This is a genomic window from Novosphingobium album (ex Liu et al. 2023), assembly GCF_029076845.1.
GTDB lineage: Bacteria > Pseudomonadota > Alphaproteobacteria > Sphingomonadales > Sphingomonadaceae > Novosphingobium.
This window is the reverse complement of record NZ_JARESE010000020.1, coordinates 1-55,132: the sequence shown is the minus strand read 5'-3', so window position 1 is coordinate 55,132 and position 55,132 is coordinate 1. Positions and strand designations below refer to the sequence as shown.

Genomic DNA, 55,132 nt, shown 5'->3' with positions numbered 1-55,132 from the left:
GGATCGTCGCGCCGCGCCGCCGGCCCGAGATCAGGCCGACTTCGCCGAAGATCGAGCCTTCCGCGATCGGCACCACCTTGCCCGGATCGTCCTTGTCGACCTCGACCAGCACCGAGCCGTTGGCGATGGCGAAGAGCGATGAGCCGGGCGCGTTGCGCTCGAACACCGCCTGCCCCTTGGTGAAGCTTTTCACCCGGCTGTCGAGCATCAGCTCGCGCAATTGCAGCGGCGAAAGTTCCTTGAAGATCTCGATCCGGCTGCCGAACAGGTCCAGCCATTCCTCGACGCTGCGATTGCCCGGCAGCGGAGCGAACTTCTCGGCCAGGATCGGCTCGTCGGCGGGCTTCAGCGTGGTGTTGCCGTTGAGGAATTCGACGACATCATAGCCCTGGTTCATGCAGTGCTTGATCAGCGGATAGCCCGCCAGCGCGCCGATCACGTGGATGCCGGGCCGCGTCGTTTCGAACACCGGCGAGAGCACCGGGAAAGCCTCGCGCTCGGGGCTGGTGAAGGCGATGCCGCAAGCCTCGACGAAGGCGCGCGGCGGGGCCGAGCCGGTGCGGGCGATGATCCGGTCGCAGGGAATCGTCTCCTGCCCGTCGCGCGTATCGAGCACCAGCTCGCCCGCGCGCACTTCGGCGGGGCTGGTCTCGGTGCGCACGATGATCCGGCCCGCAGCGCCGGCTTCCTGCAACAGCTCGACATTGGCCTTCTTGGCGCGGGCGAAGTCGGCGCTGCGGTTGAGGATGGTGACGATGTTGCCCTGCGCCGGATCGGCGGCAAGGCCCAGGGCGTTCTCGATCCCGGCGTCGCCCGAACCGATCACGGTGATGTGCTCGTCGATATATTCGGTGGGATCGTCAAGCTGGTACTGGATGTGCGGCATGTCCGCGCCGGGGCAGCGCAGGCGGTTGGGATTGCCCTGCGTGCCGATGGCCAGGATCACCGCCTCGGCCACGATCGTGCCGCCGCCTTTCAGCTTCAGCGTGAACGCGCCCTCCTCGCCCTCGATCGCGGTGACTTCGGCATTGTAGCGGACATGGATCGCGAGGCCGGCGGCCTGATCGTCCCAGATGCCGAGGATCGCCTCGCGCTTGCCGGCATCGAAAGCGAGATCGGAGCGCAGCACCAGCGTGGCGGGCGTCGCCATGACGTGCTTGCCCTTCTGGTACTTGTAGATCGTGTCCGACAAGTGGGCGGTCTTTTCGATCAGCACGTGCGACATGCCGAGCTGCGCGGCGCGGCCGGCCGCGCTCAGGCCCGCCGGGCCTGAGCCGACAATGGCAAGACGCACGCGAGCTTCCACCCCAATACCCCCGGTCCCGACCCGTCAGGCGATTGCAAAAGTGCCGCGACTTGCGCAAATCCCCAGTGCAAAGTCCGGCGGCAAACCATCGGGCCATCTCTACAGTAATGAACGGTTATCCTTCATGACACAACACGCCGCGAAAACTTTCCCGGCCGGCAGGATACTGCTGGTGATCGCGGCGATGGCGGCCGCATTTGCCATCGTCTTCGCCATTTCGCACCGCCGCGATCCGGCGCCGGAAGACGTACCGGCCAGCACGGCGCCAGCGGACGCGACAGGCCTGATCGCCGCGCTGGAAAAGCAGACGGCGGCCAATCCCAAGGACGGCGCGGCCTGGGCCCGGCTGGGCATGGCCTACTTCGCGCAAAGCCGCTTCGCCGATGCCGTGCGCGCCTATGAGCGGGCAAGCCTGATCGATCCGGGCGATGCGGCGGCCTGGTCGGCGCTGGGCGAGGCGCGGGTCATGGCCAGCGCGCGCGATCCGATGCCGGCGGCGGCGGCGCAAGCTTTCGAAAAGGCGGTGGCGATCGATCCGAAAGACCCGCGCGCGCGCTATTTCCTGGCGGTGAGGAAGGATCTGACCGGCGATCACAAGGGGGCGATCGTCGATTGGCTGACGCTGCTGGAAGACACTCCCGCCGATGCCCCGTGGCGCGCGGATCTGGTGCGCACGATCGAGCAGGTGGGCAAGATCAACCGGATCGACGTGACCGGCCGGCTCGCCGCTGCCAGCGCGCAATCGCCGCCGGCCGCGCGCCCGCCCGTCGCCGCGCCCATCGCTGCACAGGGCATTCCCGGCCCCACCGCGCAGGATCTGGCCGGCGCCTCGCGCATTCCGCCCAGCCAGCAGCGCGAGATGGCGCAAGGCATGGTCGATCGGCTGGAAACCCGGCTGAAAGGCGATCCGGCCAATGTCGATGGCTGGATCATGCTGATGCGCAGCCGAATGACGCTGGGCGAGCCCGACAAGGCCGCCGGGGCGCTGGCCGAAGCGGTCGCGGCCAATCCCGGCAAGGCCGATTACCTGCGCCAGCAGGCGGCGATTTTGGGCGTGAAGTAGGCCGGGGGCCGCGCGGACGACAGGCCTTTTTCTCGTCATCCTGAACGTGTTTCAGAAATGATCGGGCCAACGGCTTCGGCCGCGCGATGGATGCTGAACCGAGTTCAGCATGACGCACGAGAGGCGGTTGCGGCGCGCTAGGAAAAGATCGTCCAGAACTTGTCGCGGTTCTCGAACAGGAACACCGCGAAGGCCAGCACCAGCCCGATGCGGAACGCGTGGAAGGCATAGGCGAGGAAGCGATACTTCTTGTGCTGCAGCACCATGCCGTTCTGGTAGATGTCGCGCAGCATCGTGCTCAGGACACGGCCGTCGGTCTCCAGGAGCGGCATCACCCGCGCGACGAATTCCTCCTGCGGGAAGCCGGTGAAGACTCCGAAGAACAGCAGGTTCACATTGGCGTCATCGCTCAGCCGGGGCGGCGCGTACTTGGGGACGACCGCGATCATCGCCAGCATCGCCGAGATAAACGCGGTGAAGGCCAGGATCAGCAGCGAGAGGCGGTAATGGCCGCCGCCGAACGCGCCGATCGCCAGCGTGAACACCAGGAAATTGGCACCCATCAGGATATTGGCCTTCTGGTCGGCCATCTGGCTGAGCGCCATGTGATTGGTCATCGCGGTGCGCACCAGATGCACGGCGTGCACCGAATAGGTTCCCTCGTCATAATCGCGCAGGCCCGGAGGCGGCGGCGCCGTTCCGGGCATTTCGCGGGTATCGGCCATCCGTGCGCTCTCAGACGACGCCGAAGGCGAGCATTGCGTCCGCGACCTTCTTGAAGCCGGCGATGTTCGCGCCCTTCACATAGTCGCAATAGCCGCCATCCTGCCGGCCATAAGTCATGCAGCGTTCGTGGATGCCGGCCATGATGTCCTTCAGCATCTGCTGGAGTTCCTCTTCCTTCCACGCGCGCCGCTCGGAATTCTGGCTCATTTCCAGGCCGGAGACGGCAACGCCGCCGGCATTGGCCGCCTTGCCCGGCGCGTAGAGCAGCCTGGCCGCCTTGAACACGTGCACCCCGTCAAGGTCGGTGGGCATGTTGGCCCCTTCGGACACCGCCATGCAGCCATTGGCCACCAGTGTGCGGGCATCCTCGCCCAAAAGCTCGTTCTGCGTGGCGCAAGGCAGGGCGACATCGCAAGGCACCCCCCAGGGCGTCTTGCCGGGATGGAAGCTGGCGTTCTCGAATTCCTCGCAATAGTCCTGGATGCGACCGCGCCGGTGCGTCTTGTGCGCCTTCACCCAGTCGATCTTCTCCTGGGTGATGCCGTCGGGATCATGGATGAAGCCGCCCGAATCGGACAGCGTCACCACCTTGCCGCCCAGCTGCGTGATCTTCTCGGCGGCGTGGGTGGCGACATTGCCCGAGCCGGACACCACCGCCGTCTTGCCGACCAGGCCGTCATCCCTGGTCGCCAGCATCTCGGCGAGGAAATAGACCGCGCCGTATCCGGTCGCCTCGGGCCGGATCAGCGAGCCGCCGTATTCCAGCCCCTTGCCCGTCAGCACGCCGGTGAACTGGTTGGTGATGCGCTTGTACTGGCCGAACATGAAGCCGATCTCGCGCCCGCCCACGCCGATGTCGCCCGCCGGCACGTCCACGTCGGCGCCGATGTGGCGATAGAGTTCGGTCATGAACGACTGGCAGAAGCGCATGATCTCACGCACGCTCTTGCCCTTGGGGTTGAAGTTGGATCCGCCCTTGCCGCCGCCCATCGGCAAGCCGGTGAGCGCGTTCTTGAACGTCTGCTCGAAAGCGAGGAACTTCAGCACGCTTTCAGTCACGCTCGGGTGGAAGCGGATGCCGCCCTTGTAGGGTCCGATCGCGTTGTTGTTCTGCACGCGCCAGCCGCGCTGGACGCGGATGTTGCCGGCATCGTCCTCCCAGCAGACGCGGAACGAGACCACCCGGTCAGGCTCGGAGATCCGGCGCAGGATCTGCTGCGCGTGGTATTCCTCCTTGTCTTCCATGAAATCGAAGATGTCCTCGGCCACTTCCTGGACCGCCTGGACGAATTCGGGCTGATAGGGGTTGCGGCGCTTCACGCCTTCCATGAAGCCGTTGAAATCAACGTGATCGGTGATCGCCATCTGTCTTCCCCCTTTTGTCTGGCCAGGCCAGCGAAGACTCTGTCGGCCAATTTGCTGCGGACAAGACGATACTTGCCCCACGGCGGGGCGTACAGGCGGAATATAGCCAGGCCGAATATAGGCAGGCCGAATATGGCGAGGAAAGTCGGGGAAGCGGGCTTGCCCCGGGGCGCGGATGTTACCCGGCGGCGGCCTGCTGGATGCCTGAAACGATCGCGCCGGCGCCGAACAGGATGAACACGCCGATGATCACGGTGGCGCCAAAGCGCCAGTTCATCCGCCCGGTCAGCATCATGAAGCCGACGGCGGCCACGGCCATCACCGCGACGGCGGTGGCGACATTGCCCAGCAGCGTGCCTTGCAGCCAGGCCAGCGCGGCGACGATCGGGCCGCTGCCGGCCGGATCGGTGGTGGCCTGCGCGAAAGCGGGGCGGGCAGGCAGCGCGAACAGCGCGGCCAGGAACGACGGAACGGTCTTGCGGGTCATCATTTGCGCACCGGATCGGTGAGCCGCGACATGATCGCCGCGACATAAAGCTGGGTTTCGCGAATCGCGGGAATGCCGCCGGCCTTCTGCACGCGGGCGGGGCCGGCGTTATAGGCGGCCAGCGCCTTTTCCAGATCGCCGCCGAAGGCATCGAGCTGCATCCGCAGATAGCGCGCGCCGCCTTCCAGGTTGGCGAAGGGATCGCCCGAATTGACCCCCATCTGCCGCGCGGTGCCGGGCATGAGCTGCGCCAGGCCGCGCGCGCCGGCGGGCGACACCGCGCCTTCGTTCCAGCGGCTTTCCTGCCAGACGACCGCTTCGAGCAGGGTAGGGCTGATATCGTACTTCGCGGCGATCTGCGCCACTTGCGCGCGCCAGCGGGCCGGGCCCGCGGCATCGAGCACTTGCGTGAAGGATTGCGGGTGCAGCGCGGCATCGGCAACGGCAGGGGCACCATCGGCGGCCAGCGCGTCGCCCTGTTCCAGCAGTTCCACCACCGGGGCCGGGCCGCCGGCGACCCATTCGTAGCCGCCCTTGCCGACTTCGAGCACGTCCGCGCTCGCCGATCCGGGCATGGCGCAGGCCAGCGCCACAAGACCGGCCGATATCCCTTGCACAAGCTTCAACGAATCGATCCCCATCGCAAACCGAGGCCGCCGCCAGATATCGCATTCGCGCCCGCGCTGCCAACCAGGGACTGCCCAGACGCGGCTTGCGCCGCCGGGGCGGGGGAAAGTGGTGCTGCTGGGGAGGATTGAACTCCCGACCTCACCCTTACCAAGGGTGCGCTCTACCACTGAGCTACAGCAGCGCTCTCGTCCGGGTGTCTCTAGCAGAGGTGGGCCGGGCAGGCGCGCGCTATTGTCCGTGAGGGGCGCAAATGTCAAGCGCGGCTTGCGCGGTGGCGCCGTGGATGGCATGGGCGGGTGATGGTCGCCAAGGAACCCGGCAAGGAACCCAGGCCCAGCCGCGAGGAGCGGCTGGCCGCCAAGCTGCGCGAGAACCTGCACCGCCGCAAGGCGCGGGCGCGCGCGACAACTCCCGCGGGCGACACCGCGCGCGATAATGGCAAAAACGATTCGCCCGCCCTTCCCAAATCGCCGCCGCAAAGCTAGGGCGTGGCGCTCCTGAATAGAGGAGCGCCGATCTTGCCCCGCCTGATCCTTGTCCGCCACGGCCAGAGCCAGTGGAACCTCGAAAACCGCTTCACCGGCTGGTGGGATGTCGACCTGACCGAAAAGGGCGAGGAAGAGGCGCGCGCCGCCGGCCGCCTGCTGGCCGAAAAGGGCCTGCTGCCCACCGTCGCCTTCACCTCGCTGCAGACGCGCGCGATCAAGACGCTGCATTTCGCGCTGGAAGCTGCCGGCCTGCTGTGGATACCCGAAACCAAGGACTGGCGGCTCAACGAACGCCACTATGGCGGCCTCACCGGGCTGAACAAGGCCGAGACCGCCGCGCTGCACGGTGACGAACAGGTCAAGATCTGGCGTCGCAGCTTCGATACGCCGCCGCCGGTGCTGGAATACGGCAGCGCGTTCGATCTTTCCACCGACCCGCGCTATGCCGGGATCGCCGTGCCGCAGACCGAAAGCCTGAAGGACACGATCGCGCGCGTGCTGCCTTATTACGAAGGCTCGATCGTGCCGCACTTGCGCGCGGGCGCGACCGTGCTGGTCTCGGCGCACGGCAATTCGTTGCGCGCGCTGGTCAAGCACCTGTCGGGCATTTCGGACGCGGAGATCACGGGTCTGGAGATCCCGACCGGCCAGCCGATCGTCTATGACCTTGCCGACGATCTCGCGGTGCTTGACCGCTATTACCTCTCGGAGCGTTGAGATGGGCGCGGCGCCTGTCGCGCCTGTCGCCATCGTCATGGGCAGCCAGTCCGACTGGCCGACGATGCAGCGCGCCGCCGTCATGCTCGATGCGCTGGGCGTGGCCTATGACGCGCGGATCGTTTCGGCGCACCGCACGCCGCAGCGCCTGGTCGCTTTCGCGCAAGGGGCGGAGGGCGAGGGGTTCAAGGTGATCATCGCCGGCGCGGGCGGCGCGGCGCACTTGCCCGGCATGATCGCGGCGATGACGCATCTGCCGGTGCTGGGCGTGCCGGTCCAGTCCAAGGCCTTGTCGGGGCAGGACAGCCTGCTCTCGATCGTGCAGATGCCCGCCGGCATTCCGGTGGGCACGCTGGCGATCGGCGAGGCGGGCGCGGCCAATGCCGGGCTGCTCGCCGCCGCCATCCTGGCGACGGGCGATGCCGCCCTTGCCGAACGCCTCAAGGCTTTCCGCGCCGAGCAGACCGCGGCCGTGGCCGAACGGCCCGCCTGATTTCGCAGCCATGACCTTGCATTCATGATCCCGCGTCCATGATTCCTCCAGGCGAAACCATCGGCATCCTGGGCGGCGGCCAGCTTGGCCGGATGCTGGCCATGGCCGCGGCCCAGCTCGGCTATCGCTGCCATATCTACGCGCCCGAGCCGGACAGCATCGCCGCCGAAGTCAGCGCCGCGTTCACCTGCGCCGCCTGGGACGATGCCGGGGCCATGGCCCGCTTTGCCGCCGATTGCGCGGTGGTGACGTACGAGTTCGAGAATGTCGCGGTGGGCCCGCTGGCGGCGCTGGGCGATGTGCCGCTGCGCCCCAATGCGCGCGCGCTGGAAGTGGCGCAGGATCGCCTCAGCGAAAAGCGCTTCGTCATCGCGCAGGGCGGCACGCCCGCCCGGTTCGCCCCGGTCGGCGGCGCGGCGGAGCTTGCCGCTGCCATCGGCGCCATCGGCACGCCCGGCGTCCTCAAGACCCGGCGCGAGGGCTATGACGGCAAGGGCCAGTGGCGCATCGCCGCGCCCGAGGATGCGCGGGCGATCGCCTTGCCGGCCCGGCCCCTGATCTACGAAGCCTTCATCGATTTCTTCGCCGAATTTTCGGTGATCCTGTGCCGGGGCGAGGACGGCGATATCCGCTTCTTCGATTCGGCCGAGAACGTCCATGTCGGCGGCATCCTCGCGCGCTCCAGCGTGCCGGCCTCGCCGGTGGTGGAAGTGCAGGTTCCCGCCGCGCGCGCGCTGGCGGCCCGGGTCGCCGCCGCGCTGGACTATGTCGGCGTGCTCACGCTCGAATTCTTCGCCACGGCCGATGGCCCGGTGTTCAACGAGATGGCGCCGCGCGTGCACAATTCGGGCCACTGGACGATCGAGGGCGCGGTGACGTCGCAGTTCGAAAACCACGTGCGCGCGATCTGCGGGCTGCCGCTGGGCGATACCGGGCTGGCGGCCAGGGCGGTCGAGATGCGCAACGTGATCGGCGATGCGGCCGAGGACTGGCCGGCGATCCTGGCCGATCCGGCAAATCACTTGCACCTTTATGGCAAGGCGGCGGCGCACCCCGGGCGCAAGATGGGCCACGTCACGCGGCTGACGCTGGCCTGATGGCCCGCGATCCGGTCCTGATCTACGCCCGCGCCGCCAACGGCACGATCGGCCGCGATGGCGCGCTGCCCTGGCACATCCCGGCCGATCTCAAGCGGTTCAAGGCGCTGACCATGGGCAAGCCGATGATCATGGGCCGCAAGACTTTCGCCAGCTTTCCCAAGCCCCTGCCCGGCCGGCGCCATATCGTGCTGACGCGCGATTCCCACTGGCGGGCGCCCGGCGCCGAGATCGCGCATTCGCTGGCCGAGGCGCTGGCGCTGGCCGGAGACGGCGAGGTGGCGGTGATCGGCGGGGCGGAAGTCTATGCCGCCTTCCTGCCGCTGGCCCGGCGCATCGAGCTGACCGAAATCCATGCCGACTATCCGGGGGATACGCATATGCCCGCGCTCGGCGCCGAATGGCGCGAAACCGTCCGTGAAGCGCACCCGGCCGAAGATGGCAGGCCCGGCTACGCTTTCGTGACGCTCGTGCGCGACTTATAGGCCACTCACCATGATTCGCCTCGACCACCGCGATCCGATCCCCGAAGCCCTGCGCGGCGCGATTCTGGCCCTCGGCAATTTCGATGGGTTCCACCAGGGCCACCAGGCCGTCGTCGGCGAAGCCATCGCCTGGGCGCGTGGCGAGGGCCGCCCGGCCATCGTCGCCACTTTCGATCCGCATCCGGTGCGCTATTTCCGGCCCGATACCGCCCCTTTCCGGCTGACCACGCTGGACCAGCGCGAGGAATTGTTCGGCGCGGCCGGCGCGGATGCGATGCTGGTGTTCCATTTCGACGGCGAGATCGCCGGGATGCCCGCCGAGCGCTGGGTCCATGACATGATCCACGGTCACCTCCACACCGCCGGCGTGGTAACGGGCGAGGATTTCGTCTTCGGCAAGGGGCGCGGCGGCAATGCGCGATCGCTGCGCGAATTCGGCGAGCCGCTCGGCATCGAGACGCGCCGCGTCGCCGCGGTGCACGATTCGGACGGGCCGATTTCGTCGAGCCGTATCCGTGAAGCGCTCAAGGCCGGGGACTGCGCCACCGCGCGCCGGCTGCTGACGCGGCCTTTCGCCATCCGGGGCAGCGTGCAGCACGGCGACAAGCGGGGGCGCGAGATCGGCTTTCCCACCGCCAACCTCGATCTGGGCAGCTACTTGCGGCCGCGTTACGGCATCTATGCGGTGACGGGCCATCTGCCTGACGGGCGCGTGCTGCCGGGCGCGGCGAGTCTGGGCGTGCGGCCGATGTTCGATCCGCCCAAGGAACTGCTCGAACCGCATTTCCTCGATTTTTCCGGCGACCTCTACGGGCAGGAGATCGAGGTGGCTTTCCACCATTTCCTGCGGCCCGAGGCGAAGTTCGATACGATCGACGCGCTCATCGCGCAGATGCAGCGGGATTGCGACAACGCGCGGAAGCTTTTAAGCGCGCTGGCACAATGACTGAACAGCGCGACTATCGATCCACCGTTTTCCTGCCGAAGACGGACTTCCCGATGAAGGCCGGGCTCCCCCAGAAGGAGCCGGGCATCCTGGCGCGCTGGCAGGCGGACGACATTTACCGCCAGACCCGCGCGGCGCGCGCGGGGCGCGAGAAGTTCATTCTCCACGATGGCCCGCCCTATGCCAATGGCGACATGCACATCGGCCACGCGCTGAACCATATCCTGAAGGACATGGTGGTGCGCACCCAGACGTTGCTGGGCAAGGACGCGCCCTACGTGCCCGGCTGGGACTGCCACGGGCTGCCGATCGAATGGAAGGTCGAGGAGGAATACCGCAAGCAGAAGAAGAACAAGGACGAGGTTCCGCCTGAGGAATTCCGCGCCGAATGCCGCGCCTATGCCGCGCGCTGGGTGGACGTGCAGCGCGAGCAGTTGAAGCGCCTGGGCATCAATGGCGACTGGGACAATCCCTACCTGACGATGGACTTCCAGGCCGAGGCGACGATCGTGGCCGAGCTGATGAAGTTCGCCACCAGCGGCCAGCTCTATCGCGGCGCCAAGCCGGTGATGTGGAGCCCGGTGGAAAAGACCGCGCTGGCCGAGGCCGAAGTGGAATACGAGGACATCGTTTCCACGCAGATCGACGTGGCGTTCGAGATCACCGAATCGCCGATCCCCGAACTGGTCGGCGCCCATGCGGTGATCTGGACGACGACGCCGTGGACGATCCCGGTGAACCAGGCGATCGCTTATGGGCCGGAAGTCGATTACCACCATTACCGCGCGCATGACGGGCGCCGTTTTCTGGTGGCCGTCGATCTGCTCGAACAGTTTTTCGCGCGCACTGGCCTTGGCCCGCAGGCCGAGGGACTGACCGAAGAGGTCGCGCTCGCCGAATATGCGCTGGGCACTTATCGCGGCTCCGACCTCGCCGGCACCATCGCCCGCCACCCGATGCACGCGCTCGGCGGGTTCTTCGCCAAGCCGCGTCCGCTGCTCGCGGGCGATTTCGTCACTACCGACAGCGGCACCGGGCTGGTCCACATGGCGCCCGACCATGGCGAGGACGACTTCGATCTGTGCAAGGCGCACGGGATCGAGCCGGTCTTCGCGGTGGAGGGCGACGGCAAGTACCGCGCTGACTGGCTGTGGCTGGGCGGCGAGGGTTCGGTCATCAATCCGAAGTTCAACGCACCCGACGGGCCGATCTGCACCGCGCTGCGCGAAGCGGGCGCGCTGCTGGCGGCTTCGGCGGATTACCGGCATTCCTATCCCCATTCGTGGCGTTCCAAGGCCAAGGTGATCTTCCGCTGCACGCCGCAGTGGTTCGTGCCGATGGACCGGCACGGCGTGCTCGAGCACGAGGATACGCCGCCCGAAGCCCGCTGGGAGAACGAGGGCGGGTCGCAGGAGCCCAGCCCAAGCCTGCGCCAGCTCGCCATGGAAGCGATCGCCCAGACGCGTTTCGTGCCCGAAAAGGGCCGCAACCGCATCGGCAGCATGGTCGAAGGCCGGCCCGACTGGGTGCTTTCGCGCCAGCGCGCCTGGGGGGTGCCGATCACGCTGTTCGTCCACCGCGAGAGCGGCCAGTACCTCGCCGACCCGGAAGTGAACGCCCGTATCGTCGCCGCCGTGCGCGAGAGCGGCGTCGATGCCTGGTCCGATGCGCGCGCGCAGGAATATCTCGGCAATGCCTATCGGGCCGAGGATTACGAGCGCGTCACCGATATTCTCGACGTCTGGTTCGATTCGGGCTCGACCCATGCCTTCGTGCTCGAATCGGGTCGCTGGCCCGATGTGCAATGGCCGGCCGATCTCTACCTCGAAGGGTCCGACCAGCATCGCGGCTGGTTCCAGTCCTCGCTGCTCGAATCCTGCGCCACGCGCGGCCGCGCGCCCTACAACACGGTCCTCACCCACGGCTTCACCATGGATGCCAAGGGTCTGAAGATGTCGAAGTCGCTGGGCAACACGGTCAACCCGCTCAAGGTCATGGAGCAGTACGGGGCCGATATCATCCGGCTCTGGGCTCTGTCGGTCGACTATACCGAGGATCACCGCATCGGCGACGAGATTCTGAAGGGCGTGGCCGACCAGTACCGCAAGATCCGCAACACTTTCCGCTACCTGCTCGGCGCGCTCGACGGGTTCGGCCCGGACGAGCGGATCGGCGTGGACGCCATGCCCGAGCTGGAACGCTATGTCCTGGCACTGCTCGGCCGGCTCGACGGGCGGCTGCGGCAAGCCGTCGGCGACTACGATTTCAACACTTACGTCCGCGAGATCTCGGATTTCTGCAACGAGGATCTTTCGGCCTTCTTCTTCGATATCCGCAAGGACTGCCTCTATTGCGACGCGCCTGCGGACCCCAGGCGGCGTGCCTACCGCACCGTGCTCGATGTGCTGTTCCAGGCGCTGGTGCGCTATGCCGCGCCGGTGCTGGTGTTCACCGCCGAGGAAGTCTGGCAATCGCGCTATCCCGCTGGCGAGAGCGTGCACCTGCTCGAATGGCCGGACCTTGCGGCCCATGCCGCCGAGGTGGACGAGGCGAAGTGGCAGGCGCTGCGCGCGCTGCGCGAGAAAGTCACCGAGGCGATCGAGCCGCTGCGGCGCGACAAGGTGATCGGCTCCAGCCTGGCCGCCGAAGTGAGCGTTCCCGGCACGGCACCCGAGGCCGATCTGGCTGAACTGTTCATCACCGCGACAGTCACGCGCGGGCAGGGCGATGTGGTGAGCGTCTCTCCCACCACTTATCACAAGTGCGGCCGCTGCTGGCGCCATCTGCCCGAAGTGGCGGAAGACGGCGCGCTGTGTGATCGCTGTGACGAGGTGGTCGGGGCGATGGAAACCCCGGCATGAACCCGGCCCTGCTGAACCGTCTTGTCGGGCTGGTGCTGGCCGGCGCGGTGTTCGCGATCGACCAGGCGGTGAAGGGCTATATCAAGGGGCCGCTCGATCTCAGCCGGATCGGCGCGATCGAGATCACCGCGTTCTTCGATCTGCGCTGGACCAAGAATTTCGGCGTCTCGCTCGGCATGTTGACCGCCGGCTCGCCCGAGATGCGCTGGCTGCTCGTCGCCGTCACCGCCGGGATCGCGCTGTTCGTGCTGGTCTGGCTGCTGCGCGAAAAGGCGATGGCCGATATCGCCGCGCTGGCGCTCGTGCTGGGCGGGGCGCTCGGCAATATCCGCGATCGTTTCAGCTATGGCTACGTGATCGATTACGCGGACTTGCACATCGGCGAATTCCGCCCGTTCCTGATCTTCAACATCGCCGATGCCGCCATCACCATCGGCGTCCTCATTATCCTTGCCCGTTCCCTGCTTTCGCGCGAAAAGCCCGATGCAGCGGCAAATATCGCCCCGGAGAGCTGACACATGCGCAAGACACTTATGGCCAAGCCGGCAAAGGCCAGACTGGGGACCATCCTGTTCGTCGCCACGGGCGCCCTGCTCCTTTCCGGCTGCGGCAGCACCGGCGGGCTGTTCAATCGCGACCGGCCCGACGAATTCGCCGTCCAGCGCCAGACGCCGCTGGTGGTTCCGCCCGATTTCTCGCTGACCCCGCCCAAGCCGGGCGAGCCGCGCCCCTATGACCGCCCGCTGCAGCAGCAGACGCTCGACGCGCTGTTCGGCGGCCCTTCGGCGCGCAGCGAAATCGAGACGCGCACGCTGGGCATGGCCGGCACCGCCGCGCCGGCGATCCGCTCTTCTGTGGGCGATTTCACCACCAACACCGTCGCCAAGGGCCAGATCACGCGCCAGATCCTCGCCGCCCCGGAAGGCGACGGCCAGAGCGCGCAGACCGCGATCGGCGGCTAGGGCCGATCGCCATTCGGCCCTGACGGCCGGCAAATGGCGATTTTTCCGTGCTTCCGGTGCTCACGTACCCTTAGTACGCTGCGCCCTGGGTGATGAAAAACCCCCGTTTTCGGCACGCCATCTTCTGAATGGCGAACGGCCCCAGGATCTGATCGGCTGAGGCGGGAGCGGCGCTGGCCGCTTCCCGCCGTGTTCGCTCAACCTTGTCTCACGGTCATTCCGCCGCGATGCTGAAGGCCGGTTCCTCGTCCGCCGGGCGATGGTCGATCACCCAGCGCACGTTGCGCCGCAGCGGCTCGATCCCGTCGTGCGGCATTCCCGGCGGCAGCGAGTGCGAATCGTGGAACACCCGCATCGCGTCGCCGCCCCTGATCCCGACGACGCGCTGCACGCCGGCCAGCGCCAGCGGGTTGAGCAGCCGGTCGCGCAGGCTCTCGGGATAGATGCCGACGGTCTGCGTCGTGTCGTCGCACCATTTGACCACGTCGAGCAGGTTGGGCACCGGCACCAGATTGACCACGCGGTTGTTAAGCTGGTCGTAGAAATCGACCCGGTCGGAAAAGCGCGAGACGACCACGCCGCCGTCGATCGTGTTGCCCTCGACATGGTAGAACTCGTCTTCCAGCGCGGCGGCTTCCAGCTCGGCCTCGAGCGGGAGGTCGGGCCTGGCCGCCGGCGTCGACATGATCGGCGGCAGGTCCTTGTAGGCGGCGGCGATGCGGCGGCCGAACTCGATCACGCGTTCCAGCGATGCGTCGTCCGCCTCGCTTTCGACATAGACGATCCGCGTGTTCGAGCAGGCCGTCTGGTTGTAGAGCCCGGAAACCACCGCGACGCCCAGCGCCGCCTCGTCCATCGCCGCCTCGTCTTCCAGCGCCTCGCGGCCGATGACCGACATCGAGTATTTCGGGTTGAGCGCGGTCAGGTCGATCCCCGGCGTCAGGAACTTCTGGATGTGCCTGACCGAGGACATGCCGCCCCAGGCCGTGATCTTGTCGATGCGGCTGGTGCGCACGATCTGGCTTTCCATCGCCTCGTCGCCGCCTTTCCAGTACGCGACGGCGAGATGGCGCGTGACCGGATGGGTGGCATCCAGCTCGATCATGGTGCGCGCGATCGCATTGGCGGTGAGCGGATCGTTCGACGGGGACTTGATCAGCACGTCGGACTTGGTCAGCGCGCCGCGCACGATGGTCAGCGCCGCCACCACCGGCACGTTGCCGGCGGTGATGTGAAGCTGGCGCGTGCCGACCGCGCGCACCCGCACATGCCCGTCGGCGCCCGGCGCGGGCACCCAGCCATCGAGGTAGTCGATGCCGATCGTACGCTCGACCTGCTCGATCAGCGCGTCGGGATTGAACATCGCGGGCAGCTCGGCATAGACGCCGGCCAGGATCGGCTCGGCCAGCCCGCCCGCGCGCAGCGCCAGCTCGAAGCTTTCCTGCAGATAGGGATTGTCCGCGATGCGCAGCCGCTTGCCCAGCTCGGCCAGGAAATCGATCACCTGGCGCATCGGCATCGCCGCCAGATCGCCCAGCAGGACGGGGTTGCCCAGCACCAGATCGTGCACGTGCCGGTGCGGATCGGGCGCGCGGAACGTGGCGCCGCCGCGCCCCTTGAATTCGATGGCGTCCTCGCCCGGCGCGATGATGCGGCCGCGCGCGATGATCGGGATATCGTAAAGCTCGGTCATGTTCAGACCTCCGAGATGTAGTCCATGAAATCGTTGTAGGCCTGCGCGGTGCCGGCGCAGGTGATCTTGTCGTCACCGCCCTCCATCTCGGAGAAGCGCGTGATGGTGGGCCCCACGCGCGGGCCTTTCCAGCCGCAGGGGCAATCCTCTTCCCAGTCGATCGTCAGCTGGTCGCCCGAAATGAAGCCGCCCCAGTAGGTCTGCGCCATCAGGTCGAAGAAGGCGAAGCGGCCGGTCTGCGCGCCTTCGCGCGGCAGCAGGTTCATCTCGCGGTCGAATAGCAGCGGGATGGTGTGCGGCATGATGTGATAATGCCCTTGCGAGCAGCGTGGCGACATGCCGGTCACTTCCGACATGCCGTACATCATGCCCACCGTCTGGATGCCGAAGTAGTCCTTGACGAAGCCTTCCCAGTCATCGGGCGCGTCCTTGAAGCCTTTCATGCCGCCGCCGGTCATGATGAAGGAATCGGGCGTGAATTCGGGATGCAGCCCCTGCTCGATGCCGCTGCGCGCGGTGCGGATGAGATCGGCGAACGTGCCGCCCAGCTTTACGCGCTTGCCCTTGAATTCCTCGAACAGCGTGAAGAACCAGCTCTTGATGTCCTCCTCGCGGCGGCGGGCCTGCGCAACCATCGCCTCGCGCGCCTTGAGCAGCGCGGGATCGAGCCCGAGCCGGTCCAGCTCGCCCCGGTCCTCGGCCGCCTGCATCCGTCCGGCGAGCGACATCAGGTCCGACGAGATGTGCGACTGGTAGAGCGTGTGGTAATGCTCCGGCCCCCCGGCAGCCGGGATGTTGAAGAGGCTGAGCATCTTCATCATCATCTGGTGCCCGCCGCGATAGCCGGGGAAGAACGTCTCGACAGGATCGGTATAGGAATCGACGCCCGAGACGGCGCGCGTCGTCTCATAGTAGGAGCGCTGCCAGGCCGGGAACTCGACTTGCGAGCGCGGCACGAAGCTGAGCTTGCCGGTGGTGCCCGACGAATGGCCGACCAGCATCCCGAACGCGTCGAGCCGGTCGAGCCAGTCGTCCATCATCGTCAGGCCCGACAGGTCCACTTGCGTCAGGTCATGCGTGGTCAGGCGGTTGAGCCAGGCGTTGAGCTTGGGAAAATCGCGGTTCTCGATCAGCGAGAGCGGATAGGCCTTGTAGACGCGGTGATCGAACAGCAGCGGCAGCGCGTCCTCGAAGCCATCGACGGTTTCGACGCCTTCGCGCCGGGCCAGCTTGTTGAGCGCGGCGACGGAGTCCTTCTGCTGTTCGAAGCGCATCTTCAGCGCCGCGTTCTGCACCCCCACGCAATCGCGCCAGCTCAGCTCGAACAGGCGTTCGAAGCCCTGCTCGATCCATTTTTCGGGGCAGTCGGGCGATAGCGCGCCCTTGTCGGTCACAGTCTCGATCACAGCCTCGGTCATCAGCGGCTCTCCCGTTATCCGGTCGCGATTCGCAGGGAACGACGGCCGTTTCGTTATTTGCTGATCACTTTATTAGCATGAGGGTGCAAACAGGGTCAACCACGGCTGCCGGCCCGTGGGGAGGTTCATCGTCGGGGAGCGGGCAGGTGCCGTCATGCGCCGAAAGGCGCACTGTCAACAAACCCTCAGCCCAGCCGGCCGAGCATCCAGTCGATCAGCGCACGCACTTCGTCGTGCCCTTCGGTGATCCCGGTAGAGGTCTCGCGTTCGAGCAGGAGCGAGACGGCGTACATCACGAAGGCGGCCGCGCCCGGCCCGATCGGGCCGTTGTCGATGCCGTCGCGTGCGAATTGCCGGGCGATCGCGGCGGCCTCGATCCGGCGGGACTGGGTGACGTAACGGGCCACTTCCGCGCGAATGCCCGCGTGATGGTTGGCCAGCGCGACGAATTCGAAGACCAGCCTGGCGTCCACCCGGTTGCGCAAGTTGGCCCAGATCGACTGGATAGGATGCGCGCTGCCGGCGTTTTCCTCCATCGCCGCGAGCGCCCGCTCGGTCCGGCGCTTGAACGTCGCCAGCAGCAGCTCGTCCATCGTGCGGAAGTAGTAATAGACCAGCTGCTGCTTGACGCCCGCCTCCAGCGCGATGCGGCGCGAGGTGGCGGCGGCATAGCCTTCGTTGCGCATGACGGTTTCGGTCGCGTCGAGCAGGGCATTGAAGGTCGCCGAGTCCGGGCGCCCCATTCTTCTGCTTGTGGGCACTGGATTTTCCCCAAAGGCGAAGGATCGCGGTTCGCGCGAAACCCTGCCAGCCTTCGGCGCGCGGGCCAAGCGCCGAGAGGCGCATGTCCCGGACAACCTCTCAATGCTGCGCGGCGAGCGCCCCGGCCGGCTGCTCGATGCGGCCCAGCAGCAGGAACAGGCTGCCGCCGGCAAAGCTCGCGAGGCCGGCGATGACCATGTAGGCGCTGAAGTGATCGACCAGCCGCAGCGTCACGCTGAGCAGCACTGCCCCCAGTGTGGCCGATGCCGCCAGGCACGCGACCACCAGCCCCAGCACCGTGCCATAGACCTCCATCGGGAAGTACCGCATCACCAGATAGGCCGCCAGATCGCTTTCCGCGCCCAGCGACAGGCCCATCACCGCGACCGCCAGCGCCAGCGACAGCTCGGAATCGAAGCCCATGGCCACCGCCAGCAGCCCCACGCCCGGCATCCCCAGCGCGATCGCGGCGACGATCGCGGGGGGAAAGCGATCCAGCGCCAGCCCGCAGGCGAAGCGGCCGAACAGCACGCCCGCGGCCAGCAGCGATATCATCCACGCCGCGCTTTCGGACGAGGCGCCGTGTTCCAGCAGCATCAGCTTCATCTGCGAGCTTTGCAGCGGATAGAGCAGGTTGCACATCAGGAAGCCGCCGCTCACGATCCAGAAGGCCGGCGTGCGCAGGATCGCGGCATAGGCCTGCGCGGCGGGGCGCCGGGCGGGCCGCGCGCCAAGGCCCCGGCTTGCCGCCGGCCGGATCGGGCCGGGCATCAGCACAAGGGCCAGCGCGCCGACCACGCCGGTGTAGACGGCCACCATCACGTAGCCCGTCCGCCAGCCCTGCACCGCGATGACATGCGCCAGCAGCGGGCTGCCGACGACGCCGACCAGCGCCGGCGCGGTCGCCATGATCGCCAGCGCCAGCCCGCGCGCGCGGGTGAAGCGCTCGGCGATGAAGCGGCTGTAGACGGTGGAACTGGTGCTCGCCGCCGCGAACAGCAGTTGCAGCCCGCTGATCAGCACGAACATGGCCAGGCTGCCGTTCATCGCGCTGAAGGCCAGGAAGCTGAGCGGAAAGCAGACGATGCCGACCGCCGCCACCGGCCTGGCGCCGACCAGATCGGTCAGGCGCCCGAACAGCGGCACGAACACCAGCGAGAGCAGGCCGATCGTGCCGACCAGCGCGAAATCGGCGCGCGACCAGCCGAACTCCTCGATCAGCGGCGCCGCGAAGAGATTGGCGACATAGTGATTGATCAGGAAGCCCGCGGCCATGCCCGCGCTGGCTCCGGCGACGGCCCGGCGATGCTCGCGCAGCTCGGCGAAGTAAGGCGCCGCGCCGGGGCGGGCGGGGGAGGGATGCGCCATGTCCGGCCTAGCGCGCGGGCCGGCGGGTGCCACGGCGCAGCCGTGGCCGGATCGCGTGGTCGCGCCCTGGGGCGGCCTTGGCGGCGTGCAATGTCATCCATCCTCTCCCGTGGGGCGATCGTGATTTGTCGCCTGATCGGGAGCTATTTTGTCAGTCGATCAGCATCCTGTCCACAGCGAACCTTGTCCCTAGCGCGAGTCCGCGCGTCGGGCTTATCCGTCGCCGGTCACGCCGTCGTCTTCGTCCTCGGGATTTTCCAGGCTTACCAGCAGCTTGTCGATGCGCAGGCCGTCCATGTCGACGACTTCGAAGCGCCAGCCCTGATCGACGAAATATTCCCCCTCGCGCGGGACTTTCTTCAGCACGGCCAGGACATAGCCGGCCATCGTCGCGAACTCGCGGTCATCCGCCAGCGTCAGGTCCAGCCGCTGCGCCAGCGCGTCGGCCGGCATCGCGCCCGAGACCAGCAGCGATCCGTCCTCGCGCTCGATCACCAGCGGATCGTCGCCTTCGTCCTGGTGGCTGGCGAACGTGCCGGCGATCGCGGTCAGCACGTCGGTGGGCGTGACGACCCCGTCGAGATGGCCGTATTCGTCATGCACCATCGCCATCGAGACTTCGGCGACCTGCAGCCTGCGCAAGGCGTCGATCGCGTCGAGCTGGTCGGGGATCACTTCGGCCTTCTTCATCAGCGCGGCGATCTCCACCGGGCGGCCATCGGCCAGCGCCATCAGGACGTCGCGCACCTTGAGCACGCCCACCATGTTGTCGACCGAGCCATCGGCCACCGGCAGCAGCGAATGCGGCGTGCCGGCGATCATCTCGCGCAATTGCGCGGCGGTGGCGTTAAGGTCGATCCAGTCGATCTCGGGGCGCGGCGTCATCAACTCGCGCACGGGGCGTTCGGCCAGGCGCATCACGCCGGCCATCATCGCGCGTTCCTCTTCCTCGATCACGCCGGTGCGCGTGGCTTCGGCGAAGATCATGTGCAGCTCTTCGGCGGTGAGCCGCTCCTCGCTGCCGCCCCGCACCGCGAACAGCCTGAGCAGCAGCCCCGAAGAGCGATTGAGCAGCCACACGAACGGCGCCATCACGCGCGCCAGCACCACCATCGGCCGCGCCATGACGATGGCGATCGGCTCGGCCGCCAGCAGCGCGAGCTGCTTGGGCACCAGTTCGCCGATCACCAGGCTGGCGTAAGTCGTCACGGCGATGACCACGGCAAAGCCGATCTCGCCGGCATAGTCCTGCGGCACGCCCAGCCAGGCCAGCCGCTCGCCGGTAGGCTCGCCCAGGCTCGCGCCCGAATAGGCGCCCGCGATGATGCCGATCAGGGTGATGCCGATCTGCACGGTGGAAAGGAACTTGCCCGGATCGGACGCGAGCAGGAGGGCCGCCCTGGCCCCGCCGCTGCCCTTGTCGGCGGCCATCGTAAGCTTGGCGGTGCGCGCCGAGACGATGGCCAGTTCGGACATCGCGAACAGGCCATTGACCAGGATCAGTCCGGCAATGATGAGAAGGTCGGTCCAGGGAAAGGGCGTCACAATGCCTGCGCGCTAGCAGAGAATCGGCGAATCGCGAAGCGCGGCCTGCATCGCGGGGATCGCCGCGCGTCGCGCGCCGGACGGAACATGGGGCGGGATCAACCGTTGTCGTCCCTATATCCAGTTGGCATTCATGTTGCCTAATGCACACAACGAGCGGGATGCCTTCCTCACGAAAGGGGCGAAAGCCATGAAGAATTCACGTCTATTCACTTCCGCCGCGGCGGCGCTGGCGCTTGTCACCGTCTCCGCCTGCGTCACCGATCCCAACACGGGCGAGCGCAAGGTTTCGCGCACCGCGATCGGCGGCGTCGGCGGCGCGGGCCTGGGCTATCTGCTGGGCAGCGTGATCGGCGGCAAGACCGCGCGCATCCTGGGCGCGGGCATCGGCGGTGTCGCCGGCGGCGTCGTCGGCTACCAGATGGACAAGCAGATCAAGGAACTGAAGGAGCAGACGGCCGGTTCGGGCGTCGATGTCAGCCAGGTGGGCGACGGCATCCTGCTGAACCTGCCCGATGTGACCTTCGCCGTGGACAGCACCACGATCACGCCGGATTTCCAGGCGACGCTCGACAAGGTCGCGGCCAGCATGAACCAGTATCCCAACAGCCTGATCGACGTGTACGGCCACACCGATTCGACCGGATCGGACCAGTACAACATGGATCTGTCGAAGCGCCGGGCCGATTCGGTCGCGCGCTACCTGATCTCGCGCGGGGTCAATTCGGCGCGCATCCAGACGCAGGGCATGGGCGAATCCTATCCCGTCGCCGACAATGCCACCGAACAGGGCCGCGCGCTCAACCGCCGGGTGGAGATCAAGATCACGCCAGTGACGACCACCGACGCGCAGACCGCGCACTGATCCCGCGCGACAGTACCGAGACGGAAGGCTGCCAGGGGCCGGCGCGAAAGTGCCGGCCCTTTTTTCGCGTCAGGCGCGCGTCAGGCGGCGATGCGCCGGGCCCGGTCGGCCAGCCGGGCGACGGCGGCGGCGTGGATCGCCGACGATGTCGCCAGCACGCCGAAGGCGCGCGGATCGCGCTTGTTGTAATTGAGCGGCTGGCCGAACGCGTCGGTCACGGCGGCGCCCGCCTCGCGCGCGATCAGGCCGGCGGCGGCGATATCCCATTCATAGCCCCAGCGCAGCGTGGCGACGAGATCGGCATCGCCCGCCGCTACCATTGCCATGCGCAGCGCGATGCTGTTGGGCTGCGCCACCGGGACCAGATCGGCATCCTCGACGGACAGCACCTTGGCCGGAACGCGCGCGCCGGAAAGCTCCGCGCGCCGGCTGGCGACCAGCCGCTCGCCATTGCGCCAGCTGCCCTTGCCGGCTTCGGCGTGCCAGTATTCGCCGCCTTGCGCGCGCCGCCGGGCCGGTGCGAACAGATAGCCCAGCAGCGGCCGGCGGGTGTTGACCAGCGCCACCGAAACCGCCCAGCCGTCGCGCCCGCGAATATAGTCGCGCGTGCCGTCGATCGGATCGACCAGCCAGACCAGCTCGCCCTCGCAGCGTTCGGGGGCATCGGCGGTCTCTTCGGAAAGCCAGCCCGCCGACGGCAGCAGGGCGCGCAACTCGCGCTTCAGGAAAGTGTCGACCGCAAGGTCGCTTTCGGAAACGGGGCTGTCGTCGCCCTTGTGCCAGTGCGTCAGCGCATGGCCGTCACCCGGCCAGCCGGCCAGCGCGATCCGGCCCGCTTCGCGGACGATCGCCTCAAGGCGGGCGCGGTCGATCATGTCGGGGATGTCATCTGAAGTGCGGGCATTCGTCTCAACTCGTCAAATTGGGCCCCATCCGGGACTTTTCAAGCGGCCGGCTTTGTGCTTATGCGGCCACGCATATCCGGCCCCCCGCCGCCCGCGCATGAGGCACTCCAGTCGCACACTCCAGCAGAAAGCGATCCCCAGATGAACATTCACGAATATCAGGCGAAGGAACTGCTCGCGAAATTCGGCGTCGCGGTCCCCGCCGGCTACGCTGCCCTTACCGTTGACGAGGCCGTGGAAGCGGCCGGCAAGCTTCCCGGGCCGCTCTATGTCGTGAAGGCGCAGATCCACGCCGGCGGCCGCGGCAAGGGCAAGTTCAAGGAACTGGGCGCCGATGCCAAGGGCGGTGTCCGCCTGTCGAAGACGCTGGACGAAGTGCGCGCCAATGCCGCCGACATGCTCGGCAACACGCTCGTCACCGTGCAGACGGGCGAGGCCGGCAAGCAGGTCAATCGCCTCTACGTCACCGATGGCGCCGATATCGCCAGGGAATACTACCTTTCGATGCTGGTCGATCGCAAGACCGGCCGCATCGCCATGATCGTCTCGACCGAAGGCGGCATGGATATCGAGGAAGTCGCCCATTCCACGCCCGAGAAGATCGTGACCATCACGATCGACCCGGCCGAAGGTTTCCAGCCGCACCACGGCCGCGCGGTCGCGTTCGGCCTCAAGCTGAAGGGCGATCTCAACAAGCAGGCGCAGAAGCTGGCCAAGCAGCTTTACGAAGCCTTCAACGCCACCGACATGGCGATGCTCGAGATCAACCCGCTGATCGAGACGACCGACGGCAAGCTGCTGGTGCTCGACGCCAAGGTCAGCTTCGATTCGAACGCGCTGTACCGGCACCCCGATGTCGAGGCGCTGCGCGACGAGACCGAGGAAGACCCGGCCGAAGTCGAAGCCAGCAAGTACGATCTCGCCTACATCAAGCTCGATGGCGATATCGGCTGCATGGTCAACGGCGCGGGCCTGGCCATGGCGACGATGGACATCATCAAGCTGAACGGCATGTTCCCGGCCAACTTCCTTGACGTCGGCGGCGGCGCCTCGAAGGAGAAGGTGACGGCGGCATTCAAGATCATCCTGTCCGATCCGGCGGTGAAGGGCATCCTCGTCAACATCTTCGGCGGCATCATGAAGTGCGACATCATTGCCGACGGCATCGTCGCGGCCGCTCGCGACGTGAACCTTTCGGTGCCGCTGGTGGTCCGCCTGGAAGGCACCAACGTGGAGCAGGGCAAGGCGATCCTCGCCAACTCGGGCCTGGCCATCGTGCCGGCGAACGATCTGGGTGATGCCGCCCGCAAGATCGTCGCCGAGGTCAAGGCGGTCGCCTGAAACCTGCCGCCCAAAGCATGAGCGCCCCCGCCTTCGCGGGGGCGCATTCATTTAATCACGCTGAAAAGCGGGGTTGACGCGACCCGCGCGGGACGCAATGGCGTAGCCCGCAACCAGTTTAATCGCGCGGCTAAATCGTCGCCGTTCCTGCAAAGAGAGGACCGAAGCGCATGAAGATCCTCGTGCCCGTGAAGCGGGTGATCGATTACAACGTCAAGCCGCGGGTGAAGTCCGATGGCACGGGCGTGGACCTGGCCAACGTCAAGATGAGCATGAACCCGTTCGACGAGATCGCGGTCGAGGAAGCCATCCGCCTGAAGGAAAAGGGCGTGGCCGAAGAGATCGTGGCGATCTCGGTCGGCCCGGCCAAGGCGCAGGAAACGCTGCGCACCGCGCTTGCCATGGGCGCTGACCGGGCGATCCTGGTGGAAACCGATGACGAGGTGGAGCCGCTGGCCGTCGCCAAGATCCTCAAGGCCATCGTGGCCGAGGAGAACCCCGGCCTGGTGATCCTGGGCAAGCAGGCGATCGACGACGATTCGAACCAGACCGGCCAGATGCTCGCCGCGCTGCTGGGCCGGCCGCAAGGCACGTTCGCCAGCGAAGTCACCGTCGAAGGCGAATCGGTGAAGGTGAAACGCGAAGTCGATGGCGGCCTGGAGACGGTCAGCCTGAAGATGCCCGCGATCGTCACCACCGACCTGCGCCTGAACGAGCCGCGCTATGCCTCGCTGCCCAACATCATGAAGGCCAAGAAGAAGCCGCTCGATGTGAAGGCGCCCGCCGATTACGGCGTCGATACCGCGCCGCGCCTCAAGACGCTCAAGGTCTCCGAGCCGCCGGTGCGCCAGGCCGGCATCAAGGTGCCCGATGTCGACGCGCTGGTCGCCAAGCTCAAGGAAATGGGAGTAGCCTGATGAAGACGCTCGTCTGGGTCGAACACGACAACGCGTCGCTCAAGGACGCGACACTCGCCGTCGTCACCGCCGCATCGAAGCTGGGTGAAGTCCACCTCGTGGTCGCCGGCGCGGGCTGCCGCGCCGTGGCCGAGGCCGCCGCGCAGATTGCCGGCGTGGGCAAGGTCCACCTGGCCGACAATGCCGCCTACGAACATGGCCTGCCCGAGAACGTGGCGCCGCTGATCGCCGATCTGATGGGCCATCACGATGCCTTCCTCGCGCCCGCCACCACCACCGGCAAGAACATCGCGCCGCGCGTGGCCGCGCTGCTCGACGTGATGCAGATCTCCGACATCCTCTCGGTCGAAGGTGAGAAGACCTTCACGCGCCCGATCTATGCCGGCAACGCCATCGCCACGGTGGAGGCGACCGATGCCAGGCTGGTGATCACGGTGCGCGGCACCGCGTTCGAAAAGGCCGCGGCGACGGGCGGCTCGGCCGCGATCGAGGAGGTTGCCGGCCCCGGCGACGCGGGCCTTTCCAGCTTCGTCGGCGCCGAGATCGCCAAGTCGGAGCGCCCGGAACTGACCAGCGCCAAGATCATCGTCTCGGGCGGCCGCGCGCTGAAGGATTCGGAGACCTTCAAGCAGGTCATCTTCCCGCTGGCCGACAAGCTCGGCGCCGCGGTCGGCGCCAGCCGCGCTGCGGTGGACGCGGGCTACGTGCCCAACGATTATCAGGTGGGCCAGACCGGCAAGATCGTCGCGCCGGAAATCTATGTCGCGGTCGGCATCTCGGGTGCGATCCAGCACCTTGCCGGCATGAAGGATTCCAAGACCATCATCGCCATCAACAAGGACGAGGACGCGCCGATCTTCCAGGTCGCCGATATCGGCCTGGTCGCCGATCTGTTCAACGCCGTGCCGGAACTGACCAGCAAGCTGTAAGCCGCCATACCGCGCCGAAATGAAGAGAAACCCGGTCGGAAACGGCCGGGTTTTTCATGGCGCCGCCGCTGGCCGCTGCATATCGTCCCGCCCGATGGCAAAGAGGCGCGACAGCATGGCACGGGCAGCTCATCGGATACTGGCGGGCATCGTGGCCGTCGCGGCCACGACGAGCCCTGCCTTCGCCGGGGAAACGGTGCTGGCGCCGGCCACCAAGTGGCAGGTCGACTGGAACGACACCAGCTGCACGCTCTCGCGCGCTTTCGGGCCGCAGGACGATCCGCTGATCATCCGCTTCGAACGGTTCGCGCCCGGCAATAGCTTCCAGTTCCTCCTGATGGGGCAGGTCTTTCGCCACACCGATCACGAAAGCCGCTTTTCGATCGCTTTCGGCGCAGGCAAGCCTCACATCTATGACGGTAAAGTGCTGACCGGCACGGTCGGTGAGACGATGCCGACGATCTTCATCCCGGTAAGCCGGCTGGTCGACAGGAAGGACAAGAACGACGAGCACAATTTCAGCATCACGCCGGCGATGGAAGCGGCGGTTCGTTCGATCACGCTGCGCCTTGCGGGCAAATCGTTGCGGCTGGACACGGGGCCGATGAACAAGCCCTTTGCCGCGCTGCGCAAGTGCACGGACAATCTGGTCCAGACATGGGGGCTCGATCCCCAGGCGCAGGCCACCGGTATGCGTGGGCCCAAGCCGATGACTGACCCCGACACCTGGCTGCGGTCCGGCGACTACCCAACCGCCGAATCCGTGTATGGCAAGCAGGCCATCGTCAATTTCCGCCTGATGATCGATGCGCAAGGCAAGCCGACGGATTGCCGGATTCCGCGTTCCTACGGTGGCCCCAGGTTCGACCGGCAGACCTGCGCGCTGTTGATGGACCGCGCCCGCTTCGAACCCGCGCTCGACGCGCGCGGCCAGCCGATGGCTTCCTACTATATCAACACGGTCACATGGATCATGCGGTGAGGCGCGGGGGCGGCCTGGCTCAGCGCGGCAGCCGTTCGTAGAAGTTCAGTACCGCGCCATCCTCTTCGGCCGCCTGCGTGTGATAGCGCGCGAAGCCGAGCCGGGTCGCGACCTTTTCCGACGCGTGGTTGCCTTCCTCGATCATGCAGACGATGCGGCGGGGGCCGTGCGTCCGTTCGAACCAGGCGATCGCCGCGCGCATCACTTCGCCGGCGATGGCCTGGCCCCGGCCGTCGCGGTGCACGATCCAGCCGGCCTCGGGCTGGTCGTCCATGCCATGGCCCAGCCCGCGCCACGAATGGAACACGCCGCAACTGGCGACGATCGCATCCTCGCCGGGCCGGCGCACCATAAATGTGCCATAGCCGTAAAGACTCCAACTCCCCGCGTTGCGCAGCAGTCGGTCCCATTGCGATGGCGCGTCGGCACGGGCAGGCCCCAGGAAGCGGCGGGTCTCCTCGTCGGCGATAAGCTGGACGAGCCCGTCCAGATCACTGGCGCGCGGGCGCCACAGCTCGAACCGCTCGGTCGTCAATACGGGCTGTTCGGTCATAGCAGGCGCTCCACCGCGTGGATCGCCAGCCCGACAAGCCCGCCCACCAGCGTGCCGTTGATGCGGATGAACTGCAGGTCGCGGCCCACCGCGCCTTCGATCCGCGCCGTCACTGTGCCGGCATCCCAGCGCTTGACCGTTTCGGAAACCAGCCGGACGATCTCGTCGCCATAGCGCGAGACCACGCCGACGAGCGTGCGCCGGGCGAAGCGGTTGATCTGGGTCTGCAGGCGCGGATCGTTCCGCACGGCCTGCCCCAGATCGGCCAGCATCGTGCCGAACTTGCCGGTAAGCTCCGCGTCGGGATCGCGCAGCGTCGCGATCAGCGCGTGGCGGAAGCGTTCCCACAGGCCCTGCCACCACCCCGTCAGCGCCGGATTGGCGAGCATCTCGCGCTTGGTGCCTTCCACTTTGGCGCGAAGCACGGGATCGTGCACCAGATCGTGCGCCAGCCCTTCCAGCAGGCTTTCGATCTTCAGCCGTAGCGGGTGATCGGGCATCACGATCATCTCGGCCATCAGCTTGTACAGCCCGTCGAGCACCGAATTGGCAATGCGGGTGTCGAGCCCGGTGAAGCGCAGCAGGCTGTTCGCCCGCTCGCGGATCATCGTGCGGACCATGTCCTCGTTCGCTTCCAGCGTGTGCCCGGCCCAGCGGATGCTGCCGTCGATCAGCGGCAAGTGGCGCTTGTCGGCGATGGCGGCGGCCAGCATCTGGCCCAGCAGCGGCGCGACTTCCAGCTTTTCGAGCTGGCGGGCGAGTCCGGCCCGCACTTGCCCGCCGATCCGGTCGGGATCGAGCGATTCGAGCACGTCGGCGATCAGGCTGGCCGCGCCGTCGCGCAGGCGCGCCTCGCCCTCGCGGCGCGGGTCGGAGAGGAACGCGGCCGCGCTCGCCGCCAGGTTGAAGCCGATCAGCCGCCGCGCGACGACTTGCGGCGTCAGGAAATTGTCGCGCAGGAACGCCGCCATGGAATCGGCGATCCGGTCCTTGTTGTCCGGGATGATCGCGGTGTGCGGGATCGGCAGGCCCAGCGGGTGGCGGAACAGCGCCGTCACCGCGAACCAGTCGGCCAGGCCGCCGACCATCGCCGCCTCGGTAAAGGCCAGTGCGAAATCCCAGCCCGGATGCGTGCCGGCGTAATGCTTGAGCAGGAGGAAGGCGGCGGCCATCGCCACCAGCAGGCCCGTGGCGAACAGGCGCATCCGCCGCGCCTTGTCGGGCGCCACGGCCGGGCCGGTGCGCCGGAACAAGGCCGAATGGCGCGCCATCCGCGTTATTCGGCCGGGAACCCGCCCTCGCCGGCGAGGCGCCGACGGTCTTCGTCGCCATGGCCGGGCTCATAAGTGAGCAGCGAGCGGCGCAGCTTGGGCCCGATCCGTTTCTCGAACCCGTCGGCCAGGCTGAAGGCGGCCGGCACGATCAGCAGCGTCAGCATGGTGGACAGCACGAGCCCGCCGATCACGGTGATGCCCATCGGCGCGCGCCAGGCGGCATCGCCCGAAAGCGAGACGGCAGTGGGGATCATGCCCGCGGTCATCGCCACGGTGGTCATGACGATCGGCTGGGCGCGCTTGTGCCCGGCGTCCATGATCGCGTGCACCTTGTCGACGCCCTTGGCCATTTCCTCCAGCGCGAAGTCGATCAGCAGGATCGAGTTCTTGGCGACGATGCCCAGCAGCATCAGGATGCCGATATAGACCGGCATCGAAACCGGCTCGCCCAGGATGGTGAGCGCGATCAGCCCGCCGAGCGGGGCCAGCAACAGCGAGATCATGTTCACCAGCGGCGAGACGAAGCGTTTGTAGAGCAGCACCAGCACCGCGAAGACCAGGAAGATGCCGCTGATCACCGCGATGATGAAGCTGTTGATCATCTCGGCCTGCCACTTGTCGTCGCCGACCGCTTCGTTCGACACGCCCGTGGGCAGGTTCTGCATGACTGGCAGGGTCTGGATCTGGGCCATGATCGGGCCCTTCACCTTGCCTTCGCCAAGGTCCGCGCCAACGAAGATGCGGCGCGACTGGTTGTAGCGCTGGATCTGGGTGGGCCCTTCGCCGAAGCGGATCTCGGCCACGCGCTTGAGCGGGACGGAGCCGCCGCTGGCGGTGGGCACCGGCAGGTTCGCGATCGTCGAGATGTCGCGGCGCGAGGAGCGCGGCAGGATCACCCGGATCGGCACCTGGCGATCGGTGAGCGAGAACTTCGCCGCGTTCTGGTCGATCTCGCCCAGCGTGGCGATGCGGATGGTCTGGCTCAGCGCGGCGGTGGTGACGCCCAGCTGCGCGGCAAGGTCGAGCCGGGGCACGATGACCAGTTCGGGCCGTTGCAGGTCGGCCGCGATGCGCGGCGCGACGACGCCGTCGATCCCGCGCATTTCCTCGACCAGCTTCTGCGCGGTGCGGTTGAGCAGTTCCGGATTGCTGCCCGAGAGCATCACCGAGATGTCGCGCCCGGTGCCGAAGCCGCCCGATTGCGAGGCGAAGCTGACGCGGGCATCGGGGATCTTCTGGAGTTCGGGCGCGACGCGGCGTTCGAATTCGATGCTGGTCGCCTCGCGCTCGGCGGCGGGCTTGAGCGAGATGTAGAGCGAGGCATTGCCTTCGCGCGCGGATTCCAGCACGCGCAGCACTTCGGGCTGCGCCTCGATCAGCCGGGTGACATGGTGCGCCACCTCGGCGGTCTGGTCGATCGTGGTGCCGGGCACCAACTCGATATTGACCTGGCTGGTATCCTCGTTGGTGTTCGGCTGGAACTGCTGCGGCAGCCCGGCCAGCAGCGCGAACGTGATCACCAGCGCATAGAGGCCCGCGCAGAACGCGAAGAAGCGATGATCGCGCGTGCGCGCGCTGAAGCGGTTGGCGAAATAGGTCCACCATGCGCCGAACCGGCCCATCGTGCCGGCCAGCGCCTTCAGCCCCTTGGCGATCAGCACGCCGGCGGCCACGGCCACCAGCGGCGAGATCATCGCCGCGACCACGAAGTGCAAGCCGATCTTGCTCAGCCCCTGGAAGGTCAGATACGACAGCGCGATGCTGATGCCGACGATCGCGACGATGAGCAGCGCGGCGATCGGATAGAACCACCACAGCCCCCGGACCCTGACCAGCGCCGCGCGCCGCCGCAGCGATTCGCTGTTGTCCAGCGTCCAGGCGAGCACTTTCATGTAAAGGTCCATGGCCCGGCCCGCGCCGTGCTCGGCATGGCCATGCGCCTTGAGGAAATAGGCCGCGACCATCGGCGTGATAAGCCGCGCGACGGCAAGGCTCATCAGCACGGCGGCCACCACCGTCAGGCCGAAAGCCTTGAAGAACTGGCCCGGGATGCCTGGCATCAGGCCGACCGGCAGGAACACCGCGACGATCGAGAACGTGGTCGCGACGACGGCCAGGCCGATCTCGTCGGCGGCGTCGATCGCGGCCTGATAGGCCGTCTTGCCCATGCGCATGTGTCTGACGATGTTCTCGATCTCGACGATGGCATCGTCCACCAGGACCCCCGCGACCAGGCTCAGCGCGAGCAGCGAGAGGAAGTTGAGCGTGAAGCCCAGCATTTCCATGAACCAGAACGTGGGGATCGCCGAAAGCGGGATGGCGATCGCGGCGATGAAGGTCGCCCGCCAGTCCCGCAGGAACAGGTAGACGATCACGATCGCCAGCACCGCCCCTTCGACCAGCGCTTCCATCGAGCTGGTGTATTGCCCCTTGGTATACGTGACTTGCGAGAACTGCTCGGTGAAGTGGACGTCCGGGTTTTCCTTCTGGATCTCTTCCAGCGCCTTGATCGCGTTGTCATAGACGGTGACTTCGGAAGCGCCGCGCGCGCGCTCGAAGCCGAAGGTCACGACTTCGCGGCCGTTGAGCCGGGCGATGCGGGTCTGCTCGGAATAACCGTCGCGCACCTGGGCGATGTCCGCCAGCTTGACCGAGCGTCCCCCGCCCAGATTGATCCGCGTCTGCGACAGCTCATAGGCGGTGTCGGCATTGCCCAGCACACGCACCGACTGGCGCGAGCCGGCGATTTCCGCCTGCCCGCCGGCCGCATCGGTATTGATCGAGCGCAGGACATTGTTGACATCGCGCGCGCTCACGCCCAGCGCGTCCATCCGCGCCGGGTCCATCACCACGCGGATCTCGCGATCGACCCCGCCGTTGCGATCGACCGTGGCGAGGCCTTCGAGCGAGAGCAGCCGCTTGGCCACCGTATCGTCGACAAACCAGCTGAGCTGCTCCATCGTCATGTCATCGGCGCTGACCGCGAAGAAGGCGAGCGAGCCGCCGCCGCCGGCCTCGATCTTGCTGACTTGCGGTTCCAGGATGCCTTCGGGCAAGTCGCTGCGGATCTGGTCCACCGCGTTCTTGACCTGGTTGGTCGCGACATCGACGTCGGTGCCGATGGCGAAGCGCACGAACGTGACCGAGCTGCCCTCGGACGCGGTCGATTCGATTTCCTCGACCCCGCTGATCGAGCGGGCCGCCGCTTCCACCTTCTGGGTGACTTGCGTCTCGATCTCGGTCGGCGCCGCGCCGGGCTGGGAGACCCGCACGAGCACGCCGGGGAAATCGACGTCCGGCATGTTGTTCACGTCCATCCGGCTGAACGAGACGATGCCGGCGATCATCACGCCGATGAAGAAGACGATCGGTATGATCGGATTGCGGATCGACCATGCCGAGATATTGCGCAGACCCATCGTCCCGCTCAGCCGCCGTGTTTGACGAGGCGCGCCTTGACCGCGTCGCCTTCGTTGAGGAAGCCGCCGGCGCGCAGGACTACGCGTTCCGTGCCGCTGAGCCCCTCGATCACGGCGATGCCCCCGGCGGTGACGGTGCCGGTCCGCACGGAGCGGCGCTGGACCTTGTCGTTCGGGCCGACGACGTAGACGAAGCTGCCCCTGGCATCGCTCATGATGGCGGACTCCGGCAGCATCGGCGCGACCAGCGCGCCAGAGGCGATCTCGGCGCTGGCGAACCCGCCGGGGCGCAGTTCGCGCGCATAGGGCAGCGCGATCCGCGCTTCGCCCTGGCGGTCGGTCGCATTGATGGTGGGCGCCACTTGCCAGATCTGGCCGGTGAAGCTCCGGCCGAGGCCGACGGGGGTGATTTGCGCTTCCTGGCCGATGCTCAGCTTGGCGAGGTCGTCCTCGCTCAGCCGGGCGCGCAGCTCCATCTCGCCGTCCTTGGCGATGCGGAACAGCACGCCGCTGCCGGCGGTGACGACCTGGCCGGGCTCGACATTGCGTTCGAGCACGAGGCCGGCGGCCGGCGCGACGATGTTGAGCCGGCGGGTGCGGGCCTGCATTTCGCCCAGCTGCGCCCTGGCGACGCCGACGCGGGCGACGGCGGCATCGCGCGTCGCGGTCAGCCGATCGACGTCGGCCTTGGAAATGAAACCGCGATCGACCAGCTTGAGCGCGCGATCGAGATTGGCCTGCGCCAGCCGGGCGTCGGCCGCCGAAACGTCGATCTGCGAGGCGAGCCCGGCGATCTGCTGGGTCTGCACCGAACGGTCCACCACGGCCAGGACCTGGCCCTGTTCGACCCAGGCGCCGGCATCGACCAGCACTTGCGCCACCGATCCGCCTTCGCCCGCCGAACCCACCGGCATCTCGCGCCGGGCGGCCAGCGATCCGGTCGCGGTGATCGTGCCGGTGATCGACGCGCGACCCGGCTGGATCACGGAAACGGTGGGGATCTGCTCCTGCTTGGCCGCGTCGAACTCGTCGGCATTGCCGCGATGGAGCAGGAACCAGATGCCGATCAGCACCACCACGATCGCTGCCAGGATCAGCCACATGCGCCGGCGGGAGGCGCGATCCTGCGCGTCGCCGTGGGTCAGCGCGTCAAGCGCGGTCTCGTCATCGCCGAGTTCGATCTTGGCGTCGTAATTCATTGCCGTCACCGCCCAATGTCGCGCGCCTCAGCCCGTGAGCGGCGCGGCACGATTGATTTTCGGCGCCAGACCGTCCGCCGAACCGGCATACGGACCCCGCCTTCGAAACAGGTCGTGCGGCCATATACCCGCGTCGAACGGGTGGCAATGCGAAGTCGCCCCGCTGCAATACGCATCGACGAACGACTTGCAACGGGGCAACAGTATCGCGTTCAGCCTTGGCGAAAGGCGGGTTTCGCGCGCTCAGCGCAAGCGGCCGCGCTGCACCAGATTGGCCAGGGCCAGCAGGATCAGCGCGCCGATGAACGCCGTCACCAGCGTGCGCCAGTCGAACGCATCGCCGCGCAACTGGCCGCCGCCGATGAACTGGCCGAGCAGGAAGCGGCCCAGGATCGAGCCGACGCAGCCGACCACGATGTTCCAGAAGATGCCCATCGAGGCATCGCGATTCATTACCTTGCTGGCCAGCCAGCCCATGATCCCGCCCATGATGATGGCGACGATGAAGTCAATCACGGCAATGCACTCCTCTCCTCGCGCGTGGCCGGTGCCGCGCGCCCGGCGCGGGCCCGCAACGGGCCCGGCGGCGCCGAGCATATCGCCCGCCGCCGCCGAAGGATAGCCGCATGGTTAAGCCGGAGCGCCCGCGCGCTCAGTATTTCTGCTGACGCTCGTAGAGGTCGCGATAGTGCTGGATGCGCGTGACGCGCAGGCCCTGCATTCCCGAACGATCGACCGCGCGCTGCCACGAGGCGAATTCCTCCAGCGTGAGCTGGTAGCGTTCGCACACCTCGTCGATCGTCAGCAGGCCGCCGTTGACCGCCGCGACGACTTCCGCCTTGCGGCGCACCACCCACCGGCTGGTGTTCGGCGGCGGCAGCGACTCGAGCGTCAGCGGCTCACCGAGCGGCCCGATCACCTGGGCAGGACGAATCTTCTGGTTCTCGATCATCTTTACCCTCGTCCGCCAGTTCTGGTTGTGCCGGCGACAAGCGCATCATTGTCCGCTTCGGGCTTGCCATTGACTAAAGCACTAGGGTTAACGGTCGTTGAGACATGACCGTAAGTGGCCAGACGGTGTGCCGCTTCATCGGCAAAACTGCCGCGCCGGCGACTGGTTCCCACGGCGAAATCCTTGCTCAGCATGGAAAATGATTCGCGTGCGGCGACCAGGCGCGCGTGCAGCACCGGCCATTCGGGATGGTCCGATGCCCGCTCGCGCGCGGCGCCGGAAAGCCCGTCGGTGCAATTTACGAGGTCAAATGCGATCTCCATGCGGCAGGTTATAGGCACGCGTTGGTCAAGGGGAGGTAAAGGCCGGCTTTACCTGCTGTTGAGGATAGTTAACCGTCCCGGTCCCCCGGCATCAGTAGTTGGCGTGGCGCGCGCGGGGGGGTATGGGCCGCAGCCATGTCCGCGCCTGGCGATCTTTCCGACCTCGATATCGCGCCGCTGTTCCAGTTGGCCGGCCCCTTGCGCGCGCGCCGGGTGGTGGTGGCGATGTCGGGCGGGGTCGACAGCTCGGTCGTCGCCGCGCTGGCGGCCGCGAGCGGGGCCGAGACCATCGGCGTCACGCTCCAGCTCTATGACTATGGCGCCGCGACGGGCCGCAAGGGCGCCTGCTGTGCCGGCGACGACATCCGCGACGCGCGCGCCGTGGCCGATCGCCTTGGCATCGCGCACTATGTCTTCGATCACGAGAGCCGCTTTCGCGAGGAGGTGGTGGAACGCTTCGCCGACGATTATCTCGCCGGGCGCACGCCGATCCCCTGCATCCGCTGCAACATGGGCCCCAAGTTCACCGACCTGCTGGCGATGGCGCGCGATCTGGGCGCCGATTGCCTGGCGACCGGGCACTATGTCCGCCGCGTCGTGGGCCCGGCCGGTGCCGAGCTGCACCGCGCGGCCGATCCGGCGCGCGACCAGAGCTATTTCCTTTACGCCACCACCGAGGCGCAACTCGATTTCCTGCGCTTCCCGCTGGGCGGCCTGCCCAAGAGCGAGACCCGGCGGATTGCCGAGGTCGCGGGCCTCAGGGTCGCGGCCAAGCCCGACAGCCAGGACATCTGCTTCGTGCCTGATGGCGATTATGCGAAAGTCGTCCGCCAGGTCCGTCCCGAGGGCGAGGCGCCGGGCGAGATCGTGCACGCCGAGACCGGCGCGGTGCTGGGGGCGCATCGCGGCGTGATCCACTACACCGTCGGCCAGCGGCGCGGGCTGGAGATCGGCGGCCAGCCCGAGCCGCTCTATGTCACCGGCATCGACGCGGCGGCGCGGCGGGTGCTGGCCGGCCCCCGGCGCCTGCTGGCCGTGGGCGCGGCGCGGATCGTCGAGACCAACCGGATCGGCCCGCTGTCCGATGCGCCGTTGGCCGCCAAGGTCCGGTCGCTGGCGCGGCCCGTGCCGGTCTCGCTGGCAGGGTCGCTGGGTGACGGCGCGGCCGCCACGATCTGCTTTGCCGAGCCTGAATACGGCGTCGCCCCCGGTCAGGCGGCGGTGCTCTATGCGGGCGATCGCGTCGTTGGCGGCGGCTGGATCGCCGCGACCGAACCGGCGCGATAGCGCTCTACCCCGCGATGCCGGCGGCGGCGAGCACGGCCAGCGTCAGCAGGTCGGGCGCGATCGCGGTCATCGGCGCGATCTGCACCGGCTTTTCCATGCCGATCAGCATCGGGCCGATCGTGGTCGTGCCGGTCAGCTCGCGCAGCAGCTTGGCCGAGATGTTGGCCGATTGCAGGCCGGGCATGACCAGCACGTTGGCCGGTCCCGACAGCCGCGAGAACGGATAGTTCTTCATCACCTTGGGATTGAGCGCGGCATCGGGCGCCATGTCGCCTTCGTATTCGAAGCCGGGGTCCTGGCCGTCGAGGATGTGCACCGCCTCGCGGATGTTCTCCAGCCAGCGGCCCGAGGGATTGCCGAACGTCGAATAGCTGAGGAAGGCGACGCGCGGCTCATGCCCCATCCGCCGCGCGACGGCGGCGGTGCCGGTGGCGATCAGCGCCAGATCCTCGGCGCTGGGCCGCTCGTTGATCGTGGTATCGGCCAGGAACACGGTGTGATGCTGGCCCACCATCATGTGGATGCCGAACGGCAGCGTGCCGGGCTTGGCATCGAGCACGCGCCGCACCTCGATCATCGATTGCGCGAAAGGCCGCGTCATGCCGGTGATCATGGCATCGCCCACGCCCAGCTTGAGCAGGCCCGAGGCGAAGACGTTGCGATCCTGGTTGACCATGCGGCGCACATCGCGCTCCAGGAAGCCGCGCCGCTGGAGCCGGCCGTAGAGCATCTCCACCATCGGCTCGACATGCTCGGAGACGAGCGAGTTCTCGATCTGGTAGCTTTCGGGATCGCTGACGCCGAGTTCGGCGAACTTGTCGAGCACCGCCTGGGTGCGGCCGACCAGCACCGGCTCGCCATAGCCGAAATCGCGATACTGGATCGCGGCGCGCAGCACGACCTCGTTCTCCGCCTCGGCGAAGATCATCCGCTTGGGGTTCTGCTTGACCAGCGCATAGACGTTGGTCAGCGCCGAGGTCGTGGGGTTGAGCCGGCTGCGCAGCGCGTGGCGATAGGCGTCGAAATCCTCGATCGGCTTGCGCGCCACGCCGGTGTCCATCGCCGCCTTGGCGACGGCGGAGGACACCACTTCCATCAGGCGCGGATCGAACGGCGCGGGGATGATGTAGTCGAGCCCGAACTGGTGGTTCTTGCCGTAAGCGGCGGCGACTTCCTCGGGCACCTGCTCGCGCGCCAGCTCGGCGATGGCGCGCGCGGCGGCGATCTTCATCTCCTCGTTGATCGCGGTCGCCCGCACGTCGAGCGCGCCGCGGAAGATGAAGGGGAAGCCCAGCACGTTGTTGACCTGGTTGGGATAGTCTGAACGGCCGGTGGCGATGATCGCGTCGGGCCGCGCGGCCTTGGCTTCGGGCGGGGTGATTTCCGGGTCCGGGTTGGCCATGGCGAAGATGATCGGCTGTTTGGCCATCGACTTGACCATGTCCTGCGTCACCGCGCCCTTGACCGAAAGGCCCAGGAAGATGTCGGCGTCCACCATGGCGTCGGCCAGCGTGCGCGCGTCGGTCTCCACCGCGTGGGCCGACTTGAACTGGTCGATCCCGGCGGTGCGGCCCTTGTAGATCACGCCCTTGGAATCGCACATGATCACGTTGTCGTGCCGCACGCCCATCGCCTTGATCAGCGCGGTGCAGGCGATCGCCGCCGCGCCCGCGCCGTTGACCACGACCTTCACGTCCTTCAGCTCGCGATTGGTGAGGTAGCAGGCGTTCACCAGGCCGGCGGCCGAGATGATCGCGGTGCCGTGCTGGTCGTCATGCATCACCGGGATGTTCATCCGCTCGCGCAGCGCCTGCTCGATCAGGAAGCATTCGGGCGCCTTGATATCCTCAAGGTTGATGCCGCCGAACGAGGGTTCCATCAGCGCCACCGCGTTGATGAAGGCCTCGGGGTCCTCGGTGTTGAGCTCGATGTCGATGGCATCGACGTCGGCGAAGCGCTTGAACAGCACCGCCTTGCCTTCCATCACCGGCTTGGAGGCCAGCGCGCCGAGATTGCCCATGCCCAGGATCGCGGTGCCGTTCGACACGACGGCGACGAGGTTGCCCTTGGCGGTATATTCGTAAGCGTTCGCGGGATCATCGGCGATGGCGCGCACCGGCACGGCGACGCCGGGGGAATAGGCGAGGCTGAGGTCACGCTGGCTCGCCATCGGCTTGGAGGCGATGATCTCGATCTTACCCGGCCGGATCGTGTTGTGGTAGAACAGCGCCTCGCGCTCGGTGAATTCGATCTTGTTGTCGGACACGCCGGAACTCCCCAGTTTGGCCACGCCCTAACCAATCTCGCCCGGACGCGATAGGGGAAAGCTCACCCCGCCGCGCTTTTCGAATCGGCACCGCTGGCGCTAACCACGGATGATGAGTGGCGGCGCAACCCCGATGATGGCCCAATACCTCGCCTTGCGCGGGGAGGCGGGCGATTGCCTGCTGTTCTATCGCATGGGGGACTTCTTCGAGCTGTTCTTCGACGATGCCCGGCAGGCATCGCAGATCCTCGACATCGCGCTGACCACGCGCGGCGAGCATCTGGGGCAGCCCATCCCGATGTGCGGCGTGCCGGTGCATTCAGCCGAAAGCTATCTGGCGCGGCTGATCAAGGCGGGTTGCCGCGTCGCCATCGCCGAGCAGGTCGAAACGCCGGCCGAGGCGAAGCAGCGCGGCGGCTCGAAAGCGCTGGTCGCGCGCGATATCGTGCGCTTCGTCACCGCCGGCACGCTGACCGAGGAAGCGCTGCTCGAACCGCGCCGGGCGAACGTGCTGGCCGCCGTGTGCGAGATGCGCGGGCTGGTGGGCATCGCCGCCTGCGACATCTCGACCGGCCGGATGGAGCTGGAGGAATGCGCGCCCGATCGGCTGGGCGCGGCACTGGCGCGGCTGGGCGCGAGCGAGATCGTCGCGCCCGAGGGGTGGGAGGCCATGCCCGAAGGCGCGATCGCGCGGCCGGCGCGCGGCTTCGCCAGCGACAGCGGCGAGGCGCGGCTCAAGGCGATCCACGGCGTCGCCACGCTCGACGGGTTCGGCCTGTTCACGCGCACGATGCTGGCGGCGGCGGGCGGGCTGGTCGCCTATCTCGAACATGTCGGGCGCGGCAGCCTGCCGCTGCTGCTGCCGCCCGAAGCGCGCGCCGGCAATGCCGCGCTGGCGATGGACGCGGCGACGCGCGCCAGCCTGGAAATCCTCGAAGCCGCGCAAGGAGGACGCAAGGGCAGCCTGATCGACGCGATCGACCGCTGCGTCACGGGCGCGGGCGCGCGCCAGCTGGCCGAGGATCTTTCGGCGCCGCTGACCGGCGCACACGCGATTGCCGAGCGGCTGGAACTCGTCGCCTGGCTGCACGAGGATGGCTTGCTGCGCGAAAGCCTGCGCGCCGCCTTGCGCGCGCTGCCCGATCTGGGCCGGGCGCTGGGCCGGGTGGTGGCGGGCCGGGGCAGCCCGCGCGATCTGGGCCAGTTGCGCGATGGGCTGGCCGGCGCGCGCGCCTTGCACGATCGGCTGGGCGGGCGCGGCGATCTGCCGCTGTTGCTGGCGCGCCTGCTGCCGGCGCTTGCCGGCCATGGCGCGCTGGTCGATCGCTACGATCGCGCGCTGGTGCCCGCACCGCCGACCGAGCGCGGGCAGGGCGGCTTCATTGCCGAAGGCTATGACGCCGCGCTCGACGAGCTGCGCCGGATCGCCGGCAATGCCCGCCGCGCCATCGCCGCGCTGGAAGCGAAGTATCGCGACCAGACGGGCGTCGCCACGCTCAAGATCAAGCACAACAACGTGCTGGGCTATTTCGTGGAAGTGCCCGCACGCCATGCCGACAAGCTGATGGCGCCCGACAGCGGCTTCAGCCACCGCCAGACGATGGCTGGCGCGATGCGCTTCAACGCGCTGGCGTTGCACGCGGAGGCCAGCCGCATCACCGAGGCGGGCGCGCACGCGCTCGCCGCCGAGGACGCGCATTTCGAGGAACTGGTGACGATGGCGATCGCCGCCCGCCAGGCGATCGCGCAGACCGCCGCCGCGCTCGCCCGGATCGACGTCGCCGCCGGGCAGGCCGAGCGCGCGGCCGAAGGCGGCTGGGCCCGGCCCGAGATCCGCGACGAGCCCTGCCTGGCGATCGAAGGCGGACGGCATCCGGTGGTCGAGGCCGCGCTGGCCGCCGCTGGCGAGCGCTTCGTGGCCAACGATTGCCGGCTCGCACCCGAAGACCGGCTCTGGCTGATCGGCGGGCCCAACATGGGCGGCAAGTCCACGTTCCTGCGCCAGAACGCGCTGATCGTGCTGCTGGCGCAGGCGGGCGGCTTCGTGCCGGCGCAGGCCGCGACGATCGGGCTGGTCGACCGGCTGTTCAGCCGTGTGGGCGCGTCGGACAACCTCGCGCGCGGGCGTTCCACGTTCATGGTCGAAATGGTCGAGACCGCCGCGATCCTCAGCCAGGCGACCGAGCGCAGCTTCGTCATCCTTGACGAAGTGGGGCGCGGCACGTCGACTTACGATGGCCTGGCGCTCGCCTGGGCGGTGGCCGAGGCGGTGCACGAGACCAACCGCTGCCGCTGCCTGTTCGCCACCCACTACCACGAGCTGGCGCGGCTGGCCGAGACCTGCGAGGCGCTGTCGCTCCACCACGTCCGCGCGCGCGAATGGAAAGGCGATCTGGTGCTGCTGCACGAACTGGCCGACGGCCCGGCCGACCGCAGCTATGGCCTGGCCGTCGCCCGGCTGGCGGGAGTGCCCGCCAAAGTCATCGCCCGCGCCAGGGCCGTGCTCGAAAAGCTGGAAAAGGGCCGGGCGCAGACTGGCGGGCTGGCGGCGGGGCTGGGCGACCTGCCGCTGTTCGCCGCCGCCTTCGAAGCGCGCGAGGAGGCGTGCGACGGCTTGCGTGAGCGCTTGCGCGGCCTCGATCTCGATGCGCTCAGCCCGCGCGAGGCGCTCGACATGCTTTACGAACTGAAACGCGAGGCGGGCACCGATCCTTAACCTTGTGCCTGCTAGGCAGGCGCCATGTTCGGGCCGAAGATCTCCACCGTATTCCGCAGCCGCTGGAACGCGCTGTTCTGGTCGGCGGGCGTCCTGCTCACCGCCTATTGCTCGGTGCCCTCCGCCGACGACAGTGACCAGGGGGGCCAGCCCGCCAAGACGCAGCAGCACGTCAATCCCTGGGCCAAGACCGCCAAGTGAACGCCGGGGCGCGGGGCGCGGCGCGTCCGGCGACCGCCCCGGCGACCATTGCTTAACCAATCCGCGCTAGTCTGCGCGCGTCATGGAAAAGCAGTCTTCGCACAGGATCGGCTTTACGCTGGGCATGGTGGCGGTCGTGCTGGTGCTGGTGCGACTGCTGGTGGGAACGCCCGAGGAGGAAAGCGCGCTCAGCCGCGCCGCCGCCGCGCAGCTCGCGGCAAGGCAGGCCGGGGAGGCCGCGCCGGGCGATGACGCGCAAGCCGTGCCGGAACCCGCCAAGCCCCGCGTTTCCGAACGGCCGGCGCCCGATCCGGTCGAGGATCAGGACGTCGTCACCATGGATGCCGTGCCCGACGAACAGCTGATCGACGATGCCAGCGGCAGCGACCCTTCGGCCATGACCGAGCCCGAGCGGCCCGAGCACGAGGCGGAAGCCCCGGCCACCCGCAGCCGCGGCGTGCCTGTCGACCACCGGGCCTACTGAGCGCGAGTCGCGAGGAGACCCGCCTACCGTTCCTCGCTGCCGGCGCGGTTGATACTGGCGCGGCGCCGGATTCGCTTGCGCAGCAGCCGCCGCACCAGTTCGGGCGCCTTGACCGCGCGCAGATCGTCCAGCCCGACATTGCCGAGGCCCAGATAGCGGGCCCTGGGCCGGCGGGGCCGCTTGCGCACGCTCACGCGCTTGCCGTTCGCGCCGGCCGGATGTTCGCTCATGCTCGTGTTCCTTTGCCGGGCCCAACGCGGCGGCGCGCGCCGGGTTCCCGAACTCCCTCTTACCGCGTGGGGACCGGCTTCTCGCCCGAATAGTCGTAGAAGCCGCGCCCGGTCTTGCGGCCGTACCAGCCCGCCTCGACATATTTCTGCAGCAGCGGCGCGGGGCGGTACTTGGGATCGCCGGTGGTCGAATGGAACACCTTCATGATCTCGTAGAGCGTGTCGAGCCCGACGAAGTCGGCCAGCGTCAGCGGGCCCATCGGGTGGTTGAGGCCGATGCGGCAGCCCGCGTCGATATCCTCGACCGTGCCGACCCCGGCGCCGAGCACGAAGATTGCCTCGTTCAGCATCGGGCACAGGATGCGGTTGACCACGAAGCCGGGCTCATCGCCGGCGAGCACCACGGTCTTGCCCAGCTTCTCGCCGAACGCCTTCATCCGCGCGGTGGTTTCCGGCGAGGTGGCAAGGCCGGGGATCACTTCGACCAGGCCCATCACCGGCACCGGATTGAAGAAGTGCAGCCCGCAGAAGCGGCTGGCGTCGGGCGAACTGGCGGCCATGCGGGTGATCGGGATCGAGCTGGTGTTCGATGCCATGATCGCGTTCGCGCCCAGCACTTCGCCGGCGGTCTTGAAGATCGCGTGCTTGATGTCCTCGCGCTCGGTCGCCGCCTCGATGATCAGGTCGGCCGCCGCCATCGGCGCGTAATCGCCGATCGGGGTGATCCGCGCGAGCGTCGCCGCGGCCTGGGCGGCGTCCAGCTTGCCTCGCGCGACCAGCTTGTCGAGGCTCTTGGCGATTCCCGCCTTGCCCTTCTCGGCGATGGCGAGATCGACATCGGAAAGGAGCACGTTGATGCCCTTGCCCGCCACGGTCTGCGCGATGCCCGAACCCATGATGCCCGAACCGATGATCGCGACTGTCTGCATCCCCGACTCCTTCACTGACTGGAATTTCCCGGCTGCCTAGCGGCTCTGCGGCGGCATGGGAACCTGGCGATTCCGGGGCACCTAGCGATTCTGCCCGGGCACCCACAGCACGTCGCCCGCGCCGGCGGCGTTCACCGCGCGGGCCAGGACGAACAGATAGTCGCTCAGCCGGTTGACATAGGCCAGCGCGGCCGGGTTGACCGGGGCTTCGGCGGCCAGCGCGGTGGCCGCGCGCTCGGCCCGGCGCGTGGCGGCGCGCGCGACATGGATGCGCGCGGCGGCCTCGCTGCCGCCCGGCAGGATGAAGCTGCGCAGCGGCTCAAGCCCCTCGTTCAGCGCGTCGATCGCGGTCTCGATCCATGCGACTTGCGCATCGACGATCCGCAGCGTCATGTCCGACGGGGCGAAATCCGCGCCCGGCGTGGCCAGGTCCGCGCCCAGGTCGAACAGGTCGTTCTGGATGCGCGTCAGCGCGGCGGCATGGTCGCCAGTGCCCGGCGCGCAGACGGCGAGGCCGATGGCGCTGTTCGCCTCGTCCACCGCGCCGATCGCTTCCATCCGCGCGGCGTGCTTGGGCAAGCGCGATCCGTCGACCAGCCCGGTCGTGCCGTCATCGCCCGTGCGCGTGTAGATGCGGTTCAGCCGAACCAAAGCCCAACCCCCAGCCTTATCGCGTCAGCTTACCGGGCCATGGCCAGCAGCAGCGCCACGACCACCACCGCGAGCGCCTGGTACTTGATGCGGGCGAACATCATCCGGTTCTGCATCAGCTGCATCTCGGTCGCGCCCGTGCCCGGATCACGCTCCAGATCGGCCTTGGTGCTTTGCAGGAAAGCGATGATGCCGCGCACCAGGCTGACGACGACCATGATCATCAGCACGGCGATGATGGGGATGAGAACGTATGTCATCGCTTCTCTTTACGCCGATGCCAGCGAAATGCCAGCGGGGAAGCGCCCGGCCCTGAGCGCCGTGGCCAGGGCAGGCCCATCTTCCCCGGCGCGGCGCCGGTCGGCCAGCGAGGGCGATCCGCGCCGCTTGGCCAGCTTGCGCCCGTCCGCCTCCACCAGCAGGCCATGGTGGTGCCAGACCGGCACCGGCAGCCCCAGCAGCGCCTGCAGCAGCCGGTGGACGTGGCTCGCGGCGAACAGGTCCATGCCGCGCGTCACCAGCGTCACGCCGTCGGCCGCGTCGTCCAGCGTGGCGGCCAGGTGATAGCTTGCCGGCAAGTCCTTGCGCAGCAGCACCACGTCGCCGAAGATCCCGGGCGTGGCCACTTGCGCGCCGGCCCGCTCGTCGATCCATGCGAGCGGGCCGGCCAGCGCCATGGCCCGCGCCGTGTCGAGCCGCCAGGCCGCGCCGCGTGGGTCCACCGGCCGGCCCCGGCAGGTGCCGGGATAGACCGGGCCGTCCGGCCCCATCGCGCGTGCCGCCGCGGCGATCTCGGCGCGGGTGCAGACGCAGGGGTAGAGCAGGTCCATGGCCTTCAGCCGCTCGCCCGCCTCGGCATAGCGGTCGAGCCGCGCGGACTGGAACGCCACCTCGCCATCCCAGCCAAGGCCCAGCCAGGCGAGATCGGCCAGGATCTCGGCGACGAATTCGGGCCGGCTGCGCTCGCCGTCGATATCCTCGATCCGCAGCAGGAAGGCCCCGCCGCGCGCGCGCGCCAGATCGTGCGCGCACAGCGCGGCATAGGCGTGGCCCAGATGCAGCGGCCCGTTGGGACTGGGGGCGAAGCGCGTGCGGATCATGGTTTTTCGCCTAAAGCAATTTTCCCCGCCGGTGAATTCGGCCCGAAGCGGAACATCCTGTGGATTCAGGCGGATCGAGCGACTTGACGCAGAGTCCGGCAAATGCTGATCTATCGCCATGCGCTGCCATGAAACCGCAATGACAGGCTGCAACAGGAGGCCATGCTCAAGTCGGAGCTGATCGAGCGCGCGGCCAAGTTCCGCAGCGCGGCGGAGGACCCCGCCCGAAGCCTTTCCGATTGTCCTGCCCTTGTCCTCAACGCGGATTTCACTCCGCTGTCCTATTATCCGCTCAGCCTGTGGCCGTGGCAGACCGCGATCAAGGCCGTGGTGCTCGAACGGGTGGACATCCTCGAATCCTATGCCCGCGCGGTGCACAGCCCCAGCTGGACGATGCAGATCCCCTCGGTAATCGCGCTGCGGCAATATGTGCGCCCCTCGGAATTTCCCGCCTTCACCCGGTTCAACGTGTTCCTGCGCGACCGCTTCAGTTGCCAGTATTGCGGATCGCCGCACAACCTGACGTTCGATCACGTCCTGCCCCGGCGGCTCGGCGGCCGGACGAGCTGGGAAAACATCCTCACCGCCTGCGCGCCGTGCAACATGCGCAAGGGCGGGCGCACGCCGGCGCAGGCCAAGATGCCGCCGATCGTCAAGCCGATCCGGCCGACAAGCTGGCAACTGCAGGAACGCGGCCGGGCCTTCCCGCCCAACTACCTGCACGAGACCTGGCGCGACTGGCTCTATTGGGATGTCGAGCTGGAAGCGTGAGGGCACTGGAAGCGTGAAAGCGTGGGCCGCTTCGCTGCTGCTTGCCGCCTGCCTGCCCGGCATCGCGGCAGGCCCCGCGCGTGCCGAGGCCGCGCCCGGCACGGCGGCGCGATACCTGGGAAGCTGGACCATCGCCGATGCGCGGCCGGCGCCGTGGGTGGGGGATCGCCAGCCTTCGGGCGCCGCGGAATGGCGCCGGCTGGTGGGCCGCACCGTCACTTTTGCCAGGACCCGGATCTATGGTCCGCCGATGCTGACCTGCCGCAAGCCCGATTACCGGATGATCGCGGTGCCGCCCGACATGCTGTTCCAGGGCACGCTGACCGATCCGGTGGCGCAGGCCAGGGCGCTGGGCTTTGCCGGCGCCACGATCGAGACGCTGGAAACCGGCTGCGCGGGCTGGATCGCGTTCCATTTCGTCGATCCGGCCACGGCGCGCTTCGCGCTGGACGACATGATCTATACGCTGCGGCGGAAATAGCGCGGTTTCGCGGCTTTCGCGCGCTTTCGTCCGGCCGCCCGCAGTGCATCCTTTACCCCAAATTAACCTAGAATACCTAATCAAGGGCCCGCGAAATTCTTTCGGGGGCTTCTTCCAATGCGTCATTACTTGCTGCTTTCGGCCACTTGCCTGCTCGCTGCCTGCGGCGGGGGCGGCGAGACGACCATCAGCACGCCGCCGCCGGTGAACCCCGACGCCGTGCACAGCTTCGTCCATCCCACCGAGCCCAAGACTTATCAGGGCATCGGCGGCAGCCACGTCTTCGAGTACCTGACCGACGAGCGCCAGTGCTGCAACCAGCAGGGCGAGGTCTACGCCGGCAATTCCTCCACCGCGCGCGATTCGGCGATCTCCATCACCTACAACCCGCGCGAGGCGGTCTATACGCTGGAACTGGAGGATCAGCTTTCCGGCGCCGACACCGCGACGCGCTTTCAGGACCCGGGCAGCCGCACCGATTTCGGCGGCGCGGCCGAGCCGCAATGGGGCGTGCCGCACCTGGCCAATCCCAACATCCATTACCTGCAGGCCGGTGACGGCGATCCGCGATCGCCTTATGACAGCAGCGGGTCGGGCCTGGTCAACGCGGGCGACAACCAGCACGCGCCCACGGGCGCGGACGGCAGCAATTACCAGTCGACCACGCTCTTCGTGCTCGAACCGGGCAGCGAGACCAAGTACGTCACCTATGCCGGCTATGTGCGCAACGCCTACAGCTTCAGCACGCTGGAGACCGATACCGGCGCCTATGCCCTGATCGACCATCACCTGGAACGCGGCTCCTTTGCCTTTGGCGAGCGGACCGACAACGGCGCGGTGCCCCGGACGGGCTCGGGCTCGTACCACGGTTCGATGATCGCCTCGATGATCTTCAACCCCACGCTCGACGGGGTGAGCCCCGACGGGACGAACGGGATGCTGCCGAACTACTTCCAGTGGATCGAAGGCACGGCCGACCTGGCGGTGAACTTCGCCAACAGCTCGGTGAACCTCGCGCTGGATGGCAAGGTCTATGCGCCGCACTATGATTACTACACCGGCCCCCAGGAAAGCGTGATCAAGGATCAGGCGACCTTCGCCGCGCATGGCGCGGGCACGATCAACATGATCAACTTCGGCGGCTTCAAGGGCGAGTTCTCCGACGCGCGCTTCGTCAACCCGAACGGCACGACCTATAACGTCAACATCGCCGGCTCCAGCATCGACGGCACCTTCTTCGGCCCCGCCGCCGAGGAAGCCGGCGGCGGCTTCCGCATCGTCGGCGGCAACCCGGATGAGCGCATCGATATTCTCGGCGCTTTCGTCGGCAAGAAGTAATGCCTGCCATTCCGCAGCGCCTTGCCATCGCTTCGGCGCTGGCGGGCGCCGCCCTGCTCGCCGTGCCGGCCAGCGCCGAGGAAGCCCCCGCCAGTGCGGCCGCCGCGCGGGGCGGGGCGACGGCGGTGCCGGGCGCGTGTTCGGGCGGGCGCTGCGATTACCGCCTCTCGCCCGGCCAGATGCTGGCGCTGGCCGAGCGGCTGGTGCTCGAAAAGCATTATGACGAGGCGCGGCCTTTCGTGGCGGCGCTGCGCGATGCGCCGGGCATGGCCATTCCCTATGGCTTCCTCGATGGCCTGATCCGCCTGGGCACGGGCGATGCCAAAGGCGCGGCCGAGCGGTTCCGCGCGATCCTGAAGGACAATCCGGGCCAGACCCGCGTGCGGCTGGAACTGGCCCGCGCGCTGATGATGCAAGGCAATTACGACGGCGCCGAGTATCACTTGCGGCTGGCCGGGCAGGACGAGACGTTGCCCGAGGATATCGCCCGCATGATCGGCAACGCGCGCAGCGCGGTGCGATCCAACCGCCGGTTCCGCTTCGGCTTCGATTTCGGCTTCGCGCCCGATTCGAACATCAATTCGGCGACCGCGGCCGAAACCATCGACGTCAATTTCGGCTCGATGCAAGTGCCGCTCACGCTGGATGCAGAGGCGCGCGCGCGCTCGGGCGTGGGCGTGACCGCGAGCACGTATGCCACGCTGCGCCTGCCGACCGCCGAGAACAGCTCGCTGGTGTTCGATACCAACGCGGCCATGGTCAATTACGAGGACAACACGCTCGACGATTACACCGTGCAGCTTGCCGGCGGGCCGGAACTGCGGCTGGACGGTGACCACACGCTGACCGTGCAGGCCGTCGGCCTCTATCGCTGGTATGGCGGCGAGGTGGCGGCGCGGCAATACGGCGCGCGCGCGACGTTCCAGCAATCGCTCGACCGTTCCCGGCGCATCGCCTTGCAGATCGACGGGCGGCGCAGCGAATCCGATCTCAACACCGGCTACAATGGCTGGCAGATCGGCGCCAATGCCACCTACGAGCAAGTCGTCGCCCGTTCCGCGATCGTTTCGGCCAGCGTGCTCGCCCGGCGCGAATCCGACAAGGAAGACGCCTATTCGAACACCACGTTCGGGCTCAACGCGGGCATCGGCGGCGAATTGCCGCTGGGCATCAACGCCGGCTTGTCGGGCGGCGCCACCTGGTCGAAATACGACGAGGCGCAACCCTTCTTCTCGTTCGAGAAGCGCGAGGAATGGCGGCTGCAGGGCCGGGCCTACCTGGGATTGCGGCAGATTCGCGTCGCCGGCTTCTCGCCCTCGGTCGAATACCAGTTCAGCAAGGTCGATTCGAACTACGATTTCTACGCCAGCGAACGCCACCGCGTGCAGTTCAAGCTGGCGCGGTATTTCTGAGAGCCTGTCTGGAAATGCGCCTTTCGGCGCATAGCGGCACCGGCCCACGCCCCCACCCGGCCTCCCAACGAAATGGTACTCTGTGGGAGGCTGGGTGGAGGCGCGGGCCGGTGCCGCACCGAAATGCGTTTTTCCGCGCATTTCCAACGGGCCTGCTTCGAAACGATAATTCCCGTCATCGATGCTTGAGCCATCGCCGAAGGCGCTAATCGTCCTCCGGTCCATGGATGCCCTTGCCCGCATCCACCGCGCCTGCCACCGCCACGTCCATTGTCACGTTGCCGACGGTGCGCATGATGTCGGGCAGCATTTCCACCGCCACCAGGACGCCCAGCGGCCAGAGCGGCACGCCCATGGCGGCGGCGATCGGCGCGGTCGAGGCGATGAAGCTGACCGTGCCGGGCAGCGAGACCGAGCCGACCGTGGTGACGAAAGCCACCAGCGCGCCCGCCGCGATGGCCGAAGGGGGCAGGTCCACGCCGGCCAGGCTGGCCGCATAGATCACCGCGCCCACGTTCATCGCCGGGCTCGTCACGCGGAACAGCGTGACCGCCAGCGGCAGGACGAATTCGGCGGTGGTGGTCGCCAGGCCCAGCTTGCGCGAGGCGGCGAGCATGGCCGGCAGGCTCGCCAGCGACGACTGGGTCGAGATCGCCACGACCTGCACCGGCATCGCCGCGCGGGCGAACGTGCCCAGCGGCAGGCGCGCGACCAGCCGGGCGAGCGGATAGGCGGCCAGCAGCATCACCGCGCCCAGCGTGCTCACCAGCGTGATATAGTGCGCCAGCGCGCCGATCGCCGCCGCGCCGCTTTGCGCCGCGAGCGAGAGGCCCAGCGCGAAGACGCCGATCGGCGCGAGCGCCAGCACCCAGCCGATCACCACCATCATCGCGCCGGCCATCGCGGCGAACAGCAGCGCGAGCTGGCGGCGCGGCGCTTCGGCCAGCCGGGTCGAGGCCAGGGCGAACAGCGCGACGAAGACGATCACCGGCAGCATCGCATCCCCGGCGGCGGCGGTGACGACATTGCCGGGCAGCAGCGAGCGCACGAAATCGCCGATGCCCGGAACCGAGCCGGGATCGCCGGGGCCGCGCAGCGCGATCCCGGCCGGCGCGGGCGACAGGTCGAGCAGCAGCGGCATCCCCACCGCGCCCAGCACTGCGCTGGCCGCCAGCAGCGCGACGATGAAGCCCAGCGTGCGCCGCGCCATCGCGCCCGCGCGTGCTGCCGCCACGGTCTCGACAATGCCGGTGAACAGCAGTCCGGCGACCAGCGGCAGGATCGTCATCTTCAAGGCTTGCAGCCACAGCCCGCCGGCCGGCTCGGCCAGCGCGAGCAGCGGCGGCAGCGCGGTCGTGCCGTGGAGCAGGAGGCCCAGCAGCAGCCCGCAAACCAGCCCGGCCAGGGTCAGCAGCCCCGGCACGCGGATTTCGGGCATCCGGGATGGACCGGCTTCGTCGTTCATGCGGGCGTGACTTTACCAGCGCGGCGCGACATAGCAATTTGTCAGCAAATCGCGTGATATGGGCAGGGCCATGAGCAAGCAATTCTTCGGCACGGACGGGATTCGCGGCCGCACCAATGCCGGCGTGATGACCGCCGAAACGGCGATGAAAGTCGGGCAGGCGGCCGGCAAGCACTTCCTGCGCGGCGCGCACCGGCACCGCGTGGTGATCGGCAAGGACACCCGGCTTTCCGGCTACATGCTGGAAAACGCGATGGTCGCGGGCTTCACCAGCGTCGGCATGGACGTGGTGCTGCTGGGGCCGATGCCCACCCCCGCCGTCGCGCTGCTGACGCGCGAGCTGCGCGCCGATGTCGGCGTGATGATCTCGGCCAGCCACAACCCTTATGAGGACAACGGCATCAAGCTGTTCGGGCCCGACGGCTTCAAGCTTTCGGATGAGGACGAGCTGGCGATCGAGGCGCTGCTGGGCGAGGATCTGCCGCTGGCCGAGGCGGCCGAGATCGGCCGGGCTCGCCGGATCGAGGATGCGCGCGGGCGCTATATCCATGCGGTCAAATGGTCGCTGCCGCACGATATCCGGCTGGATGGGCTGAAGATCGCGGTCGATTGCGCCAATGGCGCGGCCTATCAGGTCGCGCCTTCCGCGTTCTGGGAACTGGGCGCGGAAATCGTCGCGGTGGGCGTCAGCCCCAATGGCAAGAACATCAACGATCGCTGCGGCTCGACGCACCTCGATCTCATCCAGGAAACCGTGGTCGGATCAGGCGCGGACATCGGCATCGCGCTTGATGGCGATGCCGACCGGCTGATCGTGGTCGATGAACAGGGCAATACCGTCGATGGCGATCAGATCATGGCGCTGATCGGCAGCCAGTGGGCCGCGCAAGGGCGGCTGGCCGGCGGCGGCGTGGTCGCCACGGTCATGTCGAACCTGGGGCTCGAACGCTTCCTCAATGGCCGGGGGATCGACCTGGTGCGCACCCGGGTGGGCGATCGCCATGTGCTCGAAGCGATGCGCGGCGGCGGCTACAATGTCGGTGGCGAGCAATCCGGCCACATGATCCTGCTCGACCACGCGACCACGGGCGACGGCACGGTCGCCGCGTTGCAGGTGCTGGCCGCGCTGGTCCAGTCGGGCAAGCGGGCGAGCGAGCTGCTGCACTTGTTCGATCCCGTGCCCCAGCTCTTGCGCAACGTGCGCTTTTCCGGCGGCAAGCCGCTGGAAGACGCGCGCGTGCGCGCCGCCATCGCCGATGCCGAGGCTTCGCTGGATGGCAAGGGCCGGCTGGTGATCCGTCCTTCGGGCACCGAGCCGGTCATTCGCGTGATGGCCGAAGGCGATGACGCCGGCGAAGTGGAGGCCGCCGTCGCCTGCGTGTGCGAAGCGGTCGCGCAGGTCGCCGCCTGATGCTGGAGATGCGCCCCGATTGCGAGCGCTGCGGCGCGGATCTGCCGGCCGAGGCGCCGGGCGCCTTCATCTGCAGCTTCGAATGCACGTTCTGCACCGAATGCGCCGACGTGCTTGACGAGCTTTGCCCCAATTGCGGCGGCGAGTTGGTCGATCGGCCGACGCGGGCGAAAAAGCACCACGCGCAGCATCCGCCTTCGACCGAGCGCAAGTTTCGCGGCTGACCGGCTGCTAGGGGTCGATCGCGCGGCTTGATCTTGTCGAAGCGCGCGCGCGGCCCTAGCCCGGTGGGATGATTCCCCCGCGCATCCTTTCCATCGCCGGCTCCGACAGCTCGGGCGGCGCGGGCATCCAGGCCGACATCAAGACGATCGCGATGCTGGGCGGCTATGCCATGACCGCGATCACCGCGATCACCGCGCAGAACACGCGGGGCGTCAGCGCGGTGGAGCCGCTTTCGCCCGCGATCGTCGGCGCGCAGATCGATGCCTGCCTGGGCGATATCGGAGTGGACGCGGTCAAGATCGGCATGTTGGGCTCGGCCGCGATCGCCCATGCCGTTGCCGATCGGCTCGCAGCGCTGGCCGCGCCGGTGGTGTTCGATCCGGTGATGGTGGCGACCAGCGGCTCGGTGCTGGCCGATGGCGAGACGATCGCCGCGTTCGAACGGCTGATGGCGCTGGCCACGCTGACCACGCCCAATGTGCCCGAACTGGCCGCGCTGGGCGGCGATGCGGCGATGGCGGCACGCGGCGGGGCCTATCTCGCCAAAGGCGGCGATGCCGAAGGCGACGTGGTGGAGGATCGGCTGGTCGTGCCCGGCGCCGCGCCGGTGGTCTGGCGATCGCCGCGCATCGTCACGCGCCACACGCATGGCACCGGCTGCACATTGTCGAGCGCCATCGCCACCTTGCTGGGCCAGGGCGCGACGCTGGCGGAGGCGGTGGGCGCGGCGCGCGATTTCGTCCGTTCCGCCATGCGCGAAGCGCCCGGCTTTGGCGCCGGGCACGGGCCGCTGGGCCATCAGGCGGTGCGCTGAGGCCAGTCCTTCCGGTCCAGCGCGAGGTAGACGCTGTCGCACCATTCGCGCCCCACCAGCCAGGTCTTCGCGGCGCGGCCGGTCTCGCGAAAGCCCAGCCGTTCGAGCAGCCGCAGCGAGGCCGCGTTGCGCGGATCGACATCGGCCACGGCGCGCTCCAGCCCGTGCGCGGTGAAGACATGGCCCAGCACCGCGCGCAACGCCTCGCCGGCCAGGCCCTGGCCCCACAGGGCGGGATCGAGGATGTAGCCGATCTCGGGAAAGCGATAGAACCCGGCCTTGCCGATCACCCGGCCATGATGCGCGATCACGAAATCCACGCCTTCGTCCGGGGCTGTCGCGATCATCCCGGCCAGCCATTCCCGGCTCTGGTCGCGGTGGGTATGCGGCGGCGTCGACCAGTAGGCCATGGCGCGCGGGTTCGAAAGCAGGGCATGGATCGCGTCCAGGTCGTCCGCGCGCGCGGGCCTGAGGGTCAGGCGCTCCGTGCGCAGCGTGACCATGGGGTCAGCCGCAATCGAGATCGTAGAACTCGACGATCTTGCCCCAGCCATCCTCGGCGGTTTCGCACCAGTGGAACAGCTCCACGTCCCGGGGATTGATCACGCCTTCCTCGGCCATGGCCTCGAAATTGATGATCCGTTCCCAGTATTCGCGGCCGAAGAGCAGGATCGGGATCGGCTTCATCTTGCCGGTCTGGATCAGCGTCAGCGTTTCGAGGAATTCATCGAGCGTGCCGAATCCGCCCGGAAACACCGCCACCGCGCGGGCGCGCAGCAGGAAGTGCAGCTTGCGCAAGGCGAAGTAGTGGAACTGGAACGAAAGGCGCGGGGTGACGTAGGGGTTGGGCGCCTGCTCGTGTGGCAGCACGATGTTCAGCCCCAGCGATTCGGCGCCCACGTCGGCCGCGCCGCGATTGGCCGCTTCCATGATCGACGGCCCGCCGCCCGAGCAGACGACGAACTGGCGCATCCCTTTCTCGACGATGGCGCACTGGCTGGCCATCCGCGCGAGATTGCGGGCCTCGACATAGTATTTTGACTTGGCCACCAGCCGCTCGGCCACGGCCTTGCGCTCAGGCGTGGTCGCGGCCGCGAGCATGGCGTCGCACTGGTCGGGCGCGGGGATGCGCGCGGAACCGTACATCACCAGCGTGGAGCCGATGTTGGCTTCCTCCAGCAGCATCTCGGGCTTGAGCAGTTCGAGCTGGAAGCGCACCGGGCGCAGCTCGTCGCGCAGCATGAATTCCTGGTCGAGGAACGCGAGCCGGTAGGCGGGGTTGCGGGTTTGCGGCGTGCCTTCCTGCGCTTCGGCGAAGGAGGCTTCCTGCTCCGCCTTGTAGAACCGGCGGCGCGTGAGTTTCTTGTCGGTATCGGCCATGCGTGTTCCATGGCGCGTCAGGTTCGTTCCGTCGAGTGCAAAGGCGGCTCGCGAGGCGGCCGATTTGCCGCTAGACCTGTGCCGATGTTGACGCGACGATCGCTGCTGGCGGGCCTTGGCGGTACTGCCGCCATGCTGGCCGCCCCGGCGATTCCGGCCGCCTCGCCCGGTTCGCCCGCATCGCCCCGCCCGCCGCGCCTGCGCGAAGGCGATACGCTGGGGCTGGTCGCGCCGGCGGGTTTCATCGCCGATCGCTTCGGCATCGCCGAGATCGAGGACGCGGTGCGGGCCATGGGGCTGGTCCCCAGGTCCGCGCCGCACATGCTCGATCGCGAAGGCTATCTGGCCGGATCGGACGCCACGCGCGCGCGCGATCTCACCGCCATGTTCGCCGATCCCGAAGTGCGCGCGATCATGGCGGTGCGCGGCGGCTGGGGCTGCGCGCGCATCCTGCCGCATCTCGATTTCGCGGTGATTCGCGCCCATCCCAAGCTGCTTGTGGGATCGAGCGATGTCACCGCGCTGCACCTCGCGCTGGCGGCGCGCACCGGCATCCCCAGCATCCACGGCCCGAACGCGGCGGCAAGCTGGCCGCCGGCCGCGTGGCAATCGTTCCACGATGTCGCGTTCGATGCCGCCACGCCGACTTACGCGGTGCCGCAAGGTCTGGCGGGCGGCCTGGGCCGTACCGCCGGCCGGGTGCGCACGTTCCGTTCGGGCAAGGCGCGCGGGCGCCTGCTGGGCGGCAATCTCTCGGTCCTCTCGGCACTGGTCGGCACGCCCTACCTGCCCGATTTTTCCGGCGCGATCCTGTTCCTGGAGGATACCAACGAGGCCGAATACCGCATCGACCGGATGCTTACCCAGCTCGCGCTCGCGGGGATTCTCGGCAAAGTGGCCGGCGTGGTTTTCGGCCAGTGCACCAATTGCGAGAATCCGGGGCCGTCGTTCGGCAATTTCACCGTCTACGAAGTGCTCGACCGCCAGTTCGCCGATCTGCGAGTCCCGGCGTTCCAGGGCGCGCTGATCGGCCACATCGCCAGCCAGGTGAGCATCCCGGTGGGCGTCATGGCCGAAATCGACGCCGATACCGGAATGATACACCTGCTCGAACCCGCGGTGGCCTGACCGCGCGCGCGATGGCGCCGGGGCGTGGGCCGCGCGTGTCGTGGCTGCCCGCCCTATCTATCTGAAATCATATGGAAACCTGGATGCCCCGCGAGGATTGGTGGTCCATATCTATTATCCTCAAAACTAACGATTTTCTTGCGTTGCGGATTTTCTGATGCCCCCGCCGATACCCCGAGGTTTTCAGGGGGCGGCGTGGTCGAGCTGGCGAAGTTTCCATTGTTCGACGTCGCGTTCGGCCCAGGCGACGCGCTGGCGGCCGAGCGGAATTGGGCGGGGAAATTCGCCCTTCGCGATCAGGCGGTAGATCGTCGCGCGGTGGAGGGAGGTCTCGCGGACAATGTCCTGCATCTTGAGCAGGCGGCCGGGCGCTTCCCGCGCCGGCACTGAAGTACGACTACCCAACGGCTCATCGTCCTTCTTCGGGCGCCCGAATACCAGCCGCTGCCCCGGCAACGTCTTGGTGAAGCAAGCCGACAACCTCTGAAACGTATTTGAAGAGTTGGCCCCATGCATCCTGCGCCGCCAGTACGGCCTCAGCGCGATCAGCGATCGCCTGATCGAGAGCCTGCCGGGTGGCAATCTCGCGGGCAACCGCCTTCCTTACTCCGTCGGCAAACACCTCAAACGTCGCGGGATCAATCCTCTCAGCCATTGGCTTTCCTTCCTTCGTCGCGGGCGTGGTTGAGGCGGGCGGCCGCGCTGGTGCTGCCGCCGCGATCGGGGTGGGCGGCGCGCATCTTGTCGCGCCAGGCGGCATCGATCTCGGCAA

The 55,132-nt window shown here is 67.8% G+C and carries 56 protein-coding genes and 1 tRNA gene (1 of these 57 cut by a window edge); 27 read left to right on the top strand and 30 right to left on the bottom strand.

Annotated elements, in window-relative coordinates; genetic code table 11:
• Window positions 1-1,306: the 5' portion of a cyclic nucleotide-binding domain-containing protein gene (locus tag PYV00_RS07975; RefSeq protein ID WP_275227756.1), read on the bottom strand. The gene continues 1,139 nt to the left of window position 1, outside the view; only the first 1,306 of its 2,445 coding nucleotides appear in the window; its start codon is at window positions 1,304-1,306; the stop codon falls past the left edge of the window.
• A 124-nt stretch (window positions 1,307-1,430) separates the two neighbouring features.
• Between PYV00_RS07975 and PYV00_RS07970 the strand changes: the two genes are divergently transcribed.
• Entirely contained in the window at window positions 1,431-2,369 is a 939-nt protein-coding gene (locus tag PYV00_RS07970; protein WP_275227755.1) for a tetratricopeptide repeat protein, read from the top strand.
• A 137-nt stretch (window positions 2,370-2,506) separates the two neighbouring features.
• Here PYV00_RS07970 and PYV00_RS07965 read toward each other — a convergent pair whose 3' ends face one another.
• From PYV00_RS07965 to PYV00_RS07945, 5 genes are all read right to left on the bottom strand, one after another.
• Window positions 2,507-3,094, bottom strand: a complete 588-nt coding sequence (locus PYV00_RS07965) for a Pycsar system effector family protein (protein WP_275227754.1) — start codon at window positions 3,092-3,094, stop codon at window positions 2,507-2,509.
• 10 nt (window positions 3,095-3,104) lie between these two features.
• Window positions 3,105-4,460 (bottom strand): NADP-specific glutamate dehydrogenase, encoded by a 1,356-nt coding sequence (gene gdhA / locus PYV00_RS07960; RefSeq protein WP_275227753.1) that lies wholly within the window; start codon window positions 4,458-4,460, stop codon window positions 3,105-3,107.
• A 178-nt stretch (window positions 4,461-4,638) separates the two neighbouring features.
• Window positions 4,639-4,947, bottom strand: coding sequence for a TrbC/VirB2 family protein (locus tag PYV00_RS07955; RefSeq protein ID WP_275227752.1), 309 nt, complete (start codon window positions 4,945-4,947; stop codon window positions 4,639-4,641).
• Window positions 4,947-5,573, bottom strand: a complete 627-nt coding sequence (locus PYV00_RS07950; protein WP_428981616.1) for a lytic transglycosylase domain-containing protein — start codon at window positions 5,571-5,573, stop codon at window positions 4,947-4,949. The genes PYV00_RS07955 and PYV00_RS07950 overlap by 1 nt, the downstream gene beginning before the upstream one ends.
• A gap of 110 nt (window positions 5,574-5,683) precedes the next feature.
• Window positions 5,684-5,758: transfer RNA gene (locus PYV00_RS07945), tRNA-Thr, on the bottom strand.
• Window positions 5,759-5,876: 118 nt separating this feature from the next.
• Between PYV00_RS07945 and PYV00_RS07940 the strand changes: the two genes are divergently transcribed.
• Genes PYV00_RS07940 through PYV00_RS07900 form a run of 9 tightly spaced genes read left to right on the top strand, consistent with a single transcriptional unit; the run spans window position 5,877 to window position 13,626 of the window.
• Window positions 5,877-6,062: a hypothetical protein gene (locus PYV00_RS07940; RefSeq protein WP_275227751.1), complete on the top strand. Its 186-nt coding sequence runs from the start codon at window positions 5,877-5,879 to the stop codon at window positions 6,060-6,062.
• Window positions 6,063-6,095: 33 nt separating this feature from the next.
• Complete coding sequence (gpmA, locus tag PYV00_RS07935; protein ID WP_275227750.1) at window positions 6,096-6,782, top strand: 2,3-diphosphoglycerate-dependent phosphoglycerate mutase; 687 nt, start codon at window positions 6,096-6,098, stop codon at window positions 6,780-6,782.
• Window position 6,783: 1 nt separating this feature from the next.
• The gene (gene purE / locus PYV00_RS07930; RefSeq protein WP_275227749.1) at window positions 6,784-7,275 is read left to right on the top strand and encodes a 5-(carboxyamino)imidazole ribonucleotide mutase; all 492 of its coding nucleotides are present in this window, start codon (window positions 6,784-6,786) and stop codon (window positions 7,273-7,275) included.
• Window positions 7,276-7,313: 38 nt separating this feature from the next.
• Complete coding sequence (locus tag PYV00_RS07925) at window positions 7,314-8,372, top strand: 5-(carboxyamino)imidazole ribonucleotide synthase (RefSeq protein ID WP_275227748.1); 1,059 nt, start codon at window positions 7,314-7,316, stop codon at window positions 8,370-8,372.
• Window positions 8,372-8,857 (top strand): dihydrofolate reductase, encoded by a 486-nt coding sequence (locus PYV00_RS07920; protein ID WP_275227747.1) that lies wholly within the window; start codon window positions 8,372-8,374, stop codon window positions 8,855-8,857. Before PYV00_RS07925 ends, PYV00_RS07920 begins: the two co-directional genes overlap by 1 nt.
• A 10-nt stretch (window positions 8,858-8,867) precedes the next feature.
• Entirely contained in the window at window positions 8,868-9,803 is a 936-nt protein-coding gene (locus PYV00_RS07915) for a bifunctional riboflavin kinase/FAD synthetase (RefSeq protein ID WP_275227746.1), read from the top strand.
• A complete protein-coding gene (gene ileS / locus PYV00_RS07910) occupies window positions 9,800-12,664 on the top strand; it encodes an isoleucine--tRNA ligase (RefSeq protein ID WP_275227745.1) in 2,865 nt (954 codons plus the stop codon). Before PYV00_RS07915 ends, ileS begins: the two co-directional genes overlap by 4 nt.
• Window positions 12,661-13,179 (top strand): signal peptidase II, encoded by a 519-nt coding sequence (gene lspA, locus PYV00_RS07905; RefSeq protein ID WP_275227744.1) that lies wholly within the window; start codon window positions 12,661-12,663, stop codon window positions 13,177-13,179. Before ileS ends, lspA begins: the two co-directional genes overlap by 4 nt.
• A 3-nt stretch (window positions 13,180-13,182) precedes the next feature.
• On the top strand, window positions 13,183-13,626 hold the full coding sequence (locus PYV00_RS07900) for a DUF3035 domain-containing protein (RefSeq protein ID WP_275227743.1): 444 nt from the start codon (window positions 13,183-13,185) through the stop codon (window positions 13,624-13,626).
• Between the two features lie 214 nt (window positions 13,627-13,840).
• Here PYV00_RS07900 and PYV00_RS07895 read toward each other — a convergent pair whose 3' ends face one another.
• The 5 genes from PYV00_RS07895 to PYV00_RS07875 form a co-directional block, all read right to left on the bottom strand.
• The gene (locus PYV00_RS07895) at window positions 13,841-15,319 is read right to left on the bottom strand and encodes an acyl-CoA reductase (protein WP_275227742.1); all 1,479 of its coding nucleotides are present in this window, start codon (window positions 15,317-15,319) and stop codon (window positions 13,841-13,843) included.
• A 2-nt stretch (window positions 15,320-15,321) separates the two neighbouring features.
• Window positions 15,322-16,737, bottom strand: a complete 1,416-nt coding sequence (locus PYV00_RS07890; protein ID WP_275227741.1) for a hypothetical protein — start codon at window positions 16,735-16,737, stop codon at window positions 15,322-15,324.
• Between the two features lie 185 nt (window positions 16,738-16,922).
• Window positions 16,923-17,480 (bottom strand): TetR/AcrR family transcriptional regulator, encoded by a 558-nt coding sequence (locus PYV00_RS07885; RefSeq protein WP_275227740.1) that lies wholly within the window; start codon window positions 17,478-17,480, stop codon window positions 16,923-16,925.
• Window positions 17,481-17,598: 118 nt separating this feature from the next.
• Entirely contained in the window at window positions 17,599-18,867 is a 1,269-nt protein-coding gene (locus tag PYV00_RS07880; protein WP_275227739.1) for an MFS transporter, read from the bottom strand.
• Between the two features lie 213 nt (window positions 18,868-19,080).
• Window positions 19,081-20,412, bottom strand: a complete 1,332-nt coding sequence (locus PYV00_RS07875) for a hemolysin family protein (protein WP_275227738.1) — start codon at window positions 20,410-20,412, stop codon at window positions 19,081-19,083.
• Window positions 20,413-20,602: 190 nt separating this feature from the next.
• Between PYV00_RS07875 and PYV00_RS07870 the strand changes: the two genes are divergently transcribed.
• Window positions 20,603-21,277 (top strand): OmpA family protein, encoded by a 675-nt coding sequence (locus tag PYV00_RS07870; protein WP_275227737.1) that lies wholly within the window; start codon window positions 20,603-20,605, stop codon window positions 21,275-21,277.
• Between the two features lie 80 nt (window positions 21,278-21,357).
• On the opposite strand, the gene PYV00_RS07865 is transcribed toward PYV00_RS07870, so the two are convergent.
• On the bottom strand, window positions 21,358-22,152 hold the full coding sequence (locus PYV00_RS07865) for a 3'(2'),5'-bisphosphate nucleotidase CysQ (protein WP_275227736.1): 795 nt from the start codon (window positions 22,150-22,152) through the stop codon (window positions 21,358-21,360).
• Window positions 22,153-22,323: 171 nt separating this feature from the next.
• On the opposite strand from PYV00_RS07865, the gene sucC reads away from it, so the two are divergent.
• The 4 genes from sucC to PYV00_RS07845 all read left to right on the top strand — a co-directional run bounded on the left by sucC (window position 22,324) and on the right by PYV00_RS07845 (window position 26,351).
• Entirely contained in the window at window positions 22,324-23,523 is a 1,200-nt protein-coding gene (gene sucC / locus PYV00_RS07860; protein WP_275227735.1) for an ADP-forming succinate--CoA ligase subunit beta, read from the top strand.
• A 170-nt stretch (window positions 23,524-23,693) separates the two neighbouring features.
• Window positions 23,694-24,440, top strand: a complete 747-nt coding sequence (locus tag PYV00_RS07855) for an electron transfer flavoprotein subunit beta/FixA family protein (protein WP_275227734.1) — start codon at window positions 23,694-23,696, stop codon at window positions 24,438-24,440.
• Window positions 24,440-25,369 (top strand): electron transfer flavoprotein subunit alpha/FixB family protein, encoded by a 930-nt coding sequence (locus PYV00_RS07850; protein ID WP_275227733.1) that lies wholly within the window; start codon window positions 24,440-24,442, stop codon window positions 25,367-25,369. Before PYV00_RS07855 ends, PYV00_RS07850 begins: the two co-directional genes overlap by 1 nt.
• Window positions 25,370-25,484: 115 nt before the next feature.
• Window positions 25,485-26,351, top strand: coding sequence for an energy transducer TonB (locus tag PYV00_RS07845; protein WP_275227732.1), 867 nt, complete (start codon window positions 25,485-25,487; stop codon window positions 26,349-26,351).
• 19 nt (window positions 26,352-26,370) lie between these two features.
• Here PYV00_RS07845 and PYV00_RS07840 read toward each other — a convergent pair whose 3' ends face one another.
• The 7 genes from PYV00_RS07840 to PYV00_RS07810 form a co-directional block, all read right to left on the bottom strand.
• Complete coding sequence (locus tag PYV00_RS07840; RefSeq protein WP_275227731.1) at window positions 26,371-26,904, bottom strand: GNAT family N-acetyltransferase; 534 nt, start codon at window positions 26,902-26,904, stop codon at window positions 26,371-26,373.
• Window positions 26,901-28,109, bottom strand: coding sequence for a DUF445 domain-containing protein (locus tag PYV00_RS07835; RefSeq protein ID WP_275227918.1), 1,209 nt, complete (start codon window positions 28,107-28,109; stop codon window positions 26,901-26,903). Before PYV00_RS07835 ends, PYV00_RS07840 begins: the two co-directional genes overlap by 4 nt.
• A gap of 71 nt (window positions 28,110-28,180) precedes the next feature.
• On the bottom strand, window positions 28,181-31,597 hold the full coding sequence (locus tag PYV00_RS07830; protein ID WP_275227730.1) for an efflux RND transporter permease subunit: 3,417 nt from the start codon (window positions 31,595-31,597) through the stop codon (window positions 28,181-28,183).
• Between the two features lie 8 nt (window positions 31,598-31,605).
• Complete coding sequence (locus PYV00_RS07825) at window positions 31,606-32,796, bottom strand: efflux RND transporter periplasmic adaptor subunit (protein WP_275227729.1); 1,191 nt, start codon at window positions 32,794-32,796, stop codon at window positions 31,606-31,608.
• Between the two features lie 243 nt (window positions 32,797-33,039).
• Window positions 33,040-33,285: a GlsB/YeaQ/YmgE family stress response membrane protein gene (locus PYV00_RS07820; RefSeq protein WP_428981619.1), complete on the bottom strand. Its 246-nt coding sequence runs from the start codon at window positions 33,283-33,285 to the stop codon at window positions 33,040-33,042.
• Window positions 33,286-33,448: 163 nt separating this feature from the next.
• Window positions 33,449-33,748, bottom strand: a complete 300-nt coding sequence (locus PYV00_RS07815; protein WP_091144351.1) for a DUF1153 domain-containing protein — start codon at window positions 33,746-33,748, stop codon at window positions 33,449-33,451.
• Window positions 33,749-33,750: 2 nt separating this feature from the next.
• Window positions 33,751-34,071 carry a hypothetical protein gene (locus PYV00_RS07810; RefSeq protein WP_275227728.1) on the bottom strand — a complete coding sequence of 107 codons (321 nt, stop codon included), beginning with the start codon at window positions 34,069-34,071 and terminating at the stop codon, window positions 33,751-33,753.
• Between the two features lie 135 nt (window positions 34,072-34,206).
• Here PYV00_RS07810 and mnmA point away from each other — a divergent pair, with 135 nt between their 5' ends.
• Window positions 34,207-35,358, top strand: coding sequence for a tRNA 2-thiouridine(34) synthase MnmA (mnmA, locus tag PYV00_RS07805; RefSeq protein ID WP_275227726.1), 1,152 nt, complete (start codon window positions 34,207-34,209; stop codon window positions 35,356-35,358).
• A 4-nt stretch (window positions 35,359-35,362) separates the two neighbouring features.
• Here mnmA and PYV00_RS07800 read toward each other — a convergent pair whose 3' ends face one another.
• Window positions 35,363-37,624, bottom strand: coding sequence for an NADP-dependent malic enzyme (locus PYV00_RS07800; protein ID WP_275227725.1), 2,262 nt, complete (start codon window positions 37,622-37,624; stop codon window positions 35,363-35,365).
• A 112-nt stretch (window positions 37,625-37,736) separates the two neighbouring features.
• On the opposite strand from PYV00_RS07800, the gene mutS reads away from it, so the two are divergent.
• From mutS to PYV00_RS07785, 3 genes are all read left to right on the top strand, one after another.
• Entirely contained in the window at window positions 37,737-40,340 is a 2,604-nt protein-coding gene (gene mutS / locus PYV00_RS07795) for a DNA mismatch repair protein MutS (protein ID WP_275227724.1), read from the top strand.
• Window positions 40,341-40,364: 24 nt separating this feature from the next.
• On the top strand, window positions 40,365-40,541 hold the full coding sequence (locus tag PYV00_RS07790) for a hypothetical protein (RefSeq protein WP_275227723.1): 177 nt from the start codon (window positions 40,365-40,367) through the stop codon (window positions 40,539-40,541).
• An 82-nt stretch (window positions 40,542-40,623) separates the two neighbouring features.
• Window positions 40,624-41,025, top strand: a complete 402-nt coding sequence (locus tag PYV00_RS07785; protein WP_275227722.1) for a hypothetical protein — start codon at window positions 40,624-40,626, stop codon at window positions 41,023-41,025.
• Window positions 41,026-41,048: 23 nt separating this feature from the next.
• Here the strand turns inward: PYV00_RS07785 and PYV00_RS07780 are convergent, their stop codons facing one another.
• From PYV00_RS07780 to gluQRS, 5 genes are all read right to left on the bottom strand, one after another.
• Complete coding sequence (locus PYV00_RS07780; RefSeq protein WP_275227720.1) at window positions 41,049-41,255, bottom strand: hypothetical protein; 207 nt, start codon at window positions 41,253-41,255, stop codon at window positions 41,049-41,051.
• A gap of 59 nt (window positions 41,256-41,314) precedes the next feature.
• Window positions 41,315-42,184: a 3-hydroxyacyl-CoA dehydrogenase family protein gene (locus PYV00_RS07775; protein WP_275227719.1), complete on the bottom strand. Its 870-nt coding sequence runs from the start codon at window positions 42,182-42,184 to the stop codon at window positions 41,315-41,317.
• Between the two features lie 81 nt (window positions 42,185-42,265).
• Entirely contained in the window at window positions 42,266-42,835 is a 570-nt protein-coding gene (locus PYV00_RS07770; RefSeq protein ID WP_275227718.1) for a cob(I)yrinic acid a,c-diamide adenosyltransferase, read from the bottom strand.
• Between the two features lie 29 nt (window positions 42,836-42,864).
• Window positions 42,865-43,095, bottom strand: coding sequence for an HIG1 domain-containing protein (locus tag PYV00_RS07765; RefSeq protein WP_275227717.1), 231 nt, complete (start codon window positions 43,093-43,095; stop codon window positions 42,865-42,867).
• 9 nt (window positions 43,096-43,104) lie between these two features.
• Window positions 43,105-43,935: a tRNA glutamyl-Q(34) synthetase GluQRS gene (gene gluQRS, locus PYV00_RS07760; RefSeq protein ID WP_275227716.1), complete on the bottom strand. Its 831-nt coding sequence runs from the start codon at window positions 43,933-43,935 to the stop codon at window positions 43,105-43,107.
• A 162-nt stretch (window positions 43,936-44,097) separates the two neighbouring features.
• Here gluQRS and PYV00_RS07755 point away from each other — a divergent pair, with 162 nt between their 5' ends.
• The 4 genes from PYV00_RS07755 (at window position 44,098) to PYV00_RS07740 (ending at window position 47,937) form a co-directional block, all read left to right on the top strand.
• Complete coding sequence (locus tag PYV00_RS07755) at window positions 44,098-44,706, top strand: HNH endonuclease (protein WP_275227715.1); 609 nt, start codon at window positions 44,098-44,100, stop codon at window positions 44,704-44,706.
• Between the two features lie 13 nt (window positions 44,707-44,719).
• Complete coding sequence (locus tag PYV00_RS07750) at window positions 44,720-45,187, top strand: hypothetical protein (RefSeq protein ID WP_275227714.1); 468 nt, start codon at window positions 44,720-44,722, stop codon at window positions 45,185-45,187.
• Between the two features lie 117 nt (window positions 45,188-45,304).
• Complete coding sequence (locus PYV00_RS07745) at window positions 45,305-46,525, top strand: transferrin-binding protein-like solute binding protein (RefSeq protein ID WP_275227713.1); 1,221 nt, start codon at window positions 45,305-45,307, stop codon at window positions 46,523-46,525.
• A complete protein-coding gene (locus PYV00_RS07740) occupies window positions 46,525-47,937 on the top strand; it encodes a porin family protein (protein WP_275227712.1) in 1,413 nt (470 codons plus the stop codon). Before PYV00_RS07745 ends, PYV00_RS07740 begins: the two co-directional genes overlap by 1 nt.
• 205 nt (window positions 47,938-48,142) lie before the next feature.
• On the opposite strand, the gene PYV00_RS07735 is transcribed toward PYV00_RS07740, so the two are convergent.
• Entirely contained in the window at window positions 48,143-49,402 is a 1,260-nt protein-coding gene (locus tag PYV00_RS07735) for a dicarboxylate/amino acid:cation symporter (protein WP_275227711.1), read from the bottom strand.
• Between the two features lie 70 nt (window positions 49,403-49,472).
• Here PYV00_RS07735 and glmM point away from each other — a divergent pair, with 70 nt between their 5' ends.
• The 3 genes from glmM to thiD all read left to right on the top strand — a co-directional run bounded on the left by glmM (window position 49,473) and on the right by thiD (window position 51,852).
• Window positions 49,473-50,813 carry a phosphoglucosamine mutase gene (gene glmM / locus PYV00_RS07730; RefSeq protein ID WP_275227710.1) on the top strand — a complete coding sequence of 447 codons (1,341 nt, stop codon included), beginning with the start codon at window positions 49,473-49,475 and terminating at the stop codon, window positions 50,811-50,813.
• Window positions 50,813-51,037 (top strand): DUF1272 domain-containing protein, encoded by a 225-nt coding sequence (locus PYV00_RS07725; protein ID WP_275227709.1) that lies wholly within the window; start codon window positions 50,813-50,815, stop codon window positions 51,035-51,037. Before glmM ends, PYV00_RS07725 begins: the two co-directional genes overlap by 1 nt.
• A 68-nt stretch (window positions 51,038-51,105) precedes the next feature.
• Window positions 51,106-51,852: a bifunctional hydroxymethylpyrimidine kinase/phosphomethylpyrimidine kinase gene (gene thiD, locus PYV00_RS07720; RefSeq protein ID WP_275227708.1), complete on the top strand. Its 747-nt coding sequence runs from the start codon at window positions 51,106-51,108 to the stop codon at window positions 51,850-51,852.
• Here the strand turns inward: thiD and PYV00_RS07715 are convergent.
• Complete coding sequence (locus tag PYV00_RS07715) at window positions 51,837-52,355, bottom strand: GNAT family N-acetyltransferase (RefSeq protein ID WP_275227707.1); 519 nt, start codon at window positions 52,353-52,355, stop codon at window positions 51,837-51,839. The genes thiD and PYV00_RS07715 overlap by 16 nt on opposite strands.
• Window positions 52,356-52,359: 4 nt before the next feature.
• Window positions 52,360-53,232: an LOG family protein gene (locus tag PYV00_RS07710; RefSeq protein WP_275227706.1), complete on the bottom strand. Its 873-nt coding sequence runs from the start codon at window positions 53,230-53,232 to the stop codon at window positions 52,360-52,362.
• An 84-nt stretch (window positions 53,233-53,316) separates the two neighbouring features.
• Here PYV00_RS07710 and PYV00_RS07705 point away from each other — a divergent pair, with 84 nt between their 5' ends.
• On the top strand, window positions 53,317-54,360 hold the full coding sequence (locus tag PYV00_RS07705; protein WP_275227705.1) for a S66 peptidase family protein: 1,044 nt from the start codon (window positions 53,317-53,319) through the stop codon (window positions 54,358-54,360).
• Between the two features lie 183 nt (window positions 54,361-54,543).
• Here PYV00_RS07705 and PYV00_RS07700 read toward each other — a convergent pair whose 3' ends face one another.
• Both PYV00_RS07700 and PYV00_RS07695 read right to left on the bottom strand, forming a co-directional pair.
• A complete protein-coding gene (locus PYV00_RS07700) occupies window positions 54,544-54,711 on the bottom strand; it encodes a helix-turn-helix transcriptional regulator (RefSeq protein WP_275227704.1) in 168 nt (55 codons plus the stop codon).
• Window positions 54,712-54,769: 58 nt separating this feature from the next.
• The gene (locus tag PYV00_RS07695) at window positions 54,770-55,015 is read right to left on the bottom strand and encodes a hypothetical protein (RefSeq protein WP_275227703.1); all 246 of its coding nucleotides are present in this window, start codon (window positions 55,013-55,015) and stop codon (window positions 54,770-54,772) included.
• Window positions 55,016-55,132 lie beyond the last annotated feature (117 nt).

Coding starts and splice junctions, on each gene's coding strand:
- PYV00_RS07970 (WP_275227755.1), top strand. CDS start 1,431: ATGACACAACACGCCGCGAAAACTTTCCCGGCCGGCAGGATACTGCTG.
- PYV00_RS07965 (WP_275227754.1), bottom strand. CDS start 3,094: ATGGCCGATACCCGCGAAATGCCCGGAACGGCGCCGCCGCCTCCGGGC.
- gdhA (WP_275227753.1), bottom strand. CDS start 4,460: ATGGCGATCACCGATCACGTTGATTTCAACGGCTTCATGGAAGGCGTG.
- PYV00_RS07955 (WP_275227752.1), bottom strand. CDS start 4,947: ATGACCCGCAAGACCGTTCCGTCGTTCCTGGCCGCGCTGTTCGCGCTG.
- PYV00_RS07940 (WP_275227751.1), top strand. CDS start 5,877: ATGGTCGCCAAGGAACCCGGCAAGGAACCCAGGCCCAGCCGCGAGGAG.
- purE (WP_275227749.1), top strand. CDS start 6,784: ATGGGCGCGGCGCCTGTCGCGCCTGTCGCCATCGTCATGGGCAGCCAG.
- PYV00_RS07925 (WP_275227748.1), top strand. CDS start 7,314: ATGATTCCTCCAGGCGAAACCATCGGCATCCTGGGCGGCGGCCAGCTT.
- PYV00_RS07920 (WP_275227747.1), top strand. CDS start 8,372: ATGGCCCGCGATCCGGTCCTGATCTACGCCCGCGCCGCCAACGGCACG.
- PYV00_RS07915 (WP_275227746.1), top strand. CDS start 8,868: ATGATTCGCCTCGACCACCGCGATCCGATCCCCGAAGCCCTGCGCGGC.
- ileS (WP_275227745.1), top strand. CDS start 9,800: ATGACTGAACAGCGCGACTATCGATCCACCGTTTTCCTGCCGAAGACG.
- lspA (WP_275227744.1), top strand. CDS start 12,661: ATGAACCCGGCCCTGCTGAACCGTCTTGTCGGGCTGGTGCTGGCCGGC.
- PYV00_RS07900 (WP_275227743.1), top strand. CDS start 13,183: ATGCGCAAGACACTTATGGCCAAGCCGGCAAAGGCCAGACTGGGGACC.
- PYV00_RS07895 (WP_275227742.1), bottom strand. CDS start 15,319: ATGACCGAGCTTTACGATATCCCGATCATCGCGCGCGGCCGCATCATC.
- PYV00_RS07890 (WP_275227741.1), bottom strand. CDS start 16,737: ATGACCGAGGCTGTGATCGAGACTGTGACCGACAAGGGCGCGCTATCG.
- PYV00_RS07885 (WP_275227740.1), bottom strand. CDS start 17,480: ATGGGGCGCCCGGACTCGGCGACCTTCAATGCCCTGCTCGACGCGACC.
- PYV00_RS07880 (WP_275227739.1), bottom strand. CDS start 18,867: ATGGCGCATCCCTCCCCCGCCCGCCCCGGCGCGGCGCCTTACTTCGCC.
- PYV00_RS07870 (WP_275227737.1), top strand. CDS start 20,603: ATGAAGAATTCACGTCTATTCACTTCCGCCGCGGCGGCGCTGGCGCTT.
- PYV00_RS07865 (WP_275227736.1), bottom strand. CDS start 22,152: ATGATCGACCGCGCCCGCCTTGAGGCGATCGTCCGCGAAGCGGGCCGG.
- sucC (WP_275227735.1), top strand. CDS start 22,324: ATGAACATTCACGAATATCAGGCGAAGGAACTGCTCGCGAAATTCGGC.
- PYV00_RS07855 (WP_275227734.1), top strand. CDS start 23,694: ATGAAGATCCTCGTGCCCGTGAAGCGGGTGATCGATTACAACGTCAAG.
- PYV00_RS07850 (WP_275227733.1), top strand. CDS start 24,440: ATGAAGACGCTCGTCTGGGTCGAACACGACAACGCGTCGCTCAAGGAC.
- PYV00_RS07845 (WP_275227732.1), top strand. CDS start 25,485: ATGGCACGGGCAGCTCATCGGATACTGGCGGGCATCGTGGCCGTCGCG.
- PYV00_RS07840 (WP_275227731.1), bottom strand. CDS start 26,904: ATGACCGAACAGCCCGTATTGACGACCGAGCGGTTCGAGCTGTGGCGC.
- PYV00_RS07835 (WP_275227918.1), bottom strand. CDS start 28,109: ATGCGCCTGTTCGCCACGGGCCTGCTGGTGGCGATGGCCGCCGCCTTC.
- PYV00_RS07830 (WP_275227730.1), bottom strand. CDS start 31,597: ATGGGTCTGCGCAATATCTCGGCATGGTCGATCCGCAATCCGATCATA.
- PYV00_RS07825 (WP_275227729.1), bottom strand. CDS start 32,796: ATGAATTACGACGCCAAGATCGAACTCGGCGATGACGAGACCGCGCTT.
- PYV00_RS07820 (WP_428981619.1), bottom strand. CDS start 33,285: ATGGGCGGGATCATGGGCTGGCTGGCCAGCAAGGTAATGAATCGCGAT.
- PYV00_RS07815 (WP_091144351.1), bottom strand. CDS start 33,748: ATGATCGAGAACCAGAAGATTCGTCCTGCCCAGGTGATCGGGCCGCTC.
- PYV00_RS07810 (WP_275227728.1), bottom strand. CDS start 34,071: ATGGAGATCGCATTTGACCTCGTAAATTGCACCGACGGGCTTTCCGGC.
- mnmA (WP_275227726.1), top strand. CDS start 34,207: ATGTCCGCGCCTGGCGATCTTTCCGACCTCGATATCGCGCCGCTGTTC.
- mutS (WP_275227724.1), top strand. CDS start 37,737: ATGAGTGGCGGCGCAACCCCGATGATGGCCCAATACCTCGCCTTGCGC.
- PYV00_RS07790 (WP_275227723.1), top strand. CDS start 40,365: ATGTTCGGGCCGAAGATCTCCACCGTATTCCGCAGCCGCTGGAACGCG.
- PYV00_RS07785 (WP_275227722.1), top strand. CDS start 40,624: ATGGAAAAGCAGTCTTCGCACAGGATCGGCTTTACGCTGGGCATGGTG.
- PYV00_RS07780 (WP_275227720.1), bottom strand. CDS start 41,255: ATGAGCGAACATCCGGCCGGCGCGAACGGCAAGCGCGTGAGCGTGCGC.
- PYV00_RS07775 (WP_275227719.1), bottom strand. CDS start 42,184: ATGCAGACAGTCGCGATCATCGGTTCGGGCATCATGGGTTCGGGCATC.
- PYV00_RS07765 (WP_275227717.1), bottom strand. CDS start 43,095: ATGACATACGTTCTCATCCCCATCATCGCCGTGCTGATGATCATGGTC.
- gluQRS (WP_275227716.1), bottom strand. CDS start 43,935: ATGATCCGCACGCGCTTCGCCCCCAGTCCCAACGGGCCGCTGCATCTG.
- PYV00_RS07755 (WP_275227715.1), top strand. CDS start 44,098: ATGCTCAAGTCGGAGCTGATCGAGCGCGCGGCCAAGTTCCGCAGCGCG.
- PYV00_RS07745 (WP_275227713.1), top strand. CDS start 45,305: ATGCGTCATTACTTGCTGCTTTCGGCCACTTGCCTGCTCGCTGCCTGC.
- PYV00_RS07740 (WP_275227712.1), top strand. CDS start 46,525: ATGCCTGCCATTCCGCAGCGCCTTGCCATCGCTTCGGCGCTGGCGGGC.
- PYV00_RS07735 (WP_275227711.1), bottom strand. CDS start 49,402: ATGAACGACGAAGCCGGTCCATCCCGGATGCCCGAAATCCGCGTGCCG.
- glmM (WP_275227710.1), top strand. CDS start 49,473: ATGAGCAAGCAATTCTTCGGCACGGACGGGATTCGCGGCCGCACCAAT.
- PYV00_RS07725 (WP_275227709.1), top strand. CDS start 50,813: ATGCTGGAGATGCGCCCCGATTGCGAGCGCTGCGGCGCGGATCTGCCG.
- thiD (WP_275227708.1), top strand. CDS start 51,106: ATGATTCCCCCGCGCATCCTTTCCATCGCCGGCTCCGACAGCTCGGGC.
- PYV00_RS07715 (WP_275227707.1), bottom strand. CDS start 52,355: ATGGTCACGCTGCGCACGGAGCGCCTGACCCTCAGGCCCGCGCGCGCG.
- PYV00_RS07710 (WP_275227706.1), bottom strand. CDS start 53,232: ATGGCCGATACCGACAAGAAACTCACGCGCCGCCGGTTCTACAAGGCG.
- PYV00_RS07705 (WP_275227705.1), top strand. CDS start 53,317: ATGTTGACGCGACGATCGCTGCTGGCGGGCCTTGGCGGTACTGCCGCC.
- PYV00_RS07700 (WP_275227704.1), bottom strand. CDS start 54,711: ATGCAGGACATTGTCCGCGAGACCTCCCTCCACCGCGCGACGATCTAC.
- PYV00_RS07695 (WP_275227703.1), bottom strand. CDS start 55,015: ATGGCTGAGAGGATTGATCCCGCGACGTTTGAGGTGTTTGCCGACGGA.